The 57,525-nt window shown below is 36.3% G+C and carries 53 protein-coding genes and 1 pseudogene; 12 read left to right on the top strand and 42 right to left on the bottom strand.

Translation table 11 applies throughout. The annotated features are described in order from the left end of the window. Positions 1 to 52: 52 nt before the first annotated feature. Positions 53 to 985: an IS5 family transposase gene (locus AC5YDH_RS10710; RefSeq protein ID WP_496116183.1), complete on the bottom strand. Its 933-nt coding sequence runs from the start codon at positions 983 to 985 to the stop codon at positions 53 to 55. Between the two features lie 55 nt (positions 986 to 1,040). Here AC5YDH_RS10710 and AC5YDH_RS10705 point away from each other — a divergent pair. After that, positions 1,041 to 1,640: pseudogene (locus tag AC5YDH_RS10705) on the top strand (alpha/beta hydrolase family protein); the annotation flags it as partial. Positions 1,641 to 1,715: 75 nt separating this feature from the next. On the opposite strand, the gene AC5YDH_RS10700 reads toward AC5YDH_RS10705, so the two are convergent. Then, positions 1,716 to 3,239: a TerC family protein gene (locus tag AC5YDH_RS10700; protein WP_496119356.1), complete on the bottom strand. Its 1,524-nt coding sequence runs from the start codon at positions 3,237 to 3,239 to the stop codon at positions 1,716 to 1,718. A 413-nt stretch (positions 3,240 to 3,652) separates the two neighbouring features. Between AC5YDH_RS10700 and AC5YDH_RS10695 the strand changes: the two genes are divergently transcribed. Next, positions 3,653 to 4,117: a MarR family winged helix-turn-helix transcriptional regulator gene (locus AC5YDH_RS10695; protein WP_496119354.1), complete on the top strand. Its 465-nt coding sequence runs from the start codon at positions 3,653 to 3,655 to the stop codon at positions 4,115 to 4,117. Positions 4,118 to 4,251: 134 nt separating this feature from the next. Here AC5YDH_RS10695 and AC5YDH_RS10690 read toward each other — a convergent pair whose 3' ends face one another. The 3 genes from AC5YDH_RS10690 to AC5YDH_RS10680 all read right to left on the bottom strand — a co-directional run bounded on the left by AC5YDH_RS10690 (position 4,252) and on the right by AC5YDH_RS10680 (position 9,004). Further along, a complete protein-coding gene (locus AC5YDH_RS10690) occupies positions 4,252 to 6,414 on the bottom strand; it encodes a malate synthase G (RefSeq protein WP_496119352.1) in 2,163 nt (720 codons plus the stop codon). Between the two features lie 376 nt (positions 6,415 to 6,790). Continuing rightward, entirely contained in the window at positions 6,791 to 7,912 is a 1,122-nt protein-coding gene (gene zapE, locus AC5YDH_RS10685; protein ID WP_496119348.1) for a cell division protein ZapE, read from the bottom strand. 87 nt (positions 7,913 to 7,999) lie between these two features. After that, on the bottom strand, positions 8,000 to 9,004 hold the full coding sequence (locus tag AC5YDH_RS10680) for an AraC family transcriptional regulator (RefSeq protein ID WP_496119344.1): 1,005 nt from the start codon (positions 9,002 to 9,004) through the stop codon (positions 8,000 to 8,002). Between the two features lie 219 nt (positions 9,005 to 9,223). On the opposite strand from AC5YDH_RS10680, the gene AC5YDH_RS10675 reads away from it, so the two are divergent. Continuing rightward, entirely contained in the window at positions 9,224 to 10,132 is a 909-nt protein-coding gene (locus tag AC5YDH_RS10675) for a LysO family transporter (protein WP_496119342.1), read from the top strand. Between the two features lie 87 nt (positions 10,133 to 10,219). Here the strand turns inward: AC5YDH_RS10675 and pyrF are convergent, their stop codons facing one another. The 24 genes from pyrF to AC5YDH_RS10555 form a co-directional block, all read right to left on the bottom strand. Next, positions 10,220 to 10,900: an orotidine-5'-phosphate decarboxylase gene (gene pyrF / locus AC5YDH_RS10670; protein WP_496119340.1), complete on the bottom strand. Its 681-nt coding sequence runs from the start codon at positions 10,898 to 10,900 to the stop codon at positions 10,220 to 10,222. Positions 10,901 to 11,134: 234 nt separating this feature from the next. Beyond that, entirely contained in the window at positions 11,135 to 11,491 is a 357-nt protein-coding gene (locus tag AC5YDH_RS10665) for a lipopolysaccharide assembly protein LapA domain-containing protein (RefSeq protein ID WP_496119338.1), read from the bottom strand. A gap of 20 nt (positions 11,492 to 11,511) precedes the next feature. Continuing rightward, entirely contained in the window at positions 11,512 to 11,814 is a 303-nt protein-coding gene (locus AC5YDH_RS10660) for an integration host factor subunit beta (protein WP_496119336.1), read from the bottom strand. Positions 11,815 to 11,974: 160 nt separating this feature from the next. Continuing rightward, on the bottom strand, positions 11,975 to 13,651 hold the full coding sequence (gene rpsA / locus AC5YDH_RS10655) for a 30S ribosomal protein S1 (protein WP_496119334.1): 1,677 nt from the start codon (positions 13,649 to 13,651) through the stop codon (positions 11,975 to 11,977). A 110-nt stretch (positions 13,652 to 13,761) separates the two neighbouring features. Continuing rightward, positions 13,762 to 14,445 carry a (d)CMP kinase gene (cmk, locus tag AC5YDH_RS10650; RefSeq protein ID WP_496119332.1) on the bottom strand — a complete coding sequence of 228 codons (684 nt, stop codon included), beginning with the start codon at positions 14,443 to 14,445 and terminating at the stop codon, positions 13,762 to 13,764. Next, the gene (locus AC5YDH_RS10645; RefSeq protein ID WP_496119330.1) at positions 14,445 to 14,894 is read right to left on the bottom strand and encodes an SRPBCC family protein; all 450 of its coding nucleotides are present in this window, start codon (positions 14,892 to 14,894) and stop codon (positions 14,445 to 14,447) included. Before AC5YDH_RS10645 ends, cmk begins: the two co-directional genes overlap by 1 nt. 49 nt (positions 14,895 to 14,943) lie before the next feature. Then, positions 14,944 to 15,456: a tRNA adenosine(34) deaminase TadA gene (gene tadA, locus AC5YDH_RS10640; protein WP_496119328.1), complete on the bottom strand. Its 513-nt coding sequence runs from the start codon at positions 15,454 to 15,456 to the stop codon at positions 14,944 to 14,946. Positions 15,457 to 15,459: 3 nt separating this feature from the next. Continuing rightward, positions 15,460 to 16,584, bottom strand: coding sequence for an enoyl-CoA hydratase/isomerase family protein (locus AC5YDH_RS10635; protein ID WP_496119326.1), 1,125 nt, complete (start codon positions 16,582 to 16,584; stop codon positions 15,460 to 15,462). Next, the gene (gene ung / locus AC5YDH_RS10630) at positions 16,581 to 17,294 is read right to left on the bottom strand and encodes a uracil-DNA glycosylase (RefSeq protein WP_496119324.1); all 714 of its coding nucleotides are present in this window, start codon (positions 17,292 to 17,294) and stop codon (positions 16,581 to 16,583) included. The genes AC5YDH_RS10635 and ung overlap by 4 nt, the downstream gene beginning before the upstream one ends. Positions 17,295 to 17,338: 44 nt before the next feature. After that, entirely contained in the window at positions 17,339 to 17,935 is a 597-nt protein-coding gene (locus AC5YDH_RS10625; protein ID WP_496119322.1) for a 6-pyruvoyl trahydropterin synthase family protein, read from the bottom strand. Positions 17,936 to 18,257: 322 nt separating this feature from the next. Then, positions 18,258 to 18,872, bottom strand: a complete 615-nt coding sequence (locus AC5YDH_RS10620; RefSeq protein ID WP_496119320.1) for a TetR/AcrR family transcriptional regulator — start codon at positions 18,870 to 18,872, stop codon at positions 18,258 to 18,260. 48 nt (positions 18,873 to 18,920) lie between these two features. Further along, on the bottom strand, positions 18,921 to 19,694 hold the full coding sequence (locus AC5YDH_RS10615) for a TatD family hydrolase (RefSeq protein ID WP_496119318.1): 774 nt from the start codon (positions 19,692 to 19,694) through the stop codon (positions 18,921 to 18,923). A gap of 24 nt (positions 19,695 to 19,718) precedes the next feature. Then, positions 19,719 to 20,057 (bottom strand): PilZ domain-containing protein, encoded by a 339-nt coding sequence (locus AC5YDH_RS10610; protein WP_496119316.1) that lies wholly within the window; start codon positions 20,055 to 20,057, stop codon positions 19,719 to 19,721. A gap of 9 nt (positions 20,058 to 20,066) precedes the next feature. Beyond that, positions 20,067 to 21,047, bottom strand: coding sequence for a DNA polymerase III delta subunit-related protein (locus tag AC5YDH_RS10605; protein WP_496119314.1), 981 nt, complete (start codon positions 21,045 to 21,047; stop codon positions 20,067 to 20,069). 14 nt (positions 21,048 to 21,061) lie between these two features. Further along, complete coding sequence (gene kdsB / locus AC5YDH_RS10600) at positions 21,062 to 21,823, bottom strand: 3-deoxy-manno-octulosonate cytidylyltransferase (RefSeq protein ID WP_496119312.1); 762 nt, start codon at positions 21,821 to 21,823, stop codon at positions 21,062 to 21,064. A 9-nt stretch (positions 21,824 to 21,832) separates the two neighbouring features. Further along, complete coding sequence (gene lpxK, locus AC5YDH_RS10595; protein WP_496119310.1) at positions 21,833 to 22,837, bottom strand: tetraacyldisaccharide 4'-kinase; 1,005 nt, start codon at positions 22,835 to 22,837, stop codon at positions 21,833 to 21,835. Between the two features lie 7 nt (positions 22,838 to 22,844). After that, positions 22,845 to 24,569, bottom strand: coding sequence for a lipid A export permease/ATP-binding protein MsbA (msbA, locus tag AC5YDH_RS10590; RefSeq protein WP_496119309.1), 1,725 nt, complete (start codon positions 24,567 to 24,569; stop codon positions 22,845 to 22,847). Continuing rightward, on the bottom strand, positions 24,569 to 24,991 hold the full coding sequence (locus AC5YDH_RS10585) for an ExbD/TolR family protein (protein WP_496119307.1): 423 nt from the start codon (positions 24,989 to 24,991) through the stop codon (positions 24,569 to 24,571). The genes msbA and AC5YDH_RS10585 overlap by 1 nt, the downstream gene beginning before the upstream one ends. Before the next feature lie 9 nt (positions 24,992 to 25,000). Then, a complete protein-coding gene (locus AC5YDH_RS10580) occupies positions 25,001 to 25,633 on the bottom strand; it encodes a MotA/TolQ/ExbB proton channel family protein (protein ID WP_496119305.1) in 633 nt (210 codons plus the stop codon). 32 nt (positions 25,634 to 25,665) lie between these two features. Continuing rightward, entirely contained in the window at positions 25,666 to 26,553 is an 888-nt protein-coding gene (locus AC5YDH_RS10575) for a ParB/RepB/Spo0J family partition protein (RefSeq protein WP_496119303.1), read from the bottom strand. After that, a complete protein-coding gene (locus AC5YDH_RS10570) occupies positions 26,550 to 27,332 on the bottom strand; it encodes a ParA family protein (RefSeq protein WP_496119301.1) in 783 nt (260 codons plus the stop codon). The genes AC5YDH_RS10575 and AC5YDH_RS10570 overlap by 4 nt, the downstream gene beginning before the upstream one ends. Positions 27,333 to 27,356: 24 nt before the next feature. Further along, positions 27,357 to 27,989 carry a 16S rRNA (guanine(527)-N(7))-methyltransferase RsmG gene (gene rsmG / locus AC5YDH_RS10565; protein WP_496119299.1) on the bottom strand — a complete coding sequence of 211 codons (633 nt, stop codon included), beginning with the start codon at positions 27,987 to 27,989 and terminating at the stop codon, positions 27,357 to 27,359. Positions 27,990 to 28,074: 85 nt separating this feature from the next. After that, complete coding sequence (gene murU / locus AC5YDH_RS10560) at positions 28,075 to 28,764, bottom strand: N-acetylmuramate alpha-1-phosphate uridylyltransferase MurU (RefSeq protein ID WP_496119297.1); 690 nt, start codon at positions 28,762 to 28,764, stop codon at positions 28,075 to 28,077. Continuing rightward, entirely contained in the window at positions 28,765 to 29,778 is a 1,014-nt protein-coding gene (locus tag AC5YDH_RS10555; RefSeq protein WP_496119295.1) for an aminoglycoside phosphotransferase family protein, read from the bottom strand. It lies immediately after the preceding gene. 122 nt (positions 29,779 to 29,900) lie between these two features. On the opposite strand from AC5YDH_RS10555, the gene AC5YDH_RS10550 reads away from it, so the two are divergent. Continuing rightward, on the top strand, positions 29,901 to 32,351 hold the full coding sequence (locus AC5YDH_RS10550) for an LPS-assembly protein LptD (protein WP_496119293.1): 2,451 nt from the start codon (positions 29,901 to 29,903) through the stop codon (positions 32,349 to 32,351). Continuing rightward, entirely contained in the window at positions 32,351 to 33,658 is a 1,308-nt protein-coding gene (locus AC5YDH_RS10545; protein ID WP_496119291.1) for a peptidylprolyl isomerase, read from the top strand. Before AC5YDH_RS10550 ends, AC5YDH_RS10545 begins: the two co-directional genes overlap by 1 nt. Before the next feature lie 108 nt (positions 33,659 to 33,766). On the opposite strand, the gene hfq is transcribed toward AC5YDH_RS10545, so the two are convergent. The 4 genes from hfq to tsaE form a co-directional block, all read right to left on the bottom strand. Further along, positions 33,767 to 34,285: an RNA chaperone Hfq gene (gene hfq, locus AC5YDH_RS10540; protein WP_496119289.1), complete on the bottom strand. Its 519-nt coding sequence runs from the start codon at positions 34,283 to 34,285 to the stop codon at positions 33,767 to 33,769. A 95-nt stretch (positions 34,286 to 34,380) separates the two neighbouring features. After that, positions 34,381 to 35,325 carry a tRNA (adenosine(37)-N6)-dimethylallyltransferase MiaA gene (miaA, locus tag AC5YDH_RS10535; RefSeq protein WP_496119287.1) on the bottom strand — a complete coding sequence of 315 codons (945 nt, stop codon included), beginning with the start codon at positions 35,323 to 35,325 and terminating at the stop codon, positions 34,381 to 34,383. Positions 35,326 to 35,331: 6 nt separating this feature from the next. Beyond that, entirely contained in the window at positions 35,332 to 37,281 is a 1,950-nt protein-coding gene (mutL, locus tag AC5YDH_RS10530; RefSeq protein ID WP_496119285.1) for a DNA mismatch repair endonuclease MutL, read from the bottom strand. Further along, positions 37,274 to 37,750 (bottom strand): tRNA (adenosine(37)-N6)-threonylcarbamoyltransferase complex ATPase subunit type 1 TsaE, encoded by a 477-nt coding sequence (tsaE, locus tag AC5YDH_RS10525; protein WP_496119283.1) that lies wholly within the window; start codon positions 37,748 to 37,750, stop codon positions 37,274 to 37,276. The genes mutL and tsaE overlap by 8 nt, the downstream gene beginning before the upstream one ends. A gap of 130 nt (positions 37,751 to 37,880) precedes the next feature. Here tsaE and AC5YDH_RS10520 point away from each other — a divergent pair, with 130 nt between their 5' ends. After that, positions 37,881 to 38,789, top strand: a complete 909-nt coding sequence (locus AC5YDH_RS10520; protein WP_496119281.1) for a pseudouridine synthase — start codon at positions 37,881 to 37,883, stop codon at positions 38,787 to 38,789. 112 nt (positions 38,790 to 38,901) lie between these two features. Next, complete coding sequence (locus tag AC5YDH_RS10515) at positions 38,902 to 39,240, top strand: type II toxin-antitoxin system RelB/DinJ family antitoxin (protein WP_496119279.1); 339 nt, start codon at positions 38,902 to 38,904, stop codon at positions 39,238 to 39,240. A gap of 157 nt (positions 39,241 to 39,397) precedes the next feature. Here the strand turns inward: AC5YDH_RS10515 and AC5YDH_RS10510 are convergent, their stop codons facing one another. Further along, on the bottom strand, positions 39,398 to 40,105 hold the full coding sequence (locus tag AC5YDH_RS10510; protein WP_496119277.1) for a pseudouridine synthase: 708 nt from the start codon (positions 40,103 to 40,105) through the stop codon (positions 39,398 to 39,400). Positions 40,106 to 40,250: 145 nt separating this feature from the next. Here AC5YDH_RS10510 and AC5YDH_RS10505 point away from each other — a divergent pair, with 145 nt between their 5' ends. Next, positions 40,251 to 40,706, top strand: a complete 456-nt coding sequence (locus AC5YDH_RS10505) for a DUF441 domain-containing protein (protein ID WP_496119275.1) — start codon at positions 40,251 to 40,253, stop codon at positions 40,704 to 40,706. Positions 40,707 to 40,759: 53 nt separating this feature from the next. Here AC5YDH_RS10505 and AC5YDH_RS10500 read toward each other — a convergent pair whose 3' ends face one another. From AC5YDH_RS10500 to AC5YDH_RS10485, 4 genes are all read right to left on the bottom strand, one after another. Continuing rightward, positions 40,760 to 41,680 (bottom strand): LysR family transcriptional regulator, encoded by a 921-nt coding sequence (locus AC5YDH_RS10500; RefSeq protein ID WP_496119273.1) that lies wholly within the window; start codon positions 41,678 to 41,680, stop codon positions 40,760 to 40,762. Positions 41,681 to 41,833: 153 nt separating this feature from the next. Beyond that, on the bottom strand, positions 41,834 to 44,035 hold the full coding sequence (locus AC5YDH_RS10495; RefSeq protein WP_496119271.1) for an OsmC domain/YcaO domain-containing protein: 2,202 nt from the start codon (positions 44,033 to 44,035) through the stop codon (positions 41,834 to 41,836). A 411-nt stretch (positions 44,036 to 44,446) separates the two neighbouring features. Continuing rightward, complete coding sequence (locus AC5YDH_RS10490) at positions 44,447 to 45,745, bottom strand: alpha/beta hydrolase family protein (RefSeq protein WP_496119270.1); 1,299 nt, start codon at positions 45,743 to 45,745, stop codon at positions 44,447 to 44,449. 523 nt (positions 45,746 to 46,268) lie between these two features. Next, positions 46,269 to 46,496, bottom strand: coding sequence for a hypothetical protein (locus AC5YDH_RS10485; RefSeq protein WP_496119268.1), 228 nt, complete (start codon positions 46,494 to 46,496; stop codon positions 46,269 to 46,271). A 712-nt stretch (positions 46,497 to 47,208) separates the two neighbouring features. On the opposite strand from AC5YDH_RS10485, the gene AC5YDH_RS10480 reads away from it, so the two are divergent. From AC5YDH_RS10480 to pgaB (AC5YDH_RS10465), 4 genes are all read left to right on the top strand, one after another. Continuing rightward, positions 47,209 to 49,755, top strand: coding sequence for a plasma-membrane proton-efflux P-type ATPase (locus tag AC5YDH_RS10480; protein ID WP_496119266.1), 2,547 nt, complete (start codon positions 47,209 to 47,211; stop codon positions 49,753 to 49,755). An 84-nt stretch (positions 49,756 to 49,839) separates the two neighbouring features. Further along, positions 49,840 to 50,718, top strand: a complete 879-nt coding sequence (locus tag AC5YDH_RS10475; RefSeq protein ID WP_496119264.1) for a polyphosphate kinase 2 family protein — start codon at positions 49,840 to 49,842, stop codon at positions 50,716 to 50,718. Positions 50,719 to 50,874: 156 nt separating this feature from the next. After that, positions 50,875 to 52,107 (top strand): ArsB/NhaD family transporter, encoded by a 1,233-nt coding sequence (locus AC5YDH_RS10470; RefSeq protein ID WP_496119262.1) that lies wholly within the window; start codon positions 50,875 to 50,877, stop codon positions 52,105 to 52,107. A gap of 379 nt (positions 52,108 to 52,486) precedes the next feature. Beyond that, positions 52,487 to 53,638, top strand: coding sequence for a poly-beta-1,6-N-acetyl-D-glucosamine N-deacetylase PgaB (pgaB, locus tag AC5YDH_RS10465; RefSeq protein ID WP_496119260.1), 1,152 nt, complete (start codon positions 52,487 to 52,489; stop codon positions 53,636 to 53,638). On the opposite strand, the gene pgaD is transcribed toward pgaB (AC5YDH_RS10465), so the two are convergent. The 4 genes from pgaD to AC5YDH_RS10445 form a co-directional block, all read right to left on the bottom strand. Beyond that, positions 53,607 to 54,113, bottom strand: coding sequence for a poly-beta-1,6-N-acetyl-D-glucosamine biosynthesis protein PgaD (gene pgaD / locus AC5YDH_RS10460; protein WP_496119258.1), 507 nt, complete (start codon positions 54,111 to 54,113; stop codon positions 53,607 to 53,609). The two genes, pgaB (AC5YDH_RS10465) and pgaD, sit on opposite strands and share 32 nt — an antisense overlap. Further along, the gene (pgaC, locus tag AC5YDH_RS10455) at positions 54,103 to 55,356 is read right to left on the bottom strand and encodes a poly-beta-1,6-N-acetyl-D-glucosamine synthase (RefSeq protein WP_496119257.1); all 1,254 of its coding nucleotides are present in this window, start codon (positions 55,354 to 55,356) and stop codon (positions 54,103 to 54,105) included. Before pgaC ends, pgaD begins: the two co-directional genes overlap by 11 nt. After that, positions 55,356 to 57,212: a poly-beta-1,6-N-acetyl-D-glucosamine N-deacetylase PgaB gene (pgaB, locus tag AC5YDH_RS10450; RefSeq protein ID WP_496119255.1), complete on the bottom strand. Its 1,857-nt coding sequence runs from the start codon at positions 57,210 to 57,212 to the stop codon at positions 55,356 to 55,358. The genes pgaC and pgaB (AC5YDH_RS10450) overlap by 1 nt, the downstream gene beginning before the upstream one ends. 15 nt (positions 57,213 to 57,227) lie before the next feature. Further along, a partial coding sequence (locus AC5YDH_RS10445; RefSeq protein ID WP_279043810.1) for a transposase occupies positions 57,228 to 57,525 on the bottom strand: 298 nt, incomplete at its 5' end.

Here is a 57,525-nt window from a genome sequence, read left to right as displayed (position 1 = left end):
GGCTTTGTTGCATAAAGGCTTGAAAGGCTGAGCTCCCCTAGGTGAGCCAAATTTAAGAGACAACTTGGGTATGAGGACGACCTAATTCTGTGAATTTATTCAAGACTGCCATGCGTGCGTGGATCTCATTCACCTGACTAGGAAAACTCCTTGCTGTTAATTTATCGCCTAATAATTTGATGCAATGCATCTTCGTTTCAACCAAACTCCGACGGTGATAACCAGACCACTTTTTCCAAAGCGATCTACCTAGACGTTTGACTGTCTTTAATAACTCGTTCCGCTCGATAGACCTCGCTTGCTGATCTTTCCAAGGCTTTGCATTTTTCCTCGGTGGAATGATCGCATGTGCATCTCGATCTAAAATGACTTGTCGGCAATGCTTTGTGTCATAAGCACCATCTGTATAAACAGAATCAATTTTCTCATCCAAGGGAATTTGAGAAAGTAAATCTTCAAGTACTTGAGAATCACCAACATCATTTGTAGTGAGCTGTACAGCACGTATTTGAAGAGTTTTAGCATCTATAGCAATATGCAGCTTACGCCATTGACGACGATATTCAGCCCCATGTTTCTTGCATTTCCATTCACCTTCACCTAGAAACTTCAAACCAGTAGAGTCTACGAGTAGATGCAGACCATCACTACTTTTTTCATAGCTAATCGCAATATCAATATGTTTTTGTCTTCTGCAAAGCGTAGTGTAATCCGGCGCTGTCCAATCTAATCCAGAGAGTTTAATCAGACTTTGAACAAAACCTGTGACCATACGTAAAGAGAGTCGAAATAGAGATTTGATCATTAAGCAGCATTGAATCGCTGTATCGGAGTAGGTCTGATTTCGACCTTGCTTGCCTTGTGATTGTGCATACCACTGGGTCTTTGGATCAAACCAAATGGAAATATTACCCCGGTTGATTAAGGCTCGATTATAGGATGACCAATTGGTTGTACGATAGATTTTAGGGGCAGGTTTATTCATTTTGAAATTATATTGCTGAATAAGCCTTCCATGCTAGGTTTGTGCAACAAAGCCTATTCCTGCTGCAATTGAAGCGTTACTCGCTAAAACACAAGAAAATAAAGTTATTCTTTTAGGTCATAGCGCTGGTGGACAACTTTTAGGTATTGTGCCTAATTATGAAAAAGTTGCTAAAGTTATTGCTGTTTCAGGTTCAACTGGGCACGTTAAAGGCTTAAAAGGACGCACCAAAATTTTAGCCCCTGTTATGTTCAAAGGTATTTTTCCTATTGCTAGATTTACTCTTGGATATGGCCCTACAAATGCTATTGGCATGGGTGAAAATTTACCGAAAGATGTAGCAAAACAATGGGCTCAATTTTGTGGAAAAGCCGGCTATATTATTAATGCTATTGGCGATACCGTCGATGCCCATGATAATTTTCACGAAAAAATTACAACACCTATTACCGTGCTTTGGTCATCTGATGATGAAATTGCAACAAAAGAGAATGTAAAAGACTTACTTCGCTTATATCCAAATAGCAAAACTGAAATGATTGAACTTATACCTCAAGATTATGGACACAAAGCAATTGGACATATGCTTATGTTTAAAAGATCTCATCAAAACTTATGGTCAGTCATTGAAAATAAACTTCAAAATATAAAATAAATATCCACCATTACTTTGCTACCCTTCAACAAAAAGCCCCACAAATGTGAGGCTTTTTTTATATACACTTAAAAATTAGTGACGAATAAGAACCGTTTTAATTCGATTAGACTCCATTTCAGTCACTTCAAAATGAACACCGTTATATTTCAACTCGGTACCCACTTCAACTTCACCTTCAACTTTTTCTAGAATTAAACCAGCAACACTAATATAACCAGCATCTTCTTCAACTAGATCTAACATACCTAGTTCAAGTTCAAGTTGATACACATCAAGCATACCACTAGCTTTCCATGTTGTATCATCCAGTTTCACCAAATCTAATTGCTCATCCGCATCTGGGAATTCACCCGCAATTGCTTCAAATACATCCAATGGAGAAACCAATCCTTGTACAACACCAAACTCATCACTCACTAATACCAATGAACCTTTTGAAGTCCTTAAAGTATTAATTGCATCAATGACTTTCATTTTTTCAAAAATGTAAATTGGGCGATGACGTTTAATTAAATCCTTGAGTTGCTCTTGATCATCGACAACATCAAGTAATTCTTTTGCACGCACAACGCTAATAACTTTATCTAAGCTACCGCGACACACTGGAAACAAGCTATGCGGTACAGATAAGATTTTTTCACGAATTTCTTCAGGACTATCATCTAAGTCAACCCAAGAAATTTGACTTCTTGGCGTCATAATAGAAGCAACTGAACGCTCGGCAAGTGTTAATACACCACCAATCATATAACGCTCTTCGTCAGCAAAAGTATCTTTAGCTTCACTCACCTGACCATCAGCATCCTGAGTTGCAATTTGCCCACCCATCAATTTAAAAATTGAGTCTGCCGTACGGTGACGTAATGGAATTTTAGATTCATGCTTTACTACATTTCGCTTAGAGAATTGGTTAAATGCTTCAATTAAAATTGCAACACCAATACCTGAGTAAATATAACCTTTAGGAATATGGAAGCCAAAACCTTCAGCAATTAAGCTAATACCGATAAGTAAAAGGAAGCTCAAACAAAGAATAACAACAGTAGGATGTCTATTTACAAACACTGTTAATGGTTTAGATGCAATTAACATCACAACCACGGCAATGGTAACAGCAGCCATCATCACGTAGATATTATCTACCATACCAATAGCAGTAATTACCGAATCGAGGGAGAATACAGCATCTAGCACAACAATTTGCGCAACAACCATACCAAATCCAGCATACACAACCTCTGAAGTTGACTGTACTTCTGGTTTCCCTTCAATTTTTTCATGTAGCTCTGTAACTGCTTTATACACCAAGAACAAACCACCAAATAACAGAATCAAGTCTCGTCCTGAAAAAGACAAGTCTGCAAATTCAACAATTGGTTTTGTAAGAGTGACTAACCAAGCAATAACAGAGAGAAGTCCCAAGCGCATAATTAACGCTAAAGAAAGACCAATAATACGTGCTTTATCACGTTGTTCAGGGGGAAGTTTTTCTGCCAAAATAGCGATAAAAACTAAATTATCAATACCAAGAACAATTTCCAAAATTATCAGTGTTATTAAACCAACCCAAATTCCCGGATCTAATAGAAACTCCATTAGTTAAATTCTCCGTTCTGGTTAGTTGGAAACTGTATATTAAGACCTGCGCTCTGCGACGGATCCATGTTTTTAACCTTTTCAACAATAGTTAAAACTATTATGCACAAAGTTGAAATTTTGTAATTCATTTTTTTAAAATATTTTGTAAATTATTGATACCTCTAATAATGCTTCTGCATTTTCTATAAAGAACTCGGAATAAATAGAACAAAAAACACCCTTAAAAATACAATTTAAAACATATCCATTTTAAACAAAAATATAAATATTAAACTTAAACTACTAATATTAAATACTATTAATCTATTTTTTAAAAAAATAAAGACTTGCAAATAGTGTTTAACTTCACATAAAATAGTAAAAGTTCAGATATTAAAATTAAAAAACAATTCCAATATATAGGCTACATCATGAGCACAAAATACTCAAAATTTCTTCCCTCATCGGAAAATTTTTCATTAGAACAATTCCCATACTACTGGATTGCACAGGTTTACTCTCAACAAGTTAATCAAGTTGATCATGCCTTAAAGAAATACGGCTTAGATAACTCACGTCGTCGCATTTTAATGGCATTAAAAGCAAATTCAGATGCGAGTGTTTCTGACCTTTCAGATATGGTTGTATCTAAAATGTCGACAACCACAAAAATTGTATATCGCTTAAAAGATGAAGGTTTGGTACACACTTATTCATGTGAAGATGATGCGCGTATTACACGTGTTGTACTCACTGAAAAAGGTATTGAAATGACAAATAAAATCAGTGATTTAACATCAGTTGTTTTAGAACAATCTTTTGATGGATTAACACCATTACAAATTGAAAAAATGATGGAAAGCTTACGTCACATTTTCAAAAATTTATCTCGTTAATTTTTTTAAATATAAAATCAATAAATAAATTAGATTCTATCTCCTTAATTTCTAATAATCTCTAAATATTAATTTAGACAGCTCTGAACATAAAAAAAGCCTCTTACGAGGCTTTTTTTATTTAACAAATGAAATTAATCACCCGTATAACCTTTTAATTTCAAACGATAAGCATGTAAAAGTGGCTCAGTGTATCCTGAAGGTTGCTCTGCACCTTTAAACACTAAGTCATAAGCAGCTTTATACGCATAACCATCAAAACTTGGAGCCATTGGCGTATAGAGTGGATCATTCGCATTTTGCTCATCCACAATTTTAGCCATACGCTTCATAACTTCTTCAACCTGCTCTTTCGTTACAATACCGTGACGTAACCAGTTTGCAACGTGCTGTGAAGAAATACGTAATGTTGCACGATCTTCCATTAAGCCAACGTTATTGATATCTGGCACCTTCGAACAACCTACACCCAAGTCTACCCAACGAACAACATAACCTAAAATACCTTGTAGGTTATTTTCCAGCTCATTGTTTTTCTCTTCAGCAGACCAATTTGTATTTGTTGCTAAAGGTGGAGTTAATAAATCATCTAAAGGAAGAGCTTCCGTTTGTAGCAATTCTTTTTGACGTTCAGATACATTACATTGGTGATAATGAATCGCATGAATTACCGCACCCGATGGTGATGGAACCCATGCACAGCTTGCACCTGCTTGAGGATGTTCAATTTTGGTTTTGTACATATCTAAAAGCATATCTGGTTTTGGCCACATACCTTTACCAATTTGCGCTTTACCACGTAAACCAGTTTGAAGACCAATCATCACATTACGGTTTTCATACGCAGGGAACCAAATTTGAGATTTCACTTCAGTTTTACGAACAAATGGACCTGCTTCCATAAAGGTATGAATTTCATCCCCTGTACGATCCATGAAACCTGTATTAATAAAGATTGTGCGATCTTTTGCTGCCGCAATACAGTTTTTCAAGTTTACAGATGTACGACGCTCTTCATCCATAATACCGATTTTTAATGTTTTAGCAGGCAAACCAAGTGCTTGCTCTGCACGCTCGAATAACTCAACCGCAAAAGCAACTTCTTCTGGACCATGCATTTTTGGCTTAACAATGTACATAGAACCCTTACGTGAGTTTCTATTTTCGTTTTCACCTTTAATATCTGCAAACGTCAATAATGGTGTAATTAACGCATCCATAATACCTTCGTAGATTTCAGCACCATCTACAAGAATTGCAGGATTAGTCATTAAATGACCAACATTGCGAAGAAGCATTAATGAACGACCATGAAGTTTTGCTTCACCGCCTGTTAAATCTGTATACGTACGATCTTTATTTAATGTACGTGTAATCGTTTTGCCATTTTTTTCAATAGATTCAGATAAAGTACCTTTCATTAAGCCTAACCAATTACGGTAGCCTTCTACTTTTTCTTCTGCATCTACTGCAGCAATTGAATCTTCTAAATCTTGAATCGTTGTTACAGCAGATTCAAGAACAAGATCTTTTACGCCCGCCGCATCCGTTTGACCAATTGGGCTTGTTGCATCAATTTCAATAATTACATGCAAACCATTGTTCAATAAAATGATTTCTTTAGGTGCTAGTGCATCACCATTAAAACCAACAAATTGAGCTTCATTTTCTAAAGTTGTTGTTGAACCATCTTTTAACGTTACAGCTAGTTTTTTACCTTCAACCGTGTATTTGGTCACATCTTCATGTGAGCCCGCCAACAATGGGAAAGTTTCATTTAAAAAGTTTTTAGCGAATGCAATCACTTTTGCGCCACGAACTGGGTTATAGCCTTTACCCTTGTCAGCGCCACCATCTTCTGGAATTACATCAAAACCGTAAAGAGCATCATATAAAGAGCCCCAACGTGCATTTGCAGCATTTAAGCAGTAACGTGCATTACGAACAGGTACAACAAGTTGTGAACCTGCTAAAAGCGCTATTTCTTCATCTACATTTTCAGTTGTAATTTGAAAATCTTCTACTTCTGGTAATAAGTAGCCAATTTCTGTCAAGAAAGCTTTGTAAGCTCCTAATTCAAATTTATTATTGCGGTGCCATTCATCAATTTTCGCTTGAATGTCATCACGCTTAGCAAGCAGTGCTTTATTTTTAGGACTAAGATCAACGACAACTTGTTCAAAGTTTTTCCAGTAAGTTTCACTGTTTAAACCAGAACCTGGTAATGCTTCATTTTCGATAAAATCGTAGAGTTCTTTAGCAATTGCTAACTTGCCTTTTTGAATACGTGCAGTCATTGTCTTTCCTGATATTGCTACTTTTTATACAAGAGTTTCTAGTATACCCATTTATACTTTGCTGAATAGCATTATCACATTGCTAAATAATCATCATTTATTATCAAATAGATAGATTTACTTTTAATAAATTTTAGATTAAAAATACAACAACGCTATTCTGCTGAATACTCATTTATAATGTATAAATTTCTTGTATGAAGAAATTAGACTTAAGTTCAGATTTTTGTTTTAAAACCATACAAAGTCTAGCGTTCATTAAACTAAATGAACAAAGATTAAGCCATGAATAGCTCGTATTGTCGACCCATTCAACAAAAATATATAATAAAAAAGCACCCAATTTGGATGCTTTTTTATTCACTTTATACGTATATTAAAGTTGCTTATGTGCTGTATTTAAGTACTCATCCGATTGCATTTCAAGCAAACGTGAACGCGTGCGTTCAATTTCAAAGGCTAATCTTTCACCACTATACAAATCAATAATCGAATCTTCTGATGTTAAAATAAGCTTTACACCTCGATCGTAGAACTCATCGACCAAATAAATGAAACGTCTTGTACCTTCAGACAACACATCATTCAAGTGAGGTACATTACTCACTAAAACAGTATTGTAAACATTAGCAATCTCAATAAAATCTGCTGGACTACGTGGCTTCAAACATAGTTCTGAATACTCACACCATAAAACATCTTCTGTATGACTAATTGTTTCAACAGTTCGGCTATTAATAATAATCGACTCTTGTGATTGTACTTGCGTTTGCGTTAATGCGGCGTAACGCTGAGAGATCCACAATTGATGTTCATGTGTTAATGGAGATTTAAACAGTTGCGCCTGCTTCAACACACGTAAACGGTAATCCACCCCCGCATCTACATTTAAAATTGTGCAGTTTGTTTTTACCAATTCAATGGTTGGTATAAAGCGATCACGATGAATACCATTTTTATATAAACCATCTGGAGCAATATTTGATGTTGCAACCAACGTCACACCACGGGCAAAAAGCTTTTGGAATAAATCGCTTAAAATCATTGCATCCGTTACGTTTGATACGAAAAACTCATCAAAACAGATCACAACAGCTTCTTTATAAATTTGATCAGCAACCAAATCTAATGGGTTTCTTTGACCCGAAAGCTTATTCAATTCTTTGTGCACATGCTGCATAAAGTGGTGAAAGTGCATACGCATTTTTCGACGAAATGGAACAGAGTCATAAAACTGATCCATCAGCCATGTTTTACCACGACCAACACCGCCCCACATATACACACCTTTAGGTGGTACTTGTTTACGAAAACGACGAAATGCTTTTTTAGATGCTTTATAACGCTGAATTAATTCTTGCCATACTCGATCTAACTCATGCACAGCCTGAGCTTGAGCTTCATCTGGCATAAACTGCCCAGATGATATTGCTTGGGCATATCGTTCTGCGGGTGATACTGGACTAAACGCTGTATTTGTTGAGTTTAAATCTGACATATTTTTCAAGGCTAATTTTGGGGCTGATGGATTATAACGAAGATTCTCATACATTATATATAACACTTTTGCATAAATTAACTTAGGCTATTTATATTGCCGAGGACTATAACCAAACCATCGTTTAAAGGCATGATTAAAAGCCGCAGGCTCAGAATAACCCAATAATTCTGCAATGTTTTCAATTGAATATTGAGGATATTCAATTAATTTAAGTGCTTTTTGTTTAATGATATCTTCACGAATTTGCTTATAACTAGTTTGCATTTGACATAACTGATGACGCAAAGTTCTTTCAGGAATATTAAGTACTTTTGATGTTTCAGCCATTGTAGGCATTACACCTTGCTGTAGCTCTAAATAGTCTTTTACACATTGTATAAGAGATGGTTTTGTATCCACTTCACGCAAACGACATAACTCATTTTCACATTTTTGCTCATAAGCTTTAAATGAAGCAGAATCTGCTGAAATCACCTTCATACTCAACATATCACGATCAAAATAAAATACTGCTTGCTTGGCATTAAATTCAATATCATCTCCAAAAATATCTATATACATTTGGTTTAAATGAAAAGTTTTGGGCGTTTCAAATGGTAAACCAACCTTTATTGAAGGGGATTTTAAACCCAACATTCTAAATAAATCATGAATAAACCGATATGTTCCAGAAATCTCACAATGTGCTAGAAACAAACCCAATTGCGTTTGTAAATTCACGGGTTTTAAAATCAAAGCCACTTTATCATCAAAATATTGAACATCTAAGTGCCCATTTAAATGAGTTAAACAATGATACTCTATGCCTTTTTCAAGCACTTTTTGAATATTATCGCTTGCAACAAGTAGCATAAGTAGCGGACCATAACCTGCTAAAGAGTAATGCTGACCAATGCCCAACCCCTGCTCAGGAGCAAAGCCATCACCCAATATGGTCAAAACATCTTGCTCTAAGTTGGGATGAATAACTGAACTCGGATCAAGTGTATTTTCACTCAGTCCAATTCTTTCTAATTTTTGGTCGACATTAATTCCCGCTTTACGCATTCCTTGAATTAAATACAACAGACTTAGAATTGATCTTTTCATGAAAAATAAAATGAGTGCTTTTGTATTTTTTACTCTATTTCATATCTCTTTCATATTGCCGAAACTATCAATCTTTCCACCATCATCCCCACCCAATATATTAAAGCATTAATTTATACTCAATATATTCAACATAAAAAACAACTTTATACCAATGATAAATACAAACTTATTTTAAAGTCTGCATAATAGACAGGTTTTTATTAACTACTATTATCCATGCAATCTATTTGGCTTATTACTCAACTACTCATTTGCCTAGCATTAGGCTTTCTATGTGCTCATCGCATTCCAAAATTTATAGAAAAAGCATCATTTAAAGTTTTACCTTATTTTTCATATATTTTACTTTTTGCAATCGCTTTTGAATTCTCACAAATTATCGAAACCATTACCCACCCTCAACTCATACTTAAGAATGCAATCATCCTTTCTTTAAGCACAACTTTTGGTGCATTTATATGCTGTTATCTCATTTTTAAAACAGTGGGATATACAACTACTCATGGAAAAGTCTCTTTAGACTTATTCCTAAAATCTTTATTTAATATTAGTTATGCGCTTATTGTATTAGCAGCTGGTTACTTTAGCTCATTCCTCTTACAGTCTGCCGATTACACAATACATTTAAATTCGTGGACTTTACTGCTTATTTTTATGTTTTTAATTGGCTTAGATTTAGCTCACTCCCCACTCGATAAATCTTGGATAAATTGGAAAATTTTACTTGTTCCGATTGGTGCAATTATTGGTTCATTACTTGGTGCGTGTTTTAGCATATTGATCATTCAAAATATCGCATTAAAAGATCTTATTATGCTTTCTCAAGGTTATGGATTTTACTCTATGACAGGCATCGTTATTACAGAATTACGTAATGCAGAATTAGGCAGTATTGCCTTAATGAATGATTTATTCAGAGAAATTATTGCAATTTTACTGATGTATACTTTAGGTTGGAAATATCCTAGATCTGCAATCGCATCAGCAGGCGCAACATCTATGGATGCAACACTACCTATGGTGAAACAAGCCTGTGGTAATGACTTTATTCCACATGCAATGGTTAGTGGATTTATTCTTTCTATTCTTGCACCTATTGCTGTGAGCATATTGGCTGCAATTTAATTTTTTAATAACACACTCCCCCACAGTCCCTCTTTGCAAAAGAGGGATCACTCCTCCCTTTTGAAAAAGGGAGGTTGGGGGAAGTTTTTACAATGTCGCCAAAATATCTTGCAATGTCTGACTCGGATTTTCAGATTTAGTAATTGGTCGACCAATAACCAAATGAGTAGAACCATCAAGCATTGCTTGTTTTGGTGTCACAATACGTTTTTGATCATCCGCATTTGAACCTTCAGGTCGAATACCTGGTGTAACTAAAGCAAAGTCTTGCCCTAAAGCTTCACGTAACATTTTTGCTTCTTGAGCTGAACATACTACACCGTCTAAACCACTCTCTTTCGTTAAAGAAGCTAAACGTTTTACTTGCTCAAATGGTTCAATATCTAAACCAATATCTTTAAGATCTTCACGCCCCATAGACGTTAAAACCGTTACTGCAATTAACTGTGTATTATAATTCCCAACTTTCAAACGCTCTACACAAGTTTCCATCATCTTGCGACCACCAGAAGCATGAACATTAACCATCCACACCCCCATATCCGCTGCAGCACACACTGCTTGAGCTGTTGTATTTGGAATATCATGAAATTTTAAATCAAGGAAAACTTCAAAGTTTAAATTATGTAAGGCTTTTACTACACCCGAACCCTCATGTGTAAATAACTCTTTACCAACTTTTACTCGACACAATGCAGGATCCAACTGCTCTGCCATTTTTAATGCGTCATATTGGCTTTTAGCATCTAATGCAACAATGATACTCAAGAGATTTACCTATCGTTCAGACAAAAAGAAAGCACATTATAAAGCTTATTCACTAATGAACAAAAGAATTAAAAAGTTAGTTATATGAAACAATTATTTTTACTTACACTTCTTCACATATTCAGGCATAAAAAAACACCCAGCAGAAATCTACGGGTGTTTGATTAATAGGTATCACAAACATCATGCCACTTTAAAATAACATGATGTTAATTCTTAAATTACAACACAAAATTAGTTTTGATGATCTTCAGCACTTACATCTAAAACTGTTTTTTCATGTCGCTTATTTGCTGCTGCTTCTGCTGCCGCCAATTGAGCAGTTTGAATTTGCTCTTTACGAAGATAATCAATGTCTTTACGTAAACGTTTAATTTCCCAACTTTGTTGGAATACACGGAAAATTTGCACACCAAGCAATAACCCTAAAACAATCCCCAAAGAAAGTGTTAGTAATAACAACAATCCTAAGCGCATTGCAGGTACTTGCGTAAACAATAAGTCTACAGATAGCTCAGTACTATTTTGTAGAACTAATGCCAGTGAATAACCAAATAGTACAAGTAAAATTATAACCAATACGTAGCGCATAAATACTCCGTTAAATATTTTTATTGCGCGGATTCATTCACTGCATCACGTAATGCTTTACCTGGCTTAAAGTGAGGCACAGCTTTTGCTGCAACTTCAACCGACTTACCAGTCTTCGGATTACGACCCACACGTGGTTCACGATGATGGAGTGCAAAACTACCAAATCCACGAATCTCAATTCGATCATCTGCAGATAACGATGCAATCATTTGATCGATCATTATTTTAACAGCTTCTTCCACCAATGGCTCAGCCAAATGTGGATTTTTTAGAGAAATACGCTCTATTAAGTCAGACTTATTAAGTGCTTCGCTAGTCATCTACGACCTCTTTAATTATCAAGCTACTTTAACATACCTATGATAATAACCTGTTTAAATACAAAACGGTAGCGTAATAAGTTAATACTACGCTACCGTTTATTGTATTTGTGTAAAAAGTATTAGTTAATTTACATTAATAATACCTTTAAACGAATACTTAGTTGCCCATTTGAGCTTTGATCAAATCACCAATAGTCTTAGGACCATTGTCTGAGTTAGTCGCTGCAGTTTTCAAATTAGCAACAGCTTCTTTCTCTTCAGCTTCGTCTTTCGCTTTGATAGACAAGTTGATAGCACGTGACTTGCGGTCAACGTTAATGATTTTAGCTTCAACTTCTTGACCAACTTCAAGGAACTTAGTTGCATCTTCAACGCGATCGCGATTGATTTCAGATGCTTTAAGAGTCGCTTCAACTTCGTCAGCTAACTTAACAGTAGCGCCTTTAGCGTCAACTGCAGTTACAGTACCTTTAACCAATGCACCACGTTCGTTCGCAACTAAGAAGTCATTGAACGGATCGTTGTTCATTTGTTTGATACCAAGGCTAATACGGTTGCCGTCAGCATCTACAGATAAGATAACCGCTTCAACAGTGTCACCTTTCTTGTAACGACGAATAGCTTCTTCGCCTTGTTCGTTCCAAGAAATATCAGATAAGTGAACTAAGCCATCGATACCGCCAGGTAAACCGATGAAGATACCGAAGTCAGTGATTGACTTGATAGTACCTGAAACTTTTTCGCCTTTATCATGGTTTTTAGAGAACTCTTCCCATGGGTTAGCACGAGTTTGTTTAATACCAAGAGAAATACGACGACGTTCTTCATCAACTTCAAGAACCATAACATCAACTTCATCACCAATCTGAACTACTTTAGATGGGTGGATGTTTTTGTTAGTGTGATCCATTTCTGAAACGTGTACTAAACCTTCAACGCCTTCAGCGATTTCTGCGAAACAACCGTAGTCAGTTAAGTTAGTTACGCGAGCTTTAACGATAGAACCTTTAGGGTAACGGTTCATGATCGCTAACCATGGATCTTCGCCTAATTGCTTAAGACCTAAAGATACGCGGTTACGTTCTTTGTCAAATTTAAGTACTTTAACAGTAACTTCTTGACCAACTTCAACAACTTCTGAAGGGTGCTTGATGCGTTTCCAAGCCATATCAGTGATGTGAAGAAGACCGTCAATACCGCCAAGGTCAACAAATGCGCCGTAGTCAGTAAGGTTTTTGATCGTACCAGTAACAGTTTGACCTTCTTCAAGCTGAGCAAGAAGAGCTTCACGGTCAGCTGAAGATTCAGCTTCCATAACAGCACGACGTGAAACAACAACGTTGTTACGTTTAGCGTCAAGTTTGATTACTTTGAATTCTAACTCTTTACCTTCTAAGTGAGTAGTATCACGAATAGGACGAGTATCAACTAAAGAACCTGGAAGGAATGCACGTACTGGACCGATGTCAACAGTAAAACCGCCTTTAACTTTACCAGAGATAACACCAGTAACGATTTCGCCGTCTTCAAAGATTTTTTCAAGTTTAGTCCAAGTTTCAGCGCGTTTAGCTTTTTCGCGTGAAAGAACTGTTTGACCCATACCGTTGTCAAGAGCTTCAACAACAACGTCTACAGTGTCGCCAACTTGAACTTCAAGTTCACGTTGTTCATTTAAGAATTCAGCACGGTCAACAACGCCTTCAGATTTAAGGCCAGTGTCAACAGTTACCCAGTCAGAGTCGATGCTTACTACAACGCCTTGGATGACAGCACCCTTTTCAACGTTGAGGTTTAATTCGCTTTCTTCAAAGAGGGCTGCAAAAGATTCGGTCATGATATACCTGATAAAGTCAGCGGTCTTGGATCAGACAAGGCCGGTTTAATTAAGCATCTACATAGTCCATATAAAACTGATCAAGCTATGCGTTTGCTGAAAATATTGAGTTATTTGGCTAATTGCTGATTTACATAAGTAATCATCAGCTTAAATACCTCATCAATGTTCAATGTTGAACTATCAATGATGTACGCATCATCAGCAGGCTTGAGTGGAGCGACTTCTCGTTCCATATCTCGTCTATCACGTGCTTCGATATTAGCTAAAATGTCGCTTATTTTAACATCTAGCCCCATACCCTGCAACTGGTTTACACGTCGCTCGGCTCTAGACTGAGCAGAAGCGGTCAAATATATCTTTGCTTGCGCTTCTGGAAAAATAGTCGTTGCCATATCTCGACCATCTGCAACAAGCCCAGGTGCTTGTGCAAAATCACGCTGACGTTGTAACAAGGCAGTTCTAAGTTCTGGAATTGCAGCAACTTTTGATGCAAAAGAACCAACTTCTTCTGTTCGAATTTCTTGCGACACATCTTCATGATCTAACAGAACTTTTGTACCTTGTTCACCACTTAAAAATTGAATATTTAATTGTGACGCAATGTGTACACACTGTGCTAACTGAGTATCTAATTGATCAAGTAATTGTTTATTCTTCAATGACAATCCAAGCAAACGATAAAGCGCACCAGAATCTAAAAGATGAAATTGATAATGCATAGCTAGTTTTGCAGCAAGTGTCCCCTTACCTGAACCACTTGGACCATCAATTGTAATAATTTGAACTGTCATTAGATTTCCGTTTGAACTGATACAGTTTTAGCGAGTTTAGAGAAGCCTAGTTTAATCCCAGATTTTAGCTGCGCAAGAATTAATTTACTTACAAACGGCAACCTCATCTGCAATTCAATGGTGTAATTTACACGGGTAACATGACGATCAATCGCTTCAAATGTGATAATCCCAATATGATGTTTAACCAATGGGTTTTTAATAATTTTATATTCAATACGCTCATTGGGTAGCAATAAGGTAATTTGCTCTTGTAAAGGCTTAATTTTACCAATACCCAATTTCCTAATCGACCCAACCCCATCTGGACGACTTGTGTCTAACGAATCTTTAATACGCTCAACTTGCATAGGCGCAAACGCTACATTATAAGTGTCATGTTTCGACAGCAATTCAAATACTTGCTCGATTGGCGCGTTAAAGTCTTTTGTAATAGATATTGAGTTCATTATTTTATCCAACATTATTTTTGCGTAAATTAAGACTAAATATATTGATCTATTCTGTTTTATTCTCGAACTTTTCAATATTTTTTAACTGACGCTTTTGCTCTCTACGCATTTTAAAAAAAGCAGATAATTGAGCAGAACACTCATTAGCTAAACAGCCCGATTCAAATTCAAAAACATGATTATAGTAACCACTACTTAACAACTGACGTGCACTAATTAACGAACCAGCCTTAGGTTCAGTTGTCGCAAAAACAACACGTTGAATTCGAGAATGAATTAAAGCACCCACACACATCGTGCATGGCTCAAGCGTCACATAAAGCGTGGCATCTCCAGGCAATCGATAATTTTTAATACGCTCACATGCTTGTCGAATCGCAACAATTTCAGCATGTGCTGTCGGATCATTGAAGGAAATTGGTGCATTGAAGCCCGAACCAATAATTTCGTTCTGGCTTACAATAATAGCACCTACTGGAATTTCCCCAATTGAGGCAGCTTGTGCAGCTTGCTCAATTGCCTGCTGCATCCAATATTCATCGGTAAAGCTTTCAGACATAACTTAACTAATTACACCATAATGCTTAAGCAAGATATTCCAACTTTCAATTGTTGTTACAGGCGGGTTATCCGCTAAAATTCCTTTTAGAGATAAGTCTGCGCCCTTATACCATTCAGGTGATAAATCTTTATCAACCAAACGAGCACGTACACCCTCTACAAAGTCAGGATGACGGATTTTCCAATCTGAAATTTGGCGCTCAAGCTCAAATACTTCATTCCAAGAATGTATTTGCTTACCCCATTGCCACAACAACCATGTTAAAGCAGCAGTAGTTGGAGAACCTTTTTGTAAATTCTCACTTGCCTGACGTAGCCAATCACTTCGTGCATCACTCAAACCAATAATAGATTCATAGTCATGTTCAAAATTCACACCACGGCAAACACTTTGAATCACATCTAGAGAGTTTTGCAATGGACCAGGACCAACAGGTCTATGCATACTATTTAGCGTGTCATCAATGGCACGAAAATCACCTGCTGGATAGTGATTCCAATCAATATTAATCACTTTGCTTAACACAGAATCACGTTGAGCATCACAAATATGAGTTGCCCACCCAATTCCGTATGCTCCCGCAGCAGTCATAATTGAGCCCGTTAAGCCCGTAAACAAACCAATTGCTCCACGGTCAGCTAAAAAGCGTGTTGCACCAACATCCGGATATAAACCAATGTTAATTTCAGGCATTGCTAAACGTGAATATGGTGTCACCAAACGAAATGGTGCAGCCATAAATAAGCCTAAACCACCACCCATTACATAACCTTCACCCCAAACCAAAACAGGTTTAGCATAATTATGAAGAAGTAAATCTAGAGCATATTCTTGTTCAAAAAAACTATTTGCTGTATCAACTTCATCATTAATTACAAGTTGACGCAGTTTACGAACATCACCACCCGCACAAAATGCCTTTGGTGTTGTTGAATCTAACCAAATTGCTTTAACACTATCATCTGTATGAAAGTCTTGAAAAACTTCCAATAAAGCCGTAGCAATAGACTCATCTAAAGCATGTAAAGATTTCGGACGATTTAATCGAACTATGCGCCATCCATTGATAGCTTCCTCAACAATTAAGTCAGGATGATAATTTTTTGAAATGGGAGAATATGTCATGCGTCCAGCTGCCAATCTATAGGCTCAATGCCATTTTGTTTAAGATAATTATTTGTTTTTGAAAACGCTTTACAACCAAAAAAACCACCTCGGTTTGCCGCCAATGGAGATGGATGAGCAGCTTTTAATACCAAGTGTTTGTTTTGATCGATTCGTTGTCCTTTACGTTGTGCATACGCCCCCCATAAAATGAAAACAATATGCTCACGTTGTTCATTTAATACATCAATCACATGATCTGTAAAATCTTCCCAACCACGTTTTTGATGCGACGTTGGTTGTCCTGCTTCCACCGTCAATACACTATTTAAGAGCAGTACACCCTGTTCTGCCCAACGACTTAAATCACCATGTTTTGAAACTGGGAGCTCTAAATCATTGTGTAACTCATGAAAAATATTACGCAAAGATGGCGGTAATGCAAGCCCTCTTTGTACAGAAAAGCTTAATCCATGTGCCTGATTCGGTCTATGATAAGGATCTTGCCCTAAAATCACGACCTTTACATTAGGTAAAGGTGTTGTATTTAAAGCATTAAAAATAAGATGGCTTGGTGGATAAACTACTTTCTCTGCTTTTTTCTCTTGAATCAAGAAGTCCTTTAACTCATCCATTTTAGGACTGAGTAAAAATTCACTTAAACTATCTTTCCAACTTGCTTCCAACTGCACTTTTTCTAACTTCGCAAGTTGTAGATCTGTTAAAGGCATACTTCTTCCTTAATTACTAATTTATGTCCAAATGTTATAAATACTTACAGTTTTACCTGTAAATCAACTACTGGGTTCTGAAATTTAATTCCTTTTTTTAGATTCTCATACATTGATGAATCTGCCCATTCAGCTTGAATTTGTTCAGAAAACTCTATTTGATCCAATGCTAACAAGCCCATTTGCTCATTACTAATATCTTCTGCAAAGCTCTGTGCATATCCTGTATCTGTTTCATGAACAATCACAGAATACACTTCAACATCACCTTCACCATTTTGAGTTTCTGTTGATGCTAAAACTTGTTGCACTAAATAAAAGAAAATACGTGAAAATTGTTCTGCCGATGGCGATACAGGTAAAGAAACCCAACGTGCACTAAATGTTTTACACGCTTGAATATATTCTTTACTGTCATGTTCCCAAAAACAAATCGCATGATCAAAAGAGTCAATAAGGTCTTTAATCACACCTTTCAACAAACCAAAATCATATACCATTTGACCATGATCTAATTTTGTCGCTTTAAGTAACAACTCAACCTTGTAACTATGGCCGTGTATAGAACGCTTACAACGATCTGACGTACAATTACGTACAACGTGGGCGTTTTCAAACTTAAATAACTTACGAATGATCATATGTCGTGGTATATAAAATATTAATAGGGATTTATTCGATTATAATGCAAAAATCCTATTACAAGCATTAATTTTATAGTTCATTATAATAGGGAAAACATATCATCGTTATTTTGGATAACTTAAACTATAAAATTTAGCTCAACATCCTATAACTTCACACTTTAACAACGCCTTAAAAGCAACTTCATTATTCAAAATTAGTCTTTAATTTACTTAAATAAAACTCATTTTTATTATTTTTAGGTCTTAAAAACTATCTAAATATAATATTTCGACACAAATTGCAGTAAATATCAAAATGCGTCGAAATAATTATTTTTTATACTGCTAAATCTAGAACTTTTACTTGTTTCGGTATTGCTAGTGCTTGATCTATGTAGGCAACACGTAATGTATCTCGTGAACCCAAATAGCGTTGATAGAAACTAGAGTTCAAAATTGCAGCCGCACCATACGTTAAGCCCCAAATAGATGCAAGATAATCTCTTACAGACATGGCACTTTGGATAGATGCTAAATAGGTTTCCGTCATACGAATAATAATACGTAAGCGTTGCTTTCTGACTTGATATAACTCGGTAAATAAATGATTTACACCCACACCCGTTGTAGATAGTCTTTCTTCAATTTGATGAAACAAAACCGTTCTCTCTGGATGATGCAGATGATGCAACATAAAGAATGCCAAATGTTCAGGAAATGCTTTTTCAGCATCCTTAATCATTTCTAACAACATCATTTCATTGCGAATAATAAGCATCATATAGAGCTCATCTTTGCTCTGAAAGTGTTTATAAAGCGTACCTTTTGCCAAATCTAATTCAGCAGCTAAAGCATCCAGCGTCATTCCCGCTTCGCCATTTTCAAGAAGCAATTGCTCTGCAACTTGAAAAATTAAGGTTTCTCTTGCTCGAAACTGAGCCTGACGATCCATCTTCACCCTATAAACTCTCTTTTGCTTTTATCCATCTTCTGATGGCATTTATTTCATGTTTAGGAGGTTTTCAAAGTTTTTCTTTGTTATGAAAGCCATTTCCTCAAGTGACTTATCATATACATCACTTAATGCTTTGGCTACATAGGGAACGTACTTTGGTTCATTAGACTTTCCTCTATAGGGCATGGGTGCCAAATAAGGACTATCTGTTTCAATAAGCACACGATCTAATGGAACTTGCTTTGCAACATCACGTAAATCTTGTGCATTTTTAAACGATACAATACCTGAAAAAGAAACATAATATCCGCAATCAAGCACTGCTTTTGCTGTTTCCCAATCTTCGGTAAAACAGTGCAAAATACCATGTGTTGATTTTTCAGCACGGATAATATCAATCGTGTCAAATTTTGCTGACCGAGTATGAACCACCACAGGCTTTTTAACACTTTGCGATGCGTGAATGTGTCGAGCAAAACATTCTTTTTGTTCAGCTACAAATTCCGTGCTGTGAAAATAATCTAAACCTGTTTCACCAATTGCCCAAACCTTTTCTGCTTGTGCAAGCTCAATCAAATATTCTGTAGTTGCTCGTGCCATAACAGCTGGATCTTCACAAGGATGAACTCCAACCGTATAACCCACATCTGCATGACGAGCAGCAATTTTTGCAAGCTCAATATGATCATCTAAGTCTACAGAGATACCCATAAATTTTGATACACCCGCTTCGCGAGCTTGTGCCAACGCTAAATCTAACTGACCGTCATAAGGTGTTAAGTCAAGCATAGTTAAATGGCAATGCGTATCTACAAACACGATGATTTCCTAAATTACACTGAATTACATAGTGTAACTATTACGGCCTGCCGCTTTAACCCCTGCAAGCAATTTTTCTGCTTCAGACTTGTAAAAAATACCCTTTTCACCTGTCAGCTGAATACCAAATCCCTGCAATTTAATTCCATTTTGTTTGTGAGAAATCCAAATCACTTTGCCTGTGAGTGGAATTTTTTGAGATTGTTCTGGCAAAGTTGCCAAAACAAAAACTTCTTCCCCCATTTTTACAGATTGCTTTGATGGAATAAATAATCCTCCACCTGCAACATACGGCATATAGCTCTGGTAAAGCATATCTTTATCTAGAATATTTGCTTGAATAATACCGCCACGTGGTTGCATATTTTTCCCCTAAACATTCATAAGCTTGATACAAAGTTGGTCAACAACCAAATTTCCTTGTACATTTTGCTCGGTGAGTTTTTTTGCTTGTTGTATTTCCGAATATATCCCAAATAATGCCTCGAGTGAATATTGTTCAACCAAAACACTAAAATCTATATCTATATTTTTCACTTGCTGTTCTAGTTTCACACAAATTAAATCAGCTAAAAGATATTCAAACATTTGCATAAAATCTGAGAAACTCAGTTCTTTATTCCACTTGCTTGCAATCGCCAATGGCATATTTTTTTGGGTCACTAATTTTTGCCAATCTTGAACAAATAAACCACGCTTAACAACCCAATCTTTTTCAGCCAATTGCAAAGCAAACAAAGGCATCTGATTTGATAAATTCAATAGCAGCGGAATTTGTGATTGTAATTCTTCCGTTAAATTTTCAAGTAAAAATTGAGTCGTTTGATTAGGCTCAACTCGATCTAAAGCAAAATGTTGCAATCTACTTCGAATAGTTGCAGGTAACTTTAAATAATGATCCGCTAACAAAATAATAATCGTGCGCTCACCTGGCTCTTCTAAGGTTTTTAGAAGTGCATTTGATGATGCAATATTTAAAGCTTCAGCAGGTTCGATAACAATTACACGCCAACCATCTACCGTTTGTTGCACAAAAGGCTGTAAATCTCTCACCTTTTCAATTTTAATTTTAGCATTTTGTTTTTTATTGTCTTCATCGGTTGAAACATATACGTAGTTCGGATGCGTATCTGCCTTCAACCAAAGACAACTTCCACATGTACCGCAAGGTTCATTTTTTTCATGTCGATTTAAACACAAAACCCATGCAAGAAATTGTTGCGCAAATGCTTCTTTTCCACAGCCCTTTTTGCCATAAAAAAGCAACCCATGTCCAATTTTAGGAAAACGTGATGTCAGGTTTTCCCAAACTTGTTTTTGCCATGGATACACTTGTCCACGCTGTTCTTGCATGTTAAATCCCTAAATTATAGAAAAGCAGAAACATCCATCGCATTTAAACGATCTAAATCTTCTTGAGTATCTACACCCGGTGGTAAATTTGCTTCTGCAACTGCAATGGCAATTTTATGACCGTTTTCCAAAACACGTAACTGCTCAAGACTTTCTAGTTTTTCTAAAGCACCCATATCCCAAGTCACATATTCTTTTAAAAGCTGTACGCGATAAGCATACAAACCCAAATGACGAAATGCTTGATCATGTAGTTTTTGTTCAGCCGTTTTAGCACCATCACGATCATAAGGAATGGTCGCTCGGCTAAAGTATAAAGCTTGGTTATGCTTAGACATCACCACTTTAACAATACTATCACGCTTAAATTCTTCTAAATTAGAAATAGGCTCACACAATGTAGACATCGAGCTTGTCGGTTGATCTACCAATAACTGTGCGACTTGCTTCACCAATTTAGCAGGTAAAAGTGGTTCATCACCTTGCACATTTACAATAATATCCTCACTCGCCCAACCTTTAATGCGAGCAACCTCACTTAAACGATCTGTACCTGATGGATGATCTTTTGATGTCAAAACAACATCAACTCCATTAGCACGACAAATTTCTGCAATTCGCTCATCATCTGTCGCCACACATAGATCATCAAATCCTTCTACTTTTTTCGCTTGGTCAACAACACGCAAAATCATTGGCCGACCATGAATTTCAAGCAACGGCTTCCCAGGTAAACGAGAGCTTGCAAAGCGAGCAGGAATAACGATGTGTTTCATATACAAACCTTAATGAATTTGAATGCCTAGGTTTTTAAGCTGATTATTTAACAATACATAACAGTCTTGGCTTAACACAGCCTCGACAGGAACCACCCAAATTTCACGCTTAAAATCTGGATTTTTCTTTAAAAGTGGTAATAGTTTAACCGCATCTTTTTCTGTCGTAATAATTGGATTTGCATCTTCAAATTGTAAATCTTGAATTTCATAGTCGTGATGATCTGGAAACTCATGACACTGGAATTGATGTACACCAAGTGATTGAAGTGTTTTATAAAATCTTTGCGGATAGCCAATACCAACCACAGCATAATAATCAAGGCTTTCATCAAAAAATGCATCTTTATTTGTATTTAACAAATATGGCGTCGAGACTTCCAAGTGCATATTTAAATCAGACCGAGGGTGAGCTGCATGTTCAATCACTGTTGCAGTATCTAAGCGACTCTTAGGTTCACGTAGATAACCCTCAGGTAATATTTTTTCATTACCTAAACCACGATTATTATCAAGAACAATCCACTCTAATTGACGATTTAAAGCGTAGTGCTGTAAACCATCATCACTAATAATTAAATCTAACTTGTGCTTAGAAAGTAATAATTCAATATTTTTTTGTCGGTTTGCACCAACCACCATCGGAACACCGGTAGACTGGACAATCAAACAGGGTTCATCACCGACTTCATCAGGTTCAGAATCCATATCAACATATGCAGGGAAAGGACCTTTTCCACCATACCCCCGACTAATTACACCAACACACACACCTATCGACTCTAAATAGTCAACCAAGTGAATAAGCAATGGTGTTTTTCCACTCCCACCCACCGTAATATTACCAATGACCATCACGGGTACAGGCGCTGTATAAGATGGCTTAATACCTGCCAAATATAGCTTATGATTCAACTTAGATATTGAACGATATAAAATAGAAAGTGGTCGGAGCACAATTAACCACTTTGCTTGCCTATTCCAAGCATTCTGAATAAATTGCGCAACCGACATTTAAATTTTATTCCTCAAAATTACGTTGATGTAATTGGAAGTATGCACCTTTTTTATTCAACAACTCTTGATGAGTACCACTTTCGAGAATACGCCCTTGATCCATAACAACAATACAATCTGCATTTTCAATTGTAGATAAACGATGTGCAATCACAATGGTTGTACGATCTTTCATTGCAGCATCAAATGCACGCTGAATATAATATTCAGACTCATTATCAAGTGCGCTGGTCGCTTCATCTAAGATTAAAATAGGTGAGTTTTTCAAAATGGCACGTGCAATTGCAATACGTTGACGTTGACCACCAGATAAATTTAAACCTTGTGCACCCAACTCTGTATTATAACCATTCGGCAAATCCATAATAAAATCATGTGCATAAGCCGCCTTAGCTGCTGCAATAACATCCTCATCACTTGCACCTTCCAACTGTCCGTAAGCGATATTTTCACGCACTGTCCGGTTAAAAAGAACAACCTGTTGATTTACCATTGAAATTTGTGTTCTTAGACAATTTAGCTCGATATCATGGATATCAATACCATCTAACTTTAAACTGCCTGAAGATACCTCTTGATAGCGAACAAGTAAATTAACAAGCGATGACTTACCCGCACCAGATCGACCTACTAGAGCAACAGTATCCCCCACTTTAATATCAAGTGAAAAATCTTTGATTGCCTCGTATCCATCTGAATATTGCATATTTACATGATCAAATTGCACATTGCCTTTTAGTTCTGGTTTTAAAGTTCCTTGATTATCTTCTTCTTCCATATCAATTAACTCAAATACAGAATGTGCCGCAGCTAAACCACGTTGTAATTTTTCATTCACTTCTGTTAAAGCCTTAACAGGCTTACTTAACATACCAGCAGCGGTAATATATGCCACAAACTCACCTGCTGAAATATCTTGTAAAATTTCTGGTCTTAGCGCAATCCAAATAATAATCCCCATTGCAAATGCCATGCAAAGTTGCACAATTGGACTATTCAGCTGTGCAATTGCCGTCATTTTTAAACCACGACGTAAATTCTCCATAGAGTGCCATTTAAAGCGCTCATGCTCGTAAGTCTGACCACCAAACCCTTTAACAACAACATTACCATTCACCGTTTCTTGAACTACATGGTTAACATCACCCATAGTGTCTTGAACAAGAACAGATAACTTACGCATGCGTTTTCCGGCTTTACGAATAAGTAAGCCAATAAGTGGAGCAAAGATTAAAATACAGAGAGTTAAACGCCAGTTGGTATAAATTAAGAAACCGAGTAAACCAATTGTAATTAAACCTTGTTGAACGACCGTTCTTAAAGACTCAGTTGTAGCAGCAGTCAATTGTTCAACATTGAACATAATTTTTGCTGTGATATGTCCACTACTATTATCTAAAAAATACTGCGCCGGAAGACGTAAAATTTTTGCAAAGACTTCTTGTCTCACATTGTAGACCAAGTGCCGAGAAATCATTGCCGTATAGTAGCCACCAATGTATTGCCCCAAACCACGGAAGAAGACCATAGCTACAACAAGCAATGGGAAAATTGTAGTAAAGCTCGTATCTCGATGCTGAATTGCATTAATAATTTTTTCTAAAAGCTTTGCTACAGCAACTTCAGTAGCCGCACTTAAAGTAAAACCAATAAACACAAGAATAGCTAAACCCCAAAAAGGGATTAAGTATTTAAGTAATCGACGATAGATCTTAAGATCTTTCTTCACTAATAACCTCGGGTTGGTACTTTTGTACTAATATTAATATTAACAAAACCAAGCTGACCTGCAACATCCATTACACGTATCACATCTTGATGTGCTGCCTTGGCATCGGCAGCAATAATAAACATTAAATCTCGACGATCATTCGAAATTTGTTTAACTGCTGTATTTAAGTCTGCTGCCTCATTCGTTGAAAGCGCTTGGCCATTCACAGAATAATGTCCCGAAGCATCAACCACAACTTCAATTTTGTGATCATATTGTTTAGGTGGAACACCTTGTGCATCAGGTAATGTTAAATTCATTCGGCTCATTTGGTTAAATGTTGTCGATAACAATAAAAAAACCAAAATAAATAACAAACAATCAATCATGGGCGTTAAATTAATATGAATATCTTCAACTTGTGAACGCTTAAATTTCATAAGCTCACCTTATTCAGATTGATCATTGTTTTCATGCTTTTTATTTTCAACAAAAAGCCCCGCATGAAACAAGGTTGCTTGCTGTTCTAACTCTGCAATAAATTCTTGTACAAGTCGTTGAAAATAACGATATGCAAACAATGCTGGAATTGCAATCAACATACCTGCAGCAGTTGTAATTAATGCTTTAGAAATCCCTGGAATCATTAATGATGGATTACTTGCCGACCCAACATCAATCATTAAAAAAGATTCAATAATACCTAAAACCGTACCCAACAAACCCAGCAATGGCGCAACAGCACTTAATGTTCCTAAAAAGTTAATATTCTTTTCTAAATAACCAATTTCCTGAGATGCAGTTGCTTCCATTTGTGCACGTACATATTCAGAGGAATGATTTCTACTCTGATAACCTGACAAAAAAATACGACCTAAAGGACTTTCTTGTAAAGAGGTAGACTGTTTTAATTGCTGCACAACTGTTGTCGTGCTTTGCCCCACTTTTAATAAAATAGCATTGGGTAAAATGATCGATTTTTTTAAGCGAAGAAAGCGTTCAATTGAAATAGCTACGGTAAAAATTGAGCATAACACCAACGGCAGCATCAACCATCCGCCCGCTTTTACTAATTCCCACATTTATTTTTCCCCAATAAATCACAAAACATTCATTACTTAGATAAACAGATATTTAAAATACCATCTAATTCATCTAATGAATGATAGCTAATTACAAGCTTTCCTTTACCCTGCTTATTGTAATCAATTTTCACATCTGCACTAAAACGCTCAGATAACTGTTGAGACAATTGTTGAATATCATATGAAACTTCTTCTTTCTGTTTTTCTACTTTAGGTGCACTCAGCTCACGAACCAATTGTTCGGTCTGACGTACAGATAAACTTTTTTCAATTACAGTTTCTGCAACCTTTAACTGATCTTTAGCTTTTAACGTCAAAATCGCACGTGCATGCCCCATATCAAGCAAGCCTTGTTGCATAAAGTCTTTCACTGCATCTGCAAGTGACAATAAACGCAACAAGTTACTTACCGTAGTACGTGCTTTACCCACAGTTTCCGCAATTTCTTGATGACTTAAACCAAATTCATCATGAAAGCGTTGTAATGCCATCGCTTGATCAATTGGGTTTAAATCTTGGCGTTGAATGTTTTCAATTAACGCCAAAGCAATTGCAACTTGATCCGTTAAATCACGAACAATTGCAGGAACTTCCGTTAAACCTGCAAGTTGGGCTGCACGCCAACGACGTTCACCTGCAATAATTTCGTATGGATGTTTTTCATCCTCTGTAGGACGAATAACGATAGGCTGCATAACACCATGTTTTTCAATAGATGCTGCTAGCTCTTGTAAATCTTGCTCATTAATAAAACGACGTGGTTGGTATTCACCACGCTTAAGCAAATGCACATCAATTTGTTTTAGCTGACCATGATCGATCGATTGAGCTTCAAGTTGCAATTTTTCTTTTTGGATTGACCCAAGTAAGGCATCCAAACCACGACCCTTGGCTAATCCGCGTTTTTTTGTGGTCATGCTTTACTTCCTTTTTTGACTTTGCTTTTCTTTAACATCTCAGCTGCAAGATTTAAATATGCAACCGCACCCTTAGAACTTTTTTCAAAATAGATAATTGGTAAGCCATGAGCTGGAGCTTCCGCCAAACGAATATTACGCGGAATTACCGTATCGTATAGTTTTTTTCCAAAATATTGTGATAATTCTTCAGAGACATCTTTGGTTAATGCGCTACGTGCATCATACATTGTGCGTAAAACGCCAATAATTTCTAGGTTTGGATTTAAGGCTTGCTGAATTCGATCAATGGTTTGTGTTAAATCGGCCAAACCTTCCAAAGCATAATATTCACATTGCATTGGAATCATCACCCCCTGAACTGCTGTAAGTGCATTCACGGTAATAAGGCTTAGACTTGGCGCACAATCGACAATAATATAGTCAAATGAGTTTTCTACTTCTTTTAATGCATTGCGTAAAATAAATTCACGACCTTCTTGTTCTGCAATAACAAGCTCTACGCCAGCCAAATCTCGGTTTGACCCTAAAACTTTATAACCAACTTCAGATTTTGCAATTGCAGTTTCAATAGGCACTTCACCAAGTAACACATCAGTTACTGAATAAAGTAAATCATTTTTTTGAACGCCAGAACCCATTGTGGCATTACCTTGAGAATCCATATCCACAAGGAGTACACGTTTTTTTAATACCGCCAAAGATGCAGCTAAGTTTACCGCAGTCGTGGTTTTACCTACGCCACCTTTTTGGTTCGCAATCGCAATAATCTGCGCCATAAGTTTCCCCAATCCTTTGAATTTTTAAATTTGCTTTAAAATTAGTAAATGACGTTGCTCATCTAAACGTGGCACTTTTAGCTCAATAATGTCACAACTAAATTGATCTTTTAAAGCAATAATTTCTTCTTCTGGAATTAAACCTTTCATTGAAGCAATGATACTTTGCTCATGCATAAATGGTTTTGAAGCCGTTACAAAGTCTGTAAGCGATGCAAATGCACGACTTGTAATGACATCGAACATACCTAACTCGTTAATACTGTCTTCATTTTCTACACGAGTTTGTACTGCAATTACATTTTGTAGTTTTAAATCTGCAATAAATTGTTTTAAGAAACGAATCTTTTTACCATTCGAATCTAAAAGTACGCATTGGCGCTCAGGCTGACATAACGCAATAATCATGCCCGGCATACCACCACCTGTACCAATATCGAGCAAGCGACCCTGTGGTAAATCTTTTAAAATACTTAAACTATCTAAAAGATGTTTAACCAACATTTCTTTCGGATCACGAATTGCCGTTAAATTATATGCTTTGTTCCACAACACCAAAGCATCTTGGTATTTTAGTAATAAATTTAAAGCTTCTTCGCTTAGCTCCAAACCTAAAGCCTGACTACCTTGCTTCAATTCTTGATAAAACGTATGCATAGCAAATAACAACTCGATTAAATTAAGTGGAAGTATACCGATTTATACCAATAGACACAGTATTATGTGCTTAGTGAATATTCAGTTAAGCAAAAACACCCTCTCTGATTTGTAAGTCCAATGCAGTTAAACGCTCAGGCGTTCCAACATCCACCCATGCTGCTTGCATTTTTTGAGCTGAAATTTGCCCATTTAACATAGCTTCTTTCAACAGTGGCGCAAGCGGACGCTTACCCTGCTCTAAACCATCAAACATTTTAGGATCAATAACAGAAACACCACTAAAAGTTAGGTTTTCACCCTCAACGTCCTGATCTAAAGTATAAACACGATTATCTTTTAACGTGAAATCACCTTTTGGATGCTGCGTCGGATTTTCAACTAAAATCAAATGTGCCAAATCATCTTGTAAATTCACTTGAAGTAAATCTGCAAAATCGAATGTTGTCCAAACATCACCATTCACCAAAATAAAAGGCTGATCACCTAATAATGCTAAAGCGTTGATAATGCCGCCTGCGGTTTCCAAACCTTCTTCTTCTCGTGTCCAGCGAATATTCACACCAAACTGAGAGCCATCACCCAATGCACCAATCAGCACATCAGCTAACCAAGCACTATTGATGATAATTTCCGTCACCCCTATGCTTTTTAGCTTTTCTATATGCCAAACAATTAGCGGTTTCCCACCAACTTCTAATAAAGGTTTTGGCTTATATAACGTTAATGGACGCATACGATTTCCCAATCCCGCGGCCAAAATCATCGCTTTCATTTATGCAACAACCTCATATTTGCCATATTTTTCTTCAAATTTAGACATTACTTTTTCTTCGATATACTGCATAAATGGTTTTAACTCATCGTATGCTTTACTTTCCTCAATTAAATACCACATAACACGCGGTAAGTCTTTCAAATATCCAGATTTTCCATCACGCTCAAATAATCGAACAAAAATGCCTAAAATTTTAAGATGACGCTGAATTGCCATCATGTCTGCATCTTTTTTGAATTGTTCAAAATCACGATTTTCTTTAGATGCTTCTGGCAACATGTCATAAAAAACTTTAAACCATGAGTAAACACGATCTGCATTCCATTGCACGTATGCATCACGTGTAATTGATATCAAATCATAAGTATCTGCACCAATCACAGCATCTTGAAAGTCGATAACACCAAGGTCTGTTTCGCCCTCAACTTTCATTAAATTACGACTGTGATAATCACGATGAACAATCACTTGTGGTTGAGCCACAGCAGCATTAGCTAAAATTGCAAACGTTCGCTTAATTAGCGCAAGTTCATCTGAAGTTGGTTTAATTTGTAAAGATGGAAGCATCCAATCTGTTAACAACTCCATTTCAGAAATCAGTTTTTCGTAAGAGTATTCAGGAAAACTGGCTGATCCATCTATTTGCTGTAATTGGATTAACTGTTTAAAACTCTGTTCATAATAGGTATCTACAGTGGCATCATTTAGCAATGTAGAAAGTAATACATCACCAAAATCCTCTAGCAATAAGAAGCCTTGAGTAATATCCTTGAAAATAATTTGCGGTACTCGTACTCCATTTTCATGGAAAAACTCATCTATTGTCACAAAAGGTGCACAATCTTCTTTATCAGGTGGTGCATCCATGAGCATAAATGATTTATTATTAAAATGGATTCGTGCATAACGACGGAAGCTTGCATCGCCTGCTAAATAATTAATTTCAAATTGATCTGAACCGAGTACAGATGTAATCCATGATTGTATCAATTGTTCGCGTTGTATATTCATTTGCAATAAATTCTAAGACAGGCAGAGTTTTTTTGAAGTCTTAAGTGTAGCTACTTATAAACTTTTTCTCTATGATGCAACAATAATTAATTGCGATTAAGCACTCTTGGTTAATGAGACAAATGAAGCATCAGTTTAAATTTAATCCTTTAGCGACTGCGATCTTAACCCTTTTATGTGGCAGTACTGTCACGAGTTATGCTTCATCAGTAGATAGCACATCATCTTCGACAAATGAACAATTAAAAACTGCAATAAAAGACGTTTATCCAGGTCAACAATTTTTTGAACAATATTATGTAGATAAGTCTTCACCTGAAGCTCAGCAAAGGTTAGGTGGCAAACCAAGTTCTGCTTTTTGTAAAGGTACTTGGATTACACCCATCACACCTGAAACAAAAACAGGTGATACAAGCACCGATAATTCAACGATTACTGCTGACTATGGACACTACAACCCTAATGGCGATTCTATATTAGAAGGCAACGTTGTTATTGAACAACAAGGTCGTTTAATTAATGCCAATGAAGTGACTATTGATAAAACACAAACTTTTGCACATGCAAAAGGTAATGTTCAAATGGCGCAAGGTGGTTTGCTATCTAAAAGTGATGAAATTAACTACAACTTAAAAAGCCAACAAGGTGATTTAAGTAATAGCTTATATATTTCAGAAACACAGCATGCGCATGGTAGTGCAGAAAAAATTGAAAGAACATCTAACAATATTACCGTACTTAACAACGCAAGTTACACAACCTGCCCACCAGGTGAATCACCAACTTGGAATATTAAAGCCAAAGAAATTACACTCAATCAGGCAACTGGTCGTGGTGAAACAAGAGGTACAAAGCTGTACGTAAAAAATGTACCCGTAATGGCTGTGCCTTATTTCAATTTCCCAATTGATGACCGCCGCACGACAGGTATTTTAACCCCTAGTTTTGGCTTTGCAAATAATAGCGGTTTAGAGCTTGCTGTTCCTATTTACTTAAACCTCGCGCCTAATTACGATGCCACGATTACACCTCGTTACCTAAGTGATCGTGGTAGTATGCTCCAAGGACAATTTCGTTACTTAACAGAGAATTTCGGCTCTGGTTTATTAAGTGGTGGATTCCTCGGTTCAGATAAGAAATACGATGACAAAGATCGTAAAGAATTTCACTTTGAACATTTCTGGCAAATTAACAACCAGTTTTCAACCAAAGCTGAATATAACTACGCTTCAGATAAAGACTATTTCTCTGATTTAAATAGCAGTCCAGATTCACGTACAAATTTAAATTTACGCCGTGCTTGGGAACTGAACTATAACAATGGTATTCCAGGCTTAAAAGCAAAACTTAAAGTAGAAGATTTCCAAACACTTGATCGTAGTGTTCTCGATGTCGATCGTCCTTATGCTCGTTTGCCGCAATTTTTACTCAACTACAAAACAGGCAACCCTCAGGGCTTCCAAGTCGAGTTTAATAACGATACAGCTTACTTCAAGAAAGATATTTCAGACGCTTCAGCGTTTGACGCTGTTGAACCAAGCGGTACACGTATTTATAATGATTTTACTGTTCGTTACAACTACAGCAACCAATGGTCTTATATTCGCCCAGCAGCATCTATTCGTAACATCAGCACATTTTTCGATAAAGATACGAAAGAGCGAAATAACACAACAAGCGATAGCCAAAGTATTTCTGTAACTGTTCCTCAATTTACATTAGATACGGGACTTATTTTCCAAAAAGAAGGTAAATACCTACAAACTATTACCCCTCGTGCATTCTATGCTTATGCACCATACAAAAATCAAGATGGAAATCCAAATTTCGACTCCATTTCTGCCTCGCTTGGTTATGATCAACTATTTAGTCCTAACCGCTTCTATGGTCACGACCGTCTAGAAGACAACAACTTCGCATCTTTAGGTGTAAGTTATAGCATATTCGATGAGGTTGGCTTAGAGCGCTTACGTGCAAGTGTCGGGCAAAGCTTCTTTTTTGAAGATCGTCGGGTAATTTTAAGCAATACATACGATCAATTTGATACTCAAAAACGTACAGGGCCCGTTGTTAGCCTTTCTAGCCAAATCACACAAAACTTTAATGTAAGTGCAAATGGAACTTGGCTAGCCAATGGTGATAGTGCTCAACAAAGCATCTACTCATACTACAGCAACGACAATGGTCAACTTTATAGTTTAGGTTATATCAATCGCAAACAGTTGGGTGACCAACAATATGCATACGATCAAGTAGTCGCATCCTTCGCGCAACCTATTCACAATAATTGGCGTATTTTAGGTCATGCGCAATACGATATTGATAATCGTGTTACGCGCGATCTACTATTAGGGATTAACTACGAATCTTGCTGTTGGGGTATCTCTGTTTACGGTCGCTCATACTACAACGATCTAGACAATGTAAATTTACCTGATGTGAAACCAAATCGCGCTGTAATGGCCGAGCTAACCTTCAAAGGTCTAGGTAGTTTCAATAATAAACTTGCATCTTTACTAGAAAGCCGTATTTTAGGATTTAATAAAGTAAATCAATCTTGGACACAACGTTAATGAAGACGACAAAGATAAAATCATTATTTAAAGCAAGTGCACTTGCGATCAGTATTTCATTTGCAGCACCTGTATTTGCTCAAAACTCAAATGAGGTTGTTGCTGTCGTCGACAACAATATTATTTTAAGAAGTGATTTAGCTCAAAGTGTCGCTGAAATTCAACGTCGCTTTCAAGCACAAAAACAAGAACTACCTCCTCAACAAGTTCTAGAACAACAAGCTTTAGAACAACTGATTATTCGTCAAGCTCAACTTGAACAAGTTGCACGCTATAACGTCAAACCAGATGAAAAAGCTTTAAATGATGCTGTTCTTAGTGTTGCAGGTCAGTCTGGTATTAAAAGCTTAGCAGCATTCCAACAAAAGTTAGATGCTCAACATCCAGGTACATATGCTGCAATTCGTAGTCGTATTGCAGAAGAGTTGGCAATCAGCACTTTACGCCAACAAGTTGTTATGTCACGCATTAAAATTAGCGACAAAGATGTGGCAAACTTTTTAAAAACACCTCAAGGACAAGCTGCTCTTGGAAACCAAGTCCATGTACTTCACATGCGTATTTCAGGTTCTGGCGATCTTCAGAGTGTTGCCCAACAAGTTCGCCAAGAACTAAGCAATAACAATGATGTAAATGCTATTGCTAAACAGTTTTCAAAAAATGATACAAAAGTTGATGGCGCAGATATGGGCTTTAGGAGCTTATCGAACATCCCTGCCGAACTAGCAGCCCGTGTTAGCCCTCTTAATGTTGGACAAACAACAGATCTAATCACAGTTCAAGATGGTGTTCATATCTTAAAACTGGTTGATCGAAAATCCAGCGAACAAAAAGCAATCGTTCCTCAATACCAAACACGACACATCCTTATTCAACCATCAGAAGTGGTTAGCCCTGAAAATGCTAAACAAAGTATTGATAGCATTTATAAGCGTTTAAAAGCAGGGGAAGATTTTGCTGTACTCGCTTCAACCTTCTCAAATGATACAGGTTCTGCACGTGATGGTGGTAGCCTTGGCTGGGTAACACCTGGCGTAATGGTTCCAGAATTTGAAGCGAAAATGAAAAACACTCCAAAGGGTCAAATTAGCGAACCATTCCAAACTCAATTTGGTTGGCATATCCTAGAGGTCACTGATACACGTCAACAAGACATGACTCAACAATATCAAGAACGCATGGCACGCCAAATTCTTGGAGAACGCCAGTACGATACAGAATTAGATAGCTGGTTAAGAGAGGTACGTAACAATGCCTTTGTTGATATTAAAGATCCAAGTCTAGACCGTAAGAACAATGGAAAATAAACTAAATTCTCCTAAACATAGCTTCATTATCGTAGCTATGTTTTGATTTAAGTTTGCTCTAGACATAAAAAAGCCTCTCAATCGAGAGGCTTTTTTACAATTCAAGAATTAACGATTGTTGTCGTCTTCTTGAACATCATCAAATTTAGTTTCGCCAGCTTCAAAGCCACCTTGACCACCAAAGCCACCTTGACCACCAAAGCCACCTTGACCACCAAAGCCACCTTGACCACCAAAGCCGCCTTGTTGACCGCCGAAGCCGCCTTGTTGACCGCCGAAGCCGCCTTGACCGCCAAAGCCACCTTGACCACCGAAGCCACCTTGACCACCGAAGCCACCTTGACCACCGAAGCCAGCACCACCTTGTTGACCACCGAAGCCAGCAGCGCCACCTTGAGCACCAGCAGGAGCACCAGCAGGACGTGGATTACGCGCAGGAACAACTGTAGAAATTGCATGTTTGTAAACCATTTGGCTTACTGTGTTTTTCAATAAAACAACGTATTGGTCAAATGACTCAATATGACCTTGTAATTTAATACCATTTACAAGAAAAATAGAAACTGGAATACGTTCTTTACGGAGAGAATTTAAGAACGGATCTTGTAACGTTTGACCTTTAGACATGTTATAACTCCAAAAATTTTAAAAATATCAGCGCAAAAAACTGTCTTTATTTTTCAATTAAAAATTATAAAAAAGACAGTGGTGTAAATTCTGCTTTAATCATAAAAGTTTCGCAAGTCTTCTTGTGCTTGCTTTACTGTACAGAATGTTTGAATTTTATGCGTTTTTTGCAAAGAACGTAACCAAGTGTATTGACGTTTTGCAAGTTGTCGTGTCGCAAATAAGGATTTATCCTCCATCTCGGTCACCTTAGTGTGAGATTCATCACCATTTTTTAGAAATTCTAATACTTGGCGATATCCTACAGATCTCATTGAGGGTAAATTTTCATTTAAATCGTATTTTTCAATTAAGGCCTCAACCTCACTCAAAAAACCGATATCCCACATTATTTTCAATCTTTGCTCTATTCGCTTATGCAATTCTACACGATCAGGCATCAACGCGTAGTTATGAAAATTGTAACGATATGGTAAATTTTTAGGTTGTTCTGCTTGTAATTGCGTAATAGGTTGCCCTGTTAACTTATAAACCTCCAATGCTCGAATAATTCGCTGTTTATCACTTACATTGAATTTTTCACCTGCTAAAGGATCTATAGCACACAATTCTGCATATACAACATCCCAACCTTCAAGTGCTGCCTTTTCTTCAATTTCATCTCGAATATCTTGATTTGCATCAGGCAAATTACTCGACAATCCCTCAAGTAAAGCTTTGAAGTAAAGCATTGTTCCACCTACCAATATAGGTGTTTTACCTTTCGCGTGTATTTGGTCAATTAACAATGAAGCATCATCTACAAATTGCGCGGCAGAATAAACTTCTAGAGGAGAAATAATATCGATCAGATGGTGCGGATATTGCTCCTGTTCGGCTTTTGTAGGCTTTGCTGTACCAATATCCATATCTTGATAAACAAGCGCAGAATCGACAGAAATAAGCTCAAAACCACCCTTCTCATATAGCTCACATGCCAAAGCGGTTTTACCACTTGCAGTTGGTCCCATTAAATTGATGACCGGCAATTGATTTGACATGTACAGCTACTCTCCTCGAGCAAAAAGTTTATCTAGTTGAGCCAATGGAAAAGCACGCCAAGTTGGACGCCCATGATTACATTGACTTGCAAATTCTGTTTGCTCCATTTGACGAAGCAATGCATTCATTTCAGAAAGACTTAACAATCTATGTGCTCGTACCGCACTATGACATGCCATTCCTGCCAAAATTTGATCTCGCTTTTGTAACAAAGCCTGTGCTTCATCATTTGGATCTAAATCATTTAATAACTCAGGAACAAGTGATTCAAAGTCCGCCTTATGTAAAATTGCAGGAACCCCTCGAACAATGACTTGATTATCACCATATTGATCTATTTCTAGCCCTAAACGTGCAAGCTGTTCTTTTAAATCATCAATACGCATGGCTTGCATGCGGCTAATACTAATAATTTTAGGAATAAGCAATTGTTGCGATGTCCAAAACTCTGGCTTATCCCAAGCAGATTTCATTTGTTGCAATACAATACGCTCATGAGCTGCATGCATATCAACAATAATTAAGCCTTCAGTATTTTGAGCAAGAATATAAATCCCGTGTAATTGAGCTATAGCAATACCCAAAGGATGTTCATCGACCTTTGGTGATGCGTCAAAATTACTCAATGCTTGATCTGAGGATATTTGATCTATATTTTCACGTAATGGTGCTAAATAGGTTTTAAGTACATTATTCAGTTGCTGAGAACCTGAATATGGTTCACGCATGTGTGTTGCATAATTTACTGTTGGTCGACTTGCATTAAACTCTGTCAATAAATCAGTAGGTGCTTGCACAGCTGAATATTGTTGTGGCTCAACAACAGACTTATGTAAATCGAATTGTTCTTGATAACGAGGTTGAACTTGGTAAGGTTGTGCTTGTTCAGCAGCATCTAATTTCATAGCAGATGATAAATCTGCCGTAGCCGTTTGAAATTGAGCTAATGTATTTTTTGCATAATGACGTACAAACTCATGTACTTCACGCTGATTTAAAAAGCGAATTTCATGTTTTGTCGGATGCACATTAACATCAATATTTTCAGGTTCTACTTCTAAAAACAACAAATATGCAGCATGTTGATGCCCATGCAAAATTCCATCATAAGCCATACGAAGCGCATGAGAGATTGTTTTATCTTTCACAATACGCCCATTCACATATACATATTGTAAATCTGCTTGTGAGCGAGCATCCGACGGATGCCCCAACCAACCTGTTAAACGCATTGAAATACTATCTGAATCAATCCAGTATGCATTTTCAGTAAATTGACGCCCCAGTAACTGCTGAACTCGTTGATAACGTAATTCACCACTATCTGCGATAGGTAAATTCAATTTGATCGAGCTGTTATGCTCAAGCACAAATCGAATATCAAAGTGTGTTAGAGCTAAGCGTCGAACGATTTCTTCAATATGGCTAAATTCGGTACCTGGTTTTTTTAAAAACTTGCGACGTGCAGGTACATTAAAAAATAAATCTTGTACACGAATATGTGTGCCTTTTGGCGTTGCAATAGCCTGAATTTCTTGATGATCAAAGGCTGTTCCATTCACTTCAACTTGATAACCAATACCCTCATCATTTTGACTACTGGTTAAAGTTAAGCGAGAAACTGCAGCTATAGAAGCAAGTGCCTCTCCACGGAAGCCTAAACTTACAATTGCATGTAAATCTTCCGAGGTTTGAATTTTACTTGTCGCATGACGCATAACCGCCAAAGATAAATCATCGGGATGAATCCCTTTGCCATTATCCATAATTTCAATAAGCGTACTTCCGCCTTGCTCAATACGAATAGTGAGTTCCGTTGCTCCAGCATCAATAGCATTTTCAAGTAATTCTTTCACTACCGATGCAGGGCGTTCAATCACTTCACCTGCTGCAATTTGGTTGGCTAATGCAGGGTCTAATGTTCGAATACGACGTACGCTTAATTCATCACGCATGCTTAAAAGCACTCTCTAAGGCTTGTTGTAATTCAGAAGACGATGATGTAAGAGTCACGATACGTGTTAATTCATCCTCAGACTTTTCAATATTAATAACAAGTTCTGCTTCAGGAATTTCTTCACCACCTTTTGATGGCCATTCAAATAAAAATAACGCATTTTCAGTTTCTAAATAATCACGAATACCCATCAACTCTAATTCATAGGGATCATTTAACCGATATAAATCGAAATGAAAAACATCTTTACCTGAAATACTGTAAGGCTCAACCAATGTATATGTTGGACTTTTCACAGAACCTTGATGCCCCATACTTTGTAGTAAGTATCTCGTGAGCGTGGTTTTACCCGCACCCAAATCACCAATCAAATAAACCACACCTTTGTTAAAATGGGCTGCCAAAATTTGTGCTAAATTTTGGGTATCATTTTCACTATTAAGCTGTAAATTAAATGAATACTGCATAATACTCACGATATGAAACAAAAGAATAATTATGATAGCATCGCACCGCTTTAAAGCCTATGTAAACGAAGCGAAATGTATAATTTTAATACATTATATTTTAACCAAACCCAAATAGTTTAATGCCAAAATGATGAAAACTCTCGAATTCTCACCACCCATGATCAATGGCGTGAGCGCAAGCAAGGCTTTTTTACCTAAAATTAAACCTAGCCCGATCAGTGTTTTTCAATATTTATGCCAAGAATTCCAACATATTTCATCTATTGAATGGCAACAACGCTTTACAGATGGTTTAGTTTACGATGCTTCAGGTAATCAACTCGCAATAGATTCAACATATATTGCAGAATCTCATGTGTTTTATTACCGTTTTTTGACGCACGAAATTCATGTGCCTTTTGAGCATCAAATTTTATTTGAAAATGAACATTTACTTGTGGTCGATAAACCACATTTTTTAACCATGAGCCCTACAGGAAAATATGTTCAGGAAACACTTTTAGTTCGTTTAAAAAAACAAACAAATAACGAACTTTTAACGCCTATTCATCGTTTAGATCGAGAAACAGCAGGTGTAGTTTTATTTTCTAAAAAAGCTGAAAACCGAGGGATCTATCAACAAATGTTTGCAGAGCGTAATGTCCAAAAAACATATCATGCTATTGCACCCTATAACAAAGAACTCAATTTTCCATTAAATATTCAATTGCGCATGGAAAAAGGCGAACCATTTTATACAATGAAGACGGTTGATGGCATTCCAAATAGCGAAACTGATATTCAACTTATAGAACATAATAACAAGTGGGCAAAATACCAATTACAACCCAAAACAGGTAAACAGCATCAACTACGCGTTCATTTAAACTCACTTGATATTGCAATTAAAAATGACCCATTTTATCCCACATTAAAACATAAAGATGATGCAGACTTTTCTCAACCACTACAGCTTTTAGCTAAAGAAATATCCTTTATAGATCCTATATTATTCACACAAATGAACTTTAAGTCTCACTTTGAGCTTACATTGTAATTTTACTGTCATTACAGTGTATAAAAATAAATCCTGTATATTTATTGAAATTACACTAAGTTCCTTTACAATAAACGCATAAAATTTAAGTAGTTTAATGTTTAAAAAAATCATGAGAAAAACTGAAGTTTATCAAATTCGCCTAGATTCCCAAGAAAAGAAGCAAGCATTTGCTGTATTTAAGCAGCTAGGGATTACGCCAGCTCAAGCGGTACGCTTGTTTTTTAAACAAGTCGTATTAACTAAATCTATCCCCTTTTCTATTGAAAATCAGAACATCAATCTTGAACAACTCATTAAGTTGAGAAAATTAAAGCAAGAACAAAAAACTTCAGAACAAGATGCTACCAATGGTACATCTGCAAATAATCATGAACTTATGTTAGATGATGATGACAGTGATCTATTTGAAGAGCTGAATGCTTTATTAGGCGATTCTGACAAAGTGTAATACTGGCTTATTTTACAATTTTTCTCATATTATTTTTATTGCACGTTATCTATCGAGAAATTTCATACATGGAGTAATTCAGAACTATTCTGAACCCTCCATATTTTCTATTATTAGATTTTCATATCTAGTTTCAAATAACAACGTAATCCACAGATTATTCATCTCTTTGCTTAGCAAGTTTAATTTGTGTTTCCGTCAAATAAATCCATTCACCTTCTGCAATACCACCCAAATCAAATTGCCCAATTTGCTGTCTGTGTAAACTTTCAACTTTATTTCCCACAGCAGCAAGCATGCGCTTCACTTGATGGTAAACACCTTGATGAACTGTCATTTGCAATTCATTTGAACTTAAACGCATAACATCTGTCGCTGCAAAAATACCTGTTTCATTACGCAGTTCTACCCCTGCTTCTAATTGTTGGATTTGCTCATTTGTAATTTCATCTGCGGTTAACATTTTATACACTTTAGGTACATGCTTTTTAGGATGAGTTAATGCTTGAAGAAATTGACCATCATCAGTTAATAGCAATAAACCTGTCGTATCTTGATCTAAACGACCAACGCACTGAATACCACGATTTAACAAAATATCATCAAATAAATCGAACACGCTAAAATGATGCGTCGCCTGATGAGAACATTCATAGCCTTTAGGCTTATTGAGTGCAATATACACTTTCTCTCGGTAAGTATATTTCTGTTGGTAAACTTCAAATTCTAAATTATCGAGTTTTAATTTTTCTTTAGGATGATTAACCACAACACCGTTTATTGACACAGCACCATTTTTAATAAGTTGCTGACAATGTTTTCGTGCACCAAAACCCTGTGACTGCAGCATTTTCTCTAAAAACATAATCAACACCTAAACGTACATCAACATAAAATTTTGAGCATTTTATACCGAAATAATTTTTTAATCTTATCTTTCCACAACAATACAACTTCCTTAGTTAAAAACGGCTACAATTCAATTTCAACTTAAAGCCTAAACTATTTTTATGCTGTCTCATTTAGATCTAAACTTAATTGTTTTACTTATATTATTAGCATGTGGCATTTTCAGCCATAACTCTGCTGTAACCATTGCAGCTGGGGTTCTCATCGTATTTAAAATTACCCCTTTAAGTGAATTCTTTCCTTATTTGCAAGCGCATGGTTTAAACATTGGTATTATTATTTTAACGATTGGTGTTTTAACCCCCATTGCGAGTGGCAAAATTTCAGGGGAAGCCATTTTACAATCTTTTATGAGCTGGAAGTCTTTAGTTGCTGTAGCAATTGGGCTTTTTGTTGCTTGGTTAGGTGGACGTGGCGTTAGCTTAATGACACATCAACCCAATGTTGTTGCAGGCTTACTTATTGGTACTATTGCAGGTGTCGCATTATTGCGTGGCGTACCTGTTGGTCCTTTAATTGCAGCAGGCATTCTCTCGCTTTTAATTGGAAAATCATAAAACATCTGCCTTATGATTTTCTTTTTATAGCATTTACTGCAACCTCAATACCCTTAAGATGAGTAATAGTGATTGCGCTTTTGTGAAAACTTCTCAAGTTGCTTTAAGAAACCCTCAAAATAGCTCTTATCTTTTTCATCTGTTCTAAATCCTGCATATAAAGTACGGCGTAAACCAATCTCAGATACGCAGTTTAAACGCTTAGAAGTCACCCATCCTTTTTGTTCATACTCATTCACCACCCAATCGGGTAATGCAGCAATACCTCGCCCACTTGCAACAAGTTGAATTAACATTTGCGTCAAATCTGTAGTACGAATAGCTTTCGGCATAATATTCGCAGGAAGAAACAGCTTTGCCATAATATCTAAACGGTGCTTATCTACTGGATAAGTAATGAGCGTTTCTTCTGCCAATTCTTTCACTGTGATATTTTCTGCCCGAACCAAAGGATGCGTATTTGAAAGCACTAAACGAGATTCATATTCAAAAATAGGAAAATATTCAATACCTTTCAGTTCAATTGGATCTGCGGTAATGAGCAAATCAAACTCTGCATTTTGTAATAATTCATGCGGATTGGCTTCAAAACCTGAAGCAAAATCTAGATCTACATCTGGATATTGTTGTCTATATTGATTTAACAGTGGCATTAACCAATCGAAACAACTATGACATTCAGATGAGAAAATAATGCGTCCTGTTTGTCCATGAACGATTCGAGTAATATCAGATTGTGTGAGCTGAATTTGCGGCAGAATATCATCTGCCAATTTCAATAACCTTTGCCCAACATTTGAAAACGTCACAGGACGACTACGTCTGTTTACAACCTCTACGCCATACCACTGATCTAACTCTTTAAGTTGATGTGAGATTGCAGATGGTGTCAAACACAAGTCACTTGCAGCAGCAACCAATGAACCATGCTCTCGTAATGCTGCTAGCGTTTTTAAATGACGAATTTCTAGCATTCAGTGATCCTATCCATATTACACTTTATGTGAATTTATCTCATCTTATCATAATTTTAATTAATTAAATTCATTTAAAAAATAATGTCATTTAAGGAATAAAAAAGCCCCTATTTAGGAGCTTTTTTTATTTAGACTCTTACAATCTAAAAATTAAGAGACAGCAACAAATTTTGCACGTGCTGCATGTAATTTCTTATAGCTATCAATTAAACGTAAATGACGCTCTAAACCTTCAAGTTGCATATTAGTTTCCGTTAAACCATAGAAACGAATGCTTCCTTCCATTGACCCAATCACAGCATCCATACGCTCATCACCAAACATACGGCGGAAATTTGGTTCAAAATCATTTAGGTCTAATTCATCATCTAATTCCACTTCTAAGACAACATTCATACACTGATAAAACAAACCACGTTCAACTGTATTTGTATTGTATTGAAGGAAAGTTTCGACCAACTCTTTTGCTTCTTCAAACTGTTGCAATGCAATATAAATGAGCAATTTAAGCTCAAGAATTGTGAGCTGTCCCCATACCGTATTATCATCAAACTCAATACCAATGAGCGTTACAATGTCGGTATAATCATCTGCTTCAACTTCTTCTAAACGCTCAACCAAAGCTTCTAACTGCTCATCATCTAAACGGTGAATATTTAAAATATCTTCACGGAATAAAAGCGCTTTGTTGGTATTATCCCAAACTAAATCTTCTACTAAATAAATTTCAGAATAATCGGGTACTAAAATACGACAAGCCGTTGCACCTAAATGCTGATACACCGCCATGTAGGTTTCTTTGCCCATTTCTTCAAGAATTGAGAATAATGTAGCTGCTTCTTCTTTATTGGCATTTTCACCTTCACTTGAAAAATCCCATTCTACAAATTCGTAGTCCGATTTTGCACTGAAGAAATGCCAAGACACCACACCACTAGAATCGATAAAGTGTTCTACATAGTTATTTGGTTCCGTTACCGCATTTGAGCTAAAGGTTGGTTTTGGAAGATCATTTAAACCTTCAAAACTACGACCTTGTAGCAATTCCGTCAAACTGCGTTCTAACGCAATTTCAAGTTTAGGATGTGCACCAAATGAAGCAAATACACCTCCTGTACGTGGATTCATGAGCGTTACGCACATTACAGGGAACTGACCACCTAAAGAAGCATCTTTCACCAATACAGGAAAACCTTGCTCTTCTAAGCCTTTAATACCTTCCACAATACTAGGATATTTCGCTAAAACGTCTTCAGGAACATCTGGAAGGGTGAGTTCGCCTTCTAAAATTTCACGTTTTACAGCACGTTCAAAAATTTCAGACAGACATTGAACTTGAGCTTCTTCAAGTGTATTTCCTGCGCTCATCCCATTTGAAAGGTATAAGTTTTCAATTAAGTTTGATGGGAAATAAACTGTTTCATTATCTGACTGACGTACAAATGGTAATGAGCAAATACCACGTGCTGTATTGCCTGAATTGGTATCGTATAAATGCGTACCTAATAGTTCATCTTCAGGATTATAAATCTCTAAAGTGTATTCATCTAAAATTTCTTTTGGTAATTCACCATTTGGACCTGGTTGGAACCATTTTTCATCTGGATAATGAACAAATTCTGCATTGGCAATTTCCTCACCCCAGAATTGATCGTTATAAAAGAAGTTACAGTTTAAGCGTTCAATAAACTCACCTAAGGCAGATGCCAAAGCACTTTCTTTGGTTGAGCCTTTACCATTGGTAAAGCACATTGGCGACTGAGCATCTCGAATATGAAGCGACCACACATTTGGCACAATATTACGCCAAGATGCGATTTCAATTTTCATACCCAAACCTGCCAAAATTGCAGACATATTGGCAATGGTTTCTTCTAATGGCTTATCTTTACCTAAAATATAGGTACTATTTTCAGAAGTTAGACTTGGCATAAGCAAAGCTTGAGCATCTGCATCAATGCTTTCTACTTCTTCAATAACAAATTCGGGACCTGTTTGAATGACTTTTTTAACCGTACAACGATCAATTGAACGTAAAATCCCTTGACGATCTTTTTCTGAAATATCGGCAGGTAATTCGACCTGAATTTTGAAAATTTGTTTATAGCGGTTTTCAGGGTCAACAATATTATTTTGAGATAAACGAATATTATCTGTAGGAATATCGCGCGCAGCACAATACACTTTTACAAAATATGCTGCGCATAATGCAGATGAAGCAAGAAAATAATCGAATGGACCTGGTGCTGAACCATCCCCTTTATAGCGGATTGGTTGATCGGCGATTACTGTAAAATCATCGAACTTTGCTTCTTGTCGAAGATTGTCGAGATAATTAACCTTTATTTCCATGCATGCACCTAAATATTTCTATATGCCTGCATAGACACATAAAAATTTAAATTTTGTAACTTAAGCCTATTCAAATAAATGAGTTTGACTTAAAAAAGATGTGATTTAGCCACTTTTAGTTTATGGCTTTCATCAAATTGGTGAGTATTATAAAGGGATTTGGAAAGATATATAACCGCTGTCTGATATGATAATCGCCACGAAAAATATAAATACTTCATTCTATGTATCACGCTCATCATACTAAAAGCATTGTTGAGCTTATTATTTTTATCCTTAAATAGAGTATCTAAGTATCATTTTAGTCGATGAAATAAAAATTGCTCAAACCTCACACAAGCGTTTGAGCAAAATATATTTCCTTGTTATTTAAATCAGCATATTTAAATAACATCCCAAATACCTACAGTACTAGTTTGCAGGCATATTTGCTTGAATAAAGTTAACTAAACGCTGATTTTCTTGCACAATCGCTTCTGAATGGCTTGCACCTTTTACAGGAATAAACTGCACATCACTACCTAAAGCGACATACTCATTTTTAATTTTTTCAGTCATATAGTACGGAACTGCCATATCTTCCGTTCCCTGAATAATCATCAAAGGCACATCAATTTTAACAGAACCAGGATTACTGCCTTTCACAGCTTCAACAAACTCAGGGCTACTATAAAATACTTTGCTATTTAAAGTCGGATAGTCTGTAATGCTCTTGGTTGGATTTTCTTTTAAGAAATGTTTTATATCTTGAATGAAATGATAACGCACTCCTTTTTCAGGTTTATTCGCATTATTACTTTCTAGACATAAACCATTTTGACCATTTGTACCTGCTGAAAGTTTAGCAATATTTTTAACACGATCCGCTGGAAAAACATTTAAGTAGTCAAAATCAGAATGTTGTGCCTGAATTCCAATACCATAAAATGAAGCATAAGATAATAATGTCGCTAAAGCATGAATTGACCCATGCTCACGCTGATCAACATTTAAGCCCGCCAATTTTTCCTTTTTCTCAGCAGCTGCCAATGCTTGAGGTGCAATTTCAAAAATAATTTTATCTAAATTTGAAGCTGGTGCTGCAGCTACTGCGCCTTTGTAATTTGGATCAGGATTCTTTGCAATATACTCAGCTGTTGCAAGTGATGCTTGTCCACCTTGCGACTGACCTACAGACATCCATTCTGGACTAAGCAAATTTTTATATTTTTGGTGCGCAGCTTTTACTGCATATATACTCGATTTTGCCTCACTATCCATATTCAAGTATGGATGGATCCCTTCTCCACCCAAACCTTCATAGTCTGGTGCAACAATTACATAACCCGCTTGAAGTAAGCTTATTGCTAGTGGATTTTTAAAACGCGCATTTAATTTATTTTCTGTTGGTGCACAATCGTTTGATACACCTAAAGTACCATGTAACCAAACAACAACTTTATAACCGTTTTTTGGCTTTGGTGTTTGCGGAAATAAAACCAAAGCAGAGGTTTCTACTGTTTTACCATTTACATTGGGCATGTGGTAATTAAGTACTTTAATTGAGCCTGCTTCTGATAACTGTTCAACTTGATAAGGACGATCTAACAAAGCAACATTAGTCGCGACTGCATGCGAATCTACTTTAGGTTGTTGATTTGTTGCACAACCAACCAAACCTAAAGCAACAGCACAACACAAACTTAGAATTTTCTTATCAAAATTCAGCATAACTCACCTCTAAAATATACGATAAATATAATTTTTTATGCTGATTAGAGCAGCATACTTATTTACATGAATAGTGTTTTAAATATTTTATTTATCATAAAGCAAAAATAAAGTTAAAAACAATTCAGGAACGCATTGGAATTTGACAATACAAACACCATTAACAATATTTTCTTAATAAAACAAAATCAATATTAATATAAATTAAATGATTAATTTTGTATGCTCGATGCTGATAATTTTTAAAAATAATATTTTAAAAAATTAAATAGACTTGCCACCTATAATCATTTATAGGGATAGCTAAAACATATTAAACCCAAATATTCTCGACTTCTATTCAGCTTTGTTTCACATCCCCAACTTGCTCAATAATACTTATTTTCTAGAAGGAACATATATTGTGAATCGTATTTTTTAAAGCTCTAACACATCAACATAAACTATTCCCAACTTAACTTACCATTTTAATATTTCTCAATAAAAAGATTTTGTGAGTATTTACAAAAACAATACAATAATATTATCCAAAGTGAAGTTGATATTCATCTGTAGTTACTTTTAACTTTAGACCTTTATATTTTCTTTTGGTAGAACTAATCGCTGACTCTGTAACTTCAGTATAAAATTTTGAATCATTCATAAGCTCAAAAAACAGCTTATACCCTATCCACAACTTACTAGAATCCTTATTTTCTTTAAAATTGGCTTCTATTAACTTATCTAAGTCTTTTACAGAAAAATTATGCATCATTATCCTCTATATTATCTCTCTGATAAAACACCATACAGGCTTAGCAAAAAAAATTAAAGATTTATTATATAATTGATATTTAGGTAATTAGTAAAGATTAACCAACCACAATTATCCCAACTTATAACACATGTAATCGTAAACTAAATAGAATTACCAAAGCATTCCATGCTGATCTAGTAAAGGATAGCTTCAATAAATAATCTTAAATTTTGTTTGAAGTAAACATTAAAACTAACGAAAAACAGATTTCAGTTTAGATAAGCAATGAGCACTCAGAATCGTTTAAATTAATTTTTTTTGATATTAAACCTAGTTTTATTTGAGTAGCAAATGCCCTCTTATTTTAATTTTAAAAATAAAGTCATTAACAGCATAAATGAGTGCAATACTTATACCCCATTAATGCATTTTCAAAGTATAAGTACTACATAAAAAAATATTAAGATAATTAAGTTCAAATAGGTTCAAACATAAACAAGTTAAAAATTATAGGGCTGTTGCAAATTTCAAACAAAATATTTTTCACATAATAACTATTTGTATATCCAAACAATCTAATAGCTGTAATAATGATCTTGATGTTTTATTAATAACCAATACTTTATCAAAAAAATCAAATCATTCATCCTATTAACAGTTCCATTGATCATAGGTCGTGAATCATTTAAATAGCAGAATATCAGCTGTAAATAACGAGGATGACAATATGCAGCCCATAGAAAGTAAGCCCAATAAAGTAACCTCTAATAATCAACAAACGCTACATACATTAAATGATGACGAAATTAAACAACAGTTGCTCACTCTAAAAACATCCGAGCAAGGTTTAAGTGAAGAAGAGGCTCAACAACGGCTAAAGCAATATGGCCTCAATGCCATCGAAGCACATGAAGAAAGTAAATGGAAAAAGTTATTAGGTTATTTTTGGGGACCTATTCCATGGATGATTGAAGCAGCAGCAATCATTTCATTTTTCCGCCAAGATTGGCCCGATTTTATCGTGATTAGTATTTTATTACTCTACAACGCGATTGTCGGTTTCTGGCAAGATAATAAAGCAGCAAATGCTTTAGCTGCCTTAAAACAAGGTCTCGCTGCTAAAGCACACGTACTCAGAGATGGGCAATGGAAAGCAGTCGAAGCAACTCAATTGGTTCCTGGTGATATTGTTACTATTGCAGGTGGAGAAATTTTACCTGCCGACTTAATCTTAACATCAGGCAAATACCTATCTGTTGATCAAGCTGCCCTAACTGGTGAATCACTTCCCGTCTCTCGAAGCATTGGAGATACTGTATATTCTGGCTCTATTGCTCGCCAAGGCTCTATGACAGGTGTAGTTACTGCAACAGGGAACAAAACTTTCTTTGGACAAACAGCAACCCTTGTTGCCTCTGCAGGAAGTAAATCACATGCAGAAGAAGCTGTCTTAAAAATTGGTGATTTCCTTATTATTCTGGCCGTTGCTCTCGCAGTGATTTTAATTGGTGTACAAGTATATCGAGATATTATTACGGTTGGGCATTGGGAATGGAGTGAAGCTGGAAGCATTGCACAATTTGTTTTAGTACTCTTAGTTGCCTCTGTACCAGTTGCTATGCCTGCGGTTATGTCTGTGACGAAAGCACTTGGAGCTATTACCTTATCCAAGCAAAAAGCAATTGTCTCTCGATTATCTGCTATTGAAGAATTAGCTGGTGTTGATATTCTTTGCTCGGATAAAACAGGTACATTAACGCTCAACCAACTGACACTACAACAACCGATTGCATTCAATCAAACACCTAACGATGACATTATTACAGCCGCGTGCTTAGCTTGCCAAAAACAAAGTACAGACGCTCTTGATCTAGCTGTACTCAAAGCACAAACCGATCCTAAACAACTTGAACAATACAGCAATGTTGACTTTGTTCCTTTTGACCCTGTGAATAAAAAAACCATTGGTATTGTTAAAGATATTCATGGAAAAATAATACAGTTTTCCAAAGGTGCTCCTCAGGCAATTGGACAAATATGTGGTCTTGGTGATCAAGCAAATGATGCACCTAATTCAAAACAGTATTATGACCAAGTTAGCCAACTTGCCGCACATGGTACACGTGCTTTAGGTGTTGCTCGCTCGGATGATGAAGGTAAAACATGGACTTTATTGGGGATCTTGGCATTACTTGATCCACCTCGCCCAGATGCAAAAGAAACAATTGCACGAGCAAAAGAATTAGGCTTATCAGTCAAAATGGTGACGGGTGATGATGTCGCAATTGGTTCAGAAATTTCACGCCAATTAGGACTTGGACAACACCTTTTAAATGCAAGTGATGTATTTAAAAAAGATAAAGATCCTAATCATATTCAAATTGATACTGCACGTGCTGTGGAAAATGCAGATGGCTTTGGTCGTGTATTCCCAGAACATAAATATGAAATTGTTAAAGCATTACAACAGCAAGGTCATATCGTGGCAATGACTGGTGATGGCGTGAATGATGCTCCTGCACTTAAACAAGCAGACTGTGGTGTAGCTGTCAGCGGTGCAACAGATGCTGCTCGTTCAGCTGCAGCAATTGTTCTTACAGCACCAGGGCTTTCTACTATTATTAGTGCCATTACAGAATCACGTAAAATATTTGAACGTATCACATCTTATGTGTATTACCGAATCGCAATGACCATTGCGATTATGTGTGTTGTGGTCTTATCTTATATTGTTTTTGATTTAAAACCATTAACAGCCATTATGATTGTCGTGTTGGCATTATTAGATGACATTCCAATTATGACTATTGCTTATGACAACGTCAGTGTAAGTAAGCAGCCTGTTCGTTGGAACATGCATCGTATTATTTCCTTCTCTTCAGTAATGGGCATTATTGCTCTTGCACAAAGTTTTGGTATGGTTTTACTTTGCCAGTATTGGATGAATAATCCTGCACTTATGTCTGACTTACCAATGACTATTGATCATCTACAAACAATGGTCTTTTTACAACTTGCAGCGGGTGGTCAATTACTCATTTTTGTTGTCCGTAATAAAGGCTCTTTATTTGCAAGACCTTTCCCACATCAAAAATTATTATGCGCTATTTTCTTAACGCAAGTCGTTGCCATTTTAATCTGTGCATTTGGTATTTTTGTCCCAGCCTTGCCACTTGAAATGATTGCTGTCGTTTGGATTTATGTATTAATTTGGCTCATTATCGCGAATTTAGCCAAAATTGCATATTACCGTTTTATGGATCGTCACCATTAACAAAAAGGCTGAAATCAATATTTCATTGGTTTCAGCCTTTTTTATTGAATTTAAATTGATAACATACTGTAGAGAACAAAAAACATGAGCTTATATAACGAACTAATTGTTAAACCGAATAGTAAAATCAGCCTTAAAAAAATTGATCCTTCATATCATGGTCAATATGAAAATGAAGAACATGCGAAAGCAACACTCGAAAAACATGTTCAAAAAATTGGAGAATTACAACGTAAATTATATGGTGAAAAAAAACATGCTTTACTAATTGTGTTACAAGGGATAGATGCTGCAGGGAAAGATGGTACATGCTGGCATGTTATGGATGCTATGAATGCCCAAGGAACTTCCGTACATGGCTTTAAACAACCTACATCAGAAGAAAAATTACATGATTTTTTATGGCGCATTCACCCACACACCCCTGCTTTAGGCGAAGTTGCTATTTTTAACCGTTCACACTATGAAGATGTGCTGATTCAACGTGTACACAATATTGTGCCGAAGAAAGTGTGGTCTCAGCGCTATGAACATATTAACCACTTTGAAGAGTTATTAGAAAATAGTCAGGTTACTATCCTAAAATTTTTCTTATACATTAGCCCAGAAGAGCAATTGGAGCGCTTTAAACAGCGTCTAGATGATCCTGCACGTCAATGGAAAATTAGTGAATCGGACTATACTGAGCGCCAATATTGGGATCAATACATATCAGCTTACGAAGATATGCTGAATAAATGTTCTACTGAAAAAGCGCCTTGGTTTGTTATTCCATCCAATCATAAATGGTTCAGAAATTTTGCTATTTCAGAGATTATTCTTAAAACACTAGAAGGTCTAAAACTTAAACTTCCTGAACCTGAAGTGGATTTAGAAAAAATCCGTAGCGAATATCATCAAATCGCCGATGTTGAGCAACAACCCGTTGTTCGTAAAAAAGTGAAGAAAGCTTCAAAAAAATAGTTTAAGAATATCGCAACAAATCATTGGAGTGGTGTTTCAAAAAACCTTACACATACTTTTATACTAAATAAGTCTTCTTGGGGTACATTGAGCATACAAGTATTTGTTTAGTTCATTTTTGAAATACTGCTCCTACTTTATCCAAAGGTAATGTAAATGCAGATTACGCTTTTCATATTTTTATTAGTTTACCTTGCAATGGGGTTGGGTAAACTGCCATGGCTGAAAGTAGATCGAACAGGTGCAGCACTTGTAGGTGCTCTAGCAATGCTTGCTATTGGGAGTATCTCCCCACAAAATGCTTGGAATGCTATTGATTACAAAACAATTTGGCTACTCTTTGGACTTATGGTTGTATCAGGTGCTTTCGCTGTATCTGGATTTTATGCTTGGGCAGCAAATAAAGTAGCAACTTTAAACATTAGCCCACCTAAGTTACTTGCCGTTTTTATTGTTGTTAGCGGCATATTATCTTCAATCTTAACCAATGATGTTGTTGTTGTTGCTATGACACCATTATTAGTTTCAATTACATTAGCACGTGGATTAAATCCAATTCCGTTTTTATTGGGTTTCTGTTTTGCTGCCAATACCGGTTCTGTTGGTACGCTCATCGGTAGCCCTCAAAACATGATTGCTGCACAAGCGCTTGATGTTTCATTTATTGAGTTACTTAAAGTTGCTGGGCTACCTGCTCTCATTTCACTGCCTATTGTTTGGGGAATTTTGGCATATTTATTCAAAGGCAAGTGGACAATAACAGCAACAAAAGTAACAACAAATACTCAAGCAACTAAACATCCTCAACTCGATATCCTTGAAACTATTAAAGCGCTGGTAGTGACCATTGCTATTGTTGTCTTATTTATTATAGATATTTGGCCTCAAGAGATCGTTGCACTTACAGCAGCAGGGATTTTATTACTCAATCGAAAAGTTGCTTCTGGTGATGTTCTAAAAGAAGTTGATGGTAATTTATTACTACTCATTATTGGCTTATTCATTGTCAATGCAGCTATGGCGACAACTGGTCTACCTCAAACACTACTCGGAGAACTAAATACATTGGGAGTTAATCTCAATGATCCATTATCTCTATTTTTCACTAGCGCATTACTCAGTAATATCGTCGGAAATAATCCTACAGTAATGCTATTAGTACCTTATTTAGAGGCGGGCTTACATAGTGATGTTTTATGTGCAGCACTAGCTCTAGGAACTGGCTTCTCAAGTAATATGGTTATTTTTGGTAGTTTGGCAGGAATTGTGGTTGTAGAACAGTCTAAAGCCTGCGGTGTTCAAATTTCGTTTATGGATTATGCAAAAGCAGGTTTTCCAGTTGCTATGGTCTGCTTAATTCTTTCTGCATTTTGGATTTATTGGCTTTAAATTTTAAGCACTTTGTTGCGTAAATTTACCTGTAAAGGCTTCTTCAAGAATACAGTTTAGAAATGAAGAAGCCTACCCCTAAAACCTATCGTACAACCAGTTTTAACCCTAAATGAGCAGTAGATGACACAAGCTTAATTAACTGAGAAAATCTTTTCATTTGGCTCAAAAAAAGTAAAAAGATCAAGAAACTCTAATACAAAAATGTGCCTACAAATTTTATAATGATTCCATTACTATAGTATTTCTATACTTTTAGATTAGCTAAGCCATGATTTTAAAATATAAATTTAGCTTAAACTATTTTCAAAAAAAACATCTTAAAAGAAAATATTACAGTTCATTTTTCTACGGACTATTCATTTTTCAATTAAGCACATTGACGACTGCTCAAGATAGCTTCCCACCTTATTCTTTTAATTATAACTCTGCACTTACTTCACAAATTGAAAAATCTGATACAGCTAAAAAAAACCAAGAAAAAATTAAAAAAATGCGCATTATGCATATTGATCTAGATTATTTGTATGATTCAGATAAAGTACAACAAAAACGTAATATTTCCGCACTTATACAACGCATACAACAGTTACAGCCCAATACAATTTTTCTTCAAGCTTTTGCAGACCCCGATGCAAATGGCTCGGCAGATTTAGTCTATTTTAATAACAGACATATTCCTGTTCTTGAGAACTTATTTGAACCCGTTGTGCAACAAATTAGAAAACAAAGCACCGTGCGTCATATTTATGCTTGGATGCCTTTACTCGCATGGAAACTCCCAAATTCTGAGCAAGTGCAATATGTAGAACATAGTCAGGGTAAAAAAGAGGGCTATATTCGACTTTCACCTTTTTCTGAAAAAAACCAACGTATTATTGCGGAAATATTTACCGATTTTATTCAAAATAGTTCCGTCGATGGTGTGCTCTATCATGATGATATTACATTAAGCGATTATGAGGACTCCTCTGAAACGGCACTTATAATGTATAAAAAATGGGGCTTTAATAGTACCGATTTATTGAATAATCCATCACATCCAAATCAAATGGCATTTGCTCAAGCTAAAACAGCCTATTTAGATCAATTTGCAAATCACATTAGTGAAATCATGCACCAAACAAAACCTGAATTATTTATCGCACGTAATATGTATGCGCCTGTAGTGCTCAATGCAAAAAGTGAAAAATGGTTTAGTCAGTCTATGAAAAGTACATATAAATACTATGATTACAATGCAATTATGGCTATGCCTTACATGGAAAAGGCACAAGATCATCGCAAATTTTATTTAGATTTAATTCAACAAGCAAAAAAATACGACCCAGATTTGAGTCGTACTATTTTTGAATTACAAACAACCAATTGGTTAAATCAAACACCTATTCCAACAGAAGAATTGGCAAATACAGTGAGTCTTTTAAAACAATACGGCGTTAAACATATTGGCTATTATCCAGATGACTTTATTCAACAACATCCTGATATTAAAAAACTTAAGCCTGCTTTTTCACCCTATCATCATTGATATCATACTGTTTAAGTAACCCATCATCTTGATAATGTAAGGTAATATTATTAGATTGATGTAGTGCTTCAATATCACTTATCGATAACTTAAAGCTCATCGCAAGCTGCTCATCACTCAATGATGCTAGGCTTTTACGGCGGTCTAAACCACGAAAGCGCGCCCAGTTATAACTTGCCCAAAGCCATAAAGATAATACCAATAAGCAAATAATTAATGCCATATTCAACAAGCTTAGTCCTTTCGATGATTGCTGTTCGACTACAATCAACTGCTCATAAATAACACTGCCTTCAAACCACCAAAATATAAGTGTTAATACTGGTAAAAAAAGCCATATCCACAATATCCAACCTGCAAACAATAAACCATAACCTACGCTTTTATTTCTAACGTATTCAGGTTTATCAATATACTGAGGAAGTTCAAGCTTTGAAATATCGGTAATCAGTTGATTTTTTTGATTATTCGTCATTTTCAATCGCCGCTCTAAAACCACGATCTGGGCTAACCCAACGTGCACGCTTTTGCGTTTTCATTAATGTTTTTGGTACCGCAAAAACCGTCGTGAGCATTGTTAATATCCAGAAAAATAATGGATACCAAATTACCCAAAAATAGTTACGTACCATACGTGAGCCGTCATAACGACGATCAATCATTAAACTTACAAAAAATTGTACAAGACAAGTACCGCCCAAAATTGCACCATACCACTGTGGCATTAAACTCTGAATTGCCCACTCACCTGGTAATGAGAAAAATAGTCCGTAAAAATATAGAATGAATATGCCAAACATGACATAAGCCCAAACAACACTAATTACAGACTCAAAAACAACTAACCACATACGGCGTAAATGCCATTTAAAAATTTTAGGAATGTATGCAAATAAAACTTCAATACCACCTTGCGCCCAACGTAACCGCTGTTTCCATAACCCATTTAATGTTTCAGGCATATAAATATAGCAAAGTGCTTGAGGTACATATTGAAGATCCCAGTGATCAAATTGCAAGCGCCACGAAACATCAATATCTTCTGTAATCATGTCATCACGCCAATAGCCAATTCGATCTAATGCAACTTTACGAAATCCAACAATTACACCTGACACTGTATAAATACGACCATAGGTTCGTTGTGCTCGTTTAATTAAACCGATAATGGAAGAAAACTCACCGACCTGAATTTTACCAAGAATGCTAGAACGGTTGATAATTCTTGGATTTCCTGTAACCGCTCCAACACGTGGGAAGCGCGTTAATTGATTCATCATCCAAAGTACAGCATGTGGATGTAACAATGCATCACCATCAATACAAACTAAAAATTCATAACGACTTACCATTGAACCTGCACGTAAAGCATAAGCCTTACCCTGATTTTCGGCTAAGTGCACAACCCGAAGTTTTGGATATTGCAATGCAAGTTGGTCTAAAATTTCACCTGTTTTATCTTTACTTCTGTCATTAACAGCAATGACTTCAAATTCAGGGTACTGACTTTGCATCGCATAACGAATGGTTTCATGAACCTGTGCTTCTTCATTGAAACACGGCACAACAATACTGCACCCTTCTGTACTTGGTTCAGGCAAAGGTGGCTGCTTTAACTCACGTTTTAAATAAAACCAAATACCACCTGCAATCCAAACCCAAGCCATAAAAAGAGGATATAAAAATGCAAAACCAAAGAAAATATCACTGAACTGCATTATTTGCTCCCCCCAAGGTCATAAGGATTTCGATAGGTCAATGGACTATCATTTAGGCTCAAATTTTGATAAAAATAATGTTGAATTTTATCCCCTTGTCCAACGGCATAATTATTCACTCCAATTTTTTGAACCGATGCTTTGCGCAAACTTTGATAAATCTGTTGATACTTTTGCCACTGCTGCTCTGTCATATCAGGCTGAACATCTAAACTTACAATGAGTCGCTGAACTTGTAATGGGCTTAACTGTTTTAATTGCTTTAACAGTGCATCAACCGATGATGGATAAAGAATCGGATCAACACTTAAATAAATAAAATCAGAGTTTTTTAAGCCTCGCTCAACAAGTGGTTTAAAACCATTTAACCGATCTGTTTTTAGCTCAAATTTAAGAGATGTCTGAGTTCTATTACTCACATTGGCATGATATTTTGCTGGTTTTTCACTCTGCTTCTTAATATCTAAAACTTGTTGAACTTTTTGTTCGCAAGGTATTGACCACGTTGCATTTTCCAATGCACAGGTCAACACATCTTCCGTATCAAACATTATTCCTTCAAGTGAACTGTTATTCTTTAACAAGTCAGTGCTGAGTTTTACTAACGAAACCCCTTGTTTTAATTCAAGGTTAATTGGAAGCTCCGCATACACACGGTTATTAATACGTGTACGCCCCTGCCACACAACTCTATTAACAATATCGTGCTGCAGTTTTATTTGAGTATTTGGAAAATATGCCAAATCATATAGACCATCGCCATCGCTGTCTGCGACAACAGGAATTAACAAAGTATTAGTCTTTAAAGCCTGAATTTGATTTAACATTTGCCCCAATTTTTTATCAGACTCTTCCATAGAAGATGCCTGTAAATCATTTGGATTTATACGTAAAAAACTTTTGCGTTGTTTAAACGGTGCGCTTTCATCTTCTACAAAATTATCCATGAGCTGATGAATTTGTTCAGCATTTGGATTATTCACAATTAATGCACGCTGATAGGTTTGTACCCGATCTGCTAAGCTCGCAACGTGCCCTAAACTAAAAGACATCACTAAGCCTGCTCGACGTGCTAATTCTTCGGCTTCCTGAGTCACTGCACCATAAGGCCAAAAAATAGCTTTGGTATGAATGCCTAACTCTTGATCCAAAATTCGTTTTGATGTTTTTAAATCGTCAACTATGCGTCTTTCATATTCAGCATCTGTTTCATAGCGTTCTTGCTGTGGTAGATACTCTCGAACAATTGCAGCGGGTTCCATATTTTTCTGAGGATTCGCTTGAATTCCGCGATGTAAATTATCCGAATGGGAAACAAATTCAACTAAATTGGACTTCTGCATCTCACGCATCTGATCCCAATTCATTAAATTACCCTCCCCATAAGCCTCATAAGCGGCTTGGGTATTACCATTAATCCAACTGGTAGGAATGGCAAATACAGCGGGAATATCATACTGTTTAAGTAAAGGAAATACTTTTTTGTAGCTACTAAGTGCACCATCATCAAAAGTCAATAAAACTGCTTTTTGAGGTAACGGTTGTTTATTTTGACGTGCTGCCAAAACATCTTCTAAACGAATAGGCTGCCACCCTTCGGCTTTAATCCATGCAAAATATTGTGCTAATTTTTTGGTGCTAATAGCATACATATCTCGATCAACTATGCCATCCACATCATCACGAACGTCATGAAATGTAAGTGTCACGAACTGATTTTCTTGTAAATTAATCACCGTTTTTTCAATTTTGACTTCGGCAGAACTTAATACTGGCAAAGCCAAAGTCGCCACCAAAAGTAAGGGTTTTAGGCTGTAACGGCTTTGTTGCACAAAGATTTGAAATGCAAAGCGCACCTAATTGAGCCAAATTTAAGGCGTAACTTGGGTAAGTGGTCGACCTAATTCCGTAAATCTGTTAAGGACTGCTACACGTGCATGGATCTCATTCACTTGGCTATCAAAACTCCTTGCACTGAGTTTATCTCCTAATAATTTGATGCAATGCATCTTAGTTTCAACCAAACTTCGCCGATGATAGCCTGACCATTTTTTCCATAGTGTCCTGCCTAAACGTTTAATTGTTCGAAGTAATTCATTTCGCTCTAGCGAGCTACTCTTTGTATCTTTCCATGGTTTCGCATTTTTTCTAGGTGGAATCACCGCATGC

The organism is Acinetobacter sp. FY683, from assembly GCF_059515885.1.
The sequence above is the reverse complement of the archived record's forward strand: the minus strand, read 5'-3'. Positions and strand labels throughout refer to the sequence as shown.

Excerpts from the sequence above, each read along its gene's own strand:
- AC5YDH_RS10710 (WP_496116183.1), bottom strand. The coding sequence starts at position 985 with ATGAATAAACCTGCCCCTAAAATCTATCGTACAACCAATTGGTCATCC.
- AC5YDH_RS10700 (WP_496119356.1), bottom strand. The coding sequence starts at position 3,239 with ATGGAGTTTCTATTAGATCCGGGAATTTGGGTTGGTTTAATAACACTG.
- AC5YDH_RS10695 (WP_496119354.1), top strand. The coding sequence starts at position 3,653 with ATGAGCACAAAATACTCAAAATTTCTTCCCTCATCGGAAAATTTTTCA.
- AC5YDH_RS10690 (WP_496119352.1), bottom strand. The coding sequence starts at position 6,414 with ATGACTGCACGTATTCAAAAAGGCAAGTTAGCAATTGCTAAAGAACTC.
- zapE (WP_496119348.1), bottom strand. The coding sequence starts at position 7,912 with ATGTCAGATTTAAACTCAACAAATACAGCGTTTAGTCCAGTATCACCC.
- AC5YDH_RS10680 (WP_496119344.1), bottom strand. The coding sequence starts at position 9,004 with ATGAAAAGATCAATTCTAAGTCTGTTGTATTTAATTCAAGGAATGCGT.
- AC5YDH_RS10675 (WP_496119342.1), top strand. The coding sequence starts at position 9,224 with ATGCAATCTATTTGGCTTATTACTCAACTACTCATTTGCCTAGCATTA.
- AC5YDH_RS10665 (WP_496119338.1), bottom strand. The coding sequence starts at position 11,491 with ATGCGCTACGTATTGGTTATAATTTTACTTGTACTATTTGGTTATTCA.
- AC5YDH_RS10660 (WP_496119336.1), bottom strand. The coding sequence starts at position 11,814 with ATGACTAGCGAAGCACTTAATAAGTCTGACTTAATAGAGCGTATTTCT.
- rpsA (WP_496119334.1), bottom strand. The coding sequence starts at position 13,651 with ATGACCGAATCTTTTGCAGCCCTCTTTGAAGAAAGCGAATTAAACCTC.
- cmk (WP_496119332.1), bottom strand. The coding sequence starts at position 14,445 with ATGACAGTTCAAATTATTACAATTGATGGTCCAAGTGGTTCAGGTAAG.
- AC5YDH_RS10645 (WP_496119330.1), bottom strand. The coding sequence starts at position 14,894 with ATGAACTCAATATCTATTACAAAAGACTTTAACGCGCCAATCGAGCAA.
- tadA (WP_496119328.1), bottom strand. The coding sequence starts at position 15,456 with ATGTCTGAAAGCTTTACCGATGAATATTGGATGCAGCAGGCAATTGAG.
- AC5YDH_RS10635 (WP_496119326.1), bottom strand. The coding sequence starts at position 16,584 with ATGACATATTCTCCCATTTCAAAAAATTATCATCCTGACTTAATTGTT.
- ung (WP_496119324.1), bottom strand. The coding sequence starts at position 17,294 with ATGCCTTTAACAGATCTACAACTTGCGAAGTTAGAAAAAGTGCAGTTG.
- AC5YDH_RS10625 (WP_496119322.1), bottom strand. The coding sequence starts at position 17,935 with ATGATCATTCGTAAGTTATTTAAGTTTGAAAACGCCCACGTTGTACGT.
- AC5YDH_RS10620 (WP_496119320.1), bottom strand. The coding sequence starts at position 18,872 with ATGGATCGTCAGGCTCAGTTTCGAGCAAGAGAAACCTTAATTTTTCAA.
- AC5YDH_RS10610 (WP_496119316.1), bottom strand. The coding sequence starts at position 20,057 with ATGCAACCACGTGGCGGTATTATTCAAGCAAATATTCTAGATAAAGAT.
- AC5YDH_RS10605 (WP_496119314.1), bottom strand. The coding sequence starts at position 21,047 with ATGCAAGAACAGCGTGGACAAGTGTATCCATGGCAAAAACAAGTTTGG.
- kdsB (WP_496119312.1), bottom strand. The coding sequence starts at position 21,823 with ATGAAACACATCGTTATTCCTGCTCGCTTTGCAAGCTCTCGTTTACCT.
- lpxK (WP_496119310.1), bottom strand. The coding sequence starts at position 22,837 with ATGTCGGTTGCGCAATTTATTCAGAATGCTTGGAATAGGCAAGCAAAG.
- AC5YDH_RS10585 (WP_496119307.1), bottom strand. The coding sequence starts at position 24,991 with ATGAAATTTAAGCGTTCACAAGTTGAAGATATTCATATTAATTTAACG.
- AC5YDH_RS10580 (WP_496119305.1), bottom strand. The coding sequence starts at position 25,633 with ATGTGGGAATTAGTAAAAGCGGGCGGATGGTTGATGCTGCCGTTGGTG.
- AC5YDH_RS10575 (WP_496119303.1), bottom strand. The coding sequence starts at position 26,553 with ATGACCACAAAAAAACGCGGATTAGCCAAGGGTCGTGGTTTGGATGCC.
- AC5YDH_RS10570 (WP_496119301.1), bottom strand. The coding sequence starts at position 27,332 with ATGGCGCAGATTATTGCGATTGCGAACCAAAAAGGTGGCGTAGGTAAA.
- rsmG (WP_496119299.1), bottom strand. The coding sequence starts at position 27,989 with ATGCATACGTTTTATCAAGAATTGAAGCAAGGTAGTCAGGCTTTAGGT.
- murU (WP_496119297.1), bottom strand. The coding sequence starts at position 28,764 with ATGAAAGCGATGATTTTGGCCGCGGGATTGGGAAATCGTATGCGTCCA.
- AC5YDH_RS10555 (WP_496119295.1), bottom strand. The coding sequence starts at position 29,778 with ATGAATATACAACGCGAACAATTGATACAATCATGGATTACATCTGTA.
- AC5YDH_RS10550 (WP_496119293.1), top strand. The coding sequence starts at position 29,901 with ATGAAGCATCAGTTTAAATTTAATCCTTTAGCGACTGCGATCTTAACC.
- AC5YDH_RS10545 (WP_496119291.1), top strand. The coding sequence starts at position 32,351 with ATGAAGACGACAAAGATAAAATCATTATTTAAAGCAAGTGCACTTGCG.
- hfq (WP_496119289.1), bottom strand. The coding sequence starts at position 34,285 with ATGTCTAAAGGTCAAACGTTACAAGATCCGTTCTTAAATTCTCTCCGT.
- miaA (WP_496119287.1), bottom strand. The coding sequence starts at position 35,325 with ATGTCAAATCAATTGCCGGTCATCAATTTAATGGGACCAACTGCAAGT.
- mutL (WP_496119285.1), bottom strand. The coding sequence starts at position 37,281 with ATGCGTGATGAATTAAGCGTACGTCGTATTCGAACATTAGACCCTGCA.
- tsaE (WP_496119283.1), bottom strand. The coding sequence starts at position 37,750 with ATGCAGTATTCATTTAATTTACAGCTTAATAGTGAAAATGATACCCAA.
- AC5YDH_RS10520 (WP_496119281.1), top strand. The coding sequence starts at position 37,881 with ATGATGAAAACTCTCGAATTCTCACCACCCATGATCAATGGCGTGAGC.
- AC5YDH_RS10515 (WP_496119279.1), top strand. The coding sequence starts at position 38,902 with ATGAGAAAAACTGAAGTTTATCAAATTCGCCTAGATTCCCAAGAAAAG.
- AC5YDH_RS10510 (WP_496119277.1), bottom strand. The coding sequence starts at position 40,105 with ATGTTTTTAGAGAAAATGCTGCAGTCACAGGGTTTTGGTGCACGAAAA.
- AC5YDH_RS10505 (WP_496119275.1), top strand. The coding sequence starts at position 40,251 with ATGCTGTCTCATTTAGATCTAAACTTAATTGTTTTACTTATATTATTA.
- AC5YDH_RS10500 (WP_496119273.1), bottom strand. The coding sequence starts at position 41,680 with ATGCTAGAAATTCGTCATTTAAAAACGCTAGCAGCATTACGAGAGCAT.
- AC5YDH_RS10495 (WP_496119271.1), bottom strand. The coding sequence starts at position 44,035 with ATGGAAATAAAGGTTAATTATCTCGACAATCTTCGACAAGAAGCAAAG.
- AC5YDH_RS10490 (WP_496119270.1), bottom strand. The coding sequence starts at position 45,745 with ATGCTGAATTTTGATAAGAAAATTCTAAGTTTGTGTTGTGCTGTTGCT.
- AC5YDH_RS10485 (WP_496119268.1), bottom strand. The coding sequence starts at position 46,496 with ATGCATAATTTTTCTGTAAAAGACTTAGATAAGTTAATAGAAGCCAAT.
- AC5YDH_RS10480 (WP_496119266.1), top strand. The coding sequence starts at position 47,209 with ATGCAGCCCATAGAAAGTAAGCCCAATAAAGTAACCTCTAATAATCAA.
- AC5YDH_RS10475 (WP_496119264.1), top strand. The coding sequence starts at position 49,840 with ATGAGCTTATATAACGAACTAATTGTTAAACCGAATAGTAAAATCAGC.
- AC5YDH_RS10470 (WP_496119262.1), top strand. The coding sequence starts at position 50,875 with ATGCAGATTACGCTTTTCATATTTTTATTAGTTTACCTTGCAATGGGG.
- pgaD (WP_496119258.1), bottom strand. The coding sequence starts at position 54,113 with ATGACGAATAATCAAAAAAATCAACTGATTACCGATATTTCAAAGCTT.
- pgaC (WP_496119257.1), bottom strand. The coding sequence starts at position 55,356 with ATGCAGTTCAGTGATATTTTCTTTGGTTTTGCATTTTTATATCCTCTT.